This window comes from Paraburkholderia acidisoli (assembly GCF_009789675.1).
Classification (GTDB): Bacteria; Pseudomonadota; Gammaproteobacteria; order Burkholderiales; family Burkholderiaceae; genus Paraburkholderia; species Paraburkholderia acidisoli.
This window is the reverse complement of the sequence record NZ_CP046914.1, coordinates 1,036,103-1,092,587: the sequence shown is the minus strand read 5'-3', so window position 1 is coordinate 1,092,587 and position 56,485 is coordinate 1,036,103. Positions and strand designations below refer to the sequence as shown.

The window sequence follows — 56,485 nt, the reverse complement described above, 5'->3', positions numbered from 1 at the left end:
ACATGCCGCGTCACAACGGTCGGGGCCGGTATACTTGAGCGCTTCGCGTCAAAAAACTTAATTGACAAGGCCCCCTCGCCTGTATGTTGAAGCCATTCATCGTTCACCTCGTCGCCTGGTCGGTGCGCCGCGCGGCGTGGGTCATCACACTTGCGATCGTGCTTGCCGTTCTGTCCGGCGTGTACGTCGCGAAGCATTTCAAGATCAACACGGACGTCAGCGGTCTCGTCGAGAACAACGCCGAGTGGGCCGCGCTCAGCGACGCCAAGGACAAGGCGTTCCCGCAACGCGCCAGCTCGCTGCTGGTGGTGGTCCAGGCCGACGCGCCTGAACTCGCCGACGCCGCCGCCGACAAGCTCGCCCAGGCGCTCAAGCAGGACACGCGCGAATTCAGCTCGGTGTCGCAGCCCGCGGGCGGCCCGTTCTTCGAGCACAACGGCCTGCTGTTTCCGTCGACGCAAACCGTGCTCACCACCACGGGCCAGCTCGTGCAGGCGCGGCCGCTCGTCAATCAGCTGGCGAAAGACCCGAGCCTCGCGGGCCTCGCGGGCACGCTCACGACCACGCTGCAATTGCCGCTCACCATCGGCCAGGTGAAATTGCCGCAAATGGCGCACCTGCTGGGCAGCGCCGCCGACGTCGTCGACCAGGTGCTCGCGGGCAAGCCCGCCGCGTTCTCGTGGCGCGCGCTCGTCGACAAGGACGCCGCCGCCAAGCCCGCGTTCTCGTTCGTGACCGTGCAGCCCGTGCTCAACTTCGCGGCGCTCAAGGCGGGCGCGAACGCGGCCGAAGCCATTCGCGCCTCGGCGGCCGCGCTGCATCTCGACACCGAATACGGCGCGCACATCCGCCTGACCGGCGAACAGCCGCTCGCCGACGACGAATTCGCCTCGGTGCAGGAAGGCGCCGCGCTCAACGGCATCATCACGGCGATCGTCGTGCTCGTGATCCTCTGGCTCGCGCTGCGCTCGGGCCGCCTGATCGGCGCGGTGCTCGTCACGCTCGTGGTGGGCCTCGTGGTCACGGCCGCGCTCGGGCTCATGATGATCGGCTCGCTCAACATGCTCTCGGTCGCGTTCATGGTGCTGTTCGTGGGTCTCGGCGTGGACTTCGGCGTGCAGTTCGGCGTGAAGTACCGCGAAGAACGCTTCCAGGACAACCGGCTCGACGCGGCCATTCTCAAGACGGCGCGGCTGATCGGCCTGCCGCTCACGCTCGCCGCCATCGCCGTGGCCGAAAGCTTCTTCTCCTTCATGCCCACGGCCTACAAGGGCCTCTCGGAACTCGGGCAGATCGCCGGCGTGGGCATGTTCGTCGCGTACTTCGCGAACATGACGCTGCTGCCCGCGCTCATCAGCGTGTTCAAGCCGAAGGGCGAGCGCGCCTCGCCGGGCTTCGCGTTTCTCGCGCCCGTCGACCGCTGGCTCGCCGAGCATCGCAAGCCGGTTCTGATCGGCACGCTCGTGGTCGTGCTGGGCGCGTCGCCGCTGCTGCTGCACTTGCGCTTCGACTTCAATCCGCTGCATCTGAAGGACCCGCATACCGAGTCGATGGCCACGCTCATCGCGCTCAAGAATTCGCCCGTCATTTCGATCAACGACGTGAGCGTGCTCGCGCCTTCGCTGGCCGAGGCCGACCAGATCGCCGTGAAGCTCGCGAAACTGCCCGAAGTGGGCCGCGCGGTCACGCTCAGTTCGCTGATCCCCACGGAACAGCAGCAAAAACTCATGCTGATCTCGAGCGCCTCACAGCAACTGATGCCCGCGCTCACGCAGCAACCGTCGTCGCCCGTGACCGACGCGGTGCGCGTGGACACGCTCAAGCGCGCAGCCAACCAGCTCGCGCTCGCGGCCGGCGATCATCCGGGACCGGGCGCGGCCGAGGCGAAGCATCTGTCCGATTCGCTGATGAAGCTCGCCGCCGCCAGCCCGGCCACGCGCGACGCCGCCGAGCGCGCGTTCAGCCTGCCGCTCAAGCTCGCGTTCGCGCAGCTCGAACGCCTGTTGCAGCCGACCGAAATCACGCGCGAGAACCTGCCGCCCGAGATGGTGCGCGACTGGGTGGCGCCGAACGGCCAGGCGATCGTCGACGTCGCGCCGCGCGTGCCGCCGGGCGTCGATTCCAACGACGACGCGATGCTCGCGCGCTTCTCGCACGCGGTGAAGCAGGCGGAGCCGCGCGCCATTGGCGGCCCGATCTCGATCCTGCACTCGGCGAACGTGATCATTCTCGCGTTCCTCCAGGCGGCGGCCTGGTCGGTGCTGCTCATCACCGCGCTGCTGTGGATCACGCTGCGTCATTTCGGCGACGTGCTGCGCACGCTGATCCCGCTGCTGGTTTCGGCGCTGGTGACGCTGGAGTTGTGCGTTGTGTTCGGTATCCAACTCAACTTCGCGAATATCATCGCGCTTCCCCTGATGCTGGGGGTGGGCGTCGCGTTCAAAATCTATTTCGTGATGGCATGGCGCGCCGGTCAGACCGGCCTGCTGCATTCGAGCCTCACGCATGCGGTGCTATTCTCGGCCGCGACCACGGCCACGGCGTTCGGCAGCCTGTGGCTTTCGCATCATCCGGGCACGTCGAGCATGGGCAAACTGCTCGCGCTGTCCTTGTTCTGCACGCTGATCGGCGCGGTGGTGTTCCAGCCGGTGCTGATGGGCAAGCCGCGCGCGAAGCGCGCACGATCGGATATTCAGGGGATCGACCGATGAAGAAAAATTACGCCGCGCTCACCATGGCGGCGGCCAGCCTGACGCTCCTCGTGACGTCGGGTTGCGCCACAGGTCCCGACCGCAAACCGGGCGACCCGTTCGAACCCGCGAATCGCGCCATTTTCACGTTCAACGACGCACTCGACACGCACATCGCGCAACCGATCGCGAAGGGCTACCAGAAGGTCACGCCGCAGCCGCTGCGCCAGGCGATCACGAACTTCTTCTCGAATATCGGCGACGTGAGCAACTTCGCCAACGACGTGCTGCAGTTGAAGATCACCGACGCCACCGAAGACCTCATGCGCCTCGCCATGAACACGACCTTCGGTCTGGGCGGTTTGATCGACTTCGCGACGCCCGCCGGGCTGCCCAAGCATCACCAGGACTTCGGTCTGACGATGGGCCACTACGGCGTGCCGGCCGGCCCGTATCTCGTGCTGCCGCTGTTTGGGCCGAGTTCGGTGCGCGACGGCATCGGCATGGGTGTCGAAACGAAGTTCAACATCCTCAACTACATCGAGCCGGCCGTGCGCAACCCGATGTACGTGGCGCAGTTCGTGAGCGCGCGCGCCGACCTGCTGGGCGCGACCGACCTGCTGCAACAGGCCGCGCTCGACAAATATTCGTTCGTGCGCGACGCGTACCGCCAGCAGCGCCAGTCGCTGATTCGCGGCTCGCAGAGCAACAATGCGCCGCTGCCGGACTACGGCGATCCGGGCGATACCGGCGACGGCGACACCGCGAAACCGAACGGCGGCGCGGGCGGCTCGAGCGACAAAAACGGCTTGCCGAATTACGAGGATCCGGGCGAGTCGAACGGGGCTTCGGGCGCGGCGGGTTCGTCGGGTTCCTCGAATTCGTCGAATAGCAACGGGCTGCCGAATTACGAAGATCCGGGCGAATCGAGCGCGGGCGCGGCGGGTGCCGCGGCGGCGAGCGGCGCGGCGGTGAACGGTGCGGGTACGGCGGCAGGCGCCGGGCCCGGCGCGGCGGCAGCGGCGGGAACGGCTGGCGTGGCGGCGGCGGTGCCGGCTGCGGCGGCTTCCGCGCCCAAGGCGGCTTCGGCGGCTTCCGCGGCTCAGGCGGCTTCGGCCGTGAAGGCGGCGCCCGCTTCGGCGGCGTCGGCGGCCACGGCGCCTTGATGAGATCGCAAGAGCGGCGGCGTTAGACGAGCAGGATCGTGTCGCTGTAGCGGGCGACCTGCCGGTCATGCGTTATCAGCCGCAGCGGCTCCGTAAGCGACTGCGCGACGATCAACCGGTCGAAGGGGTCCTGATGGTGCAGGGGCAACCCTTCGACCACCACCGTGTGCTCGGCCTCGATCGGTAACAGCCAATAGCCGGCCGCGCGAAAATAGCCTAGCGCTGCCCGCCCGGATACGGGCATGTCGCCGCGCTGTAGCGAATACTTGATCGCGATTTCCCAGACGCTCGCAGCGCTTACGTGGATCGTCGTGGATTCGGCGAGGATGATTTCCCGCGCGGCGTCAGGCAACTTCGGGCTGTCGGTGATTGCCCAAAGCGCGATGTGCGTGTCGAGCAAAACGTTCAAGCGCCGCCTCCATTGAAAAGAGCGGCCACTTCGTCGTTATACGTGTCGATATCGTCCGGCACCTCGAATGCGCCTTTCGCCACGCCAATGCGGCGCTCCACCGGCGCAACCTCTTCAAGTGGCACAAGGCGCGCCACCGGGCGACCACCTCTTGCGATGATGATTTGCGGCTCACGCCCGAGTTCGACGTCTTCAACGAGACGCGACAACGCAGACTTGGCTTCGAGCATGTTGACGGTTTTCATAGTACGCCTCCAATCGCTCAGATTAGTCTAGTCTAGCTAAATCGATTAACCAAGAAAACGGGTTGTTCGTCCCAAAAAACAAAACCCGTCAGCCCCAAAGGCTGACGGGTTTTTATTCCAGCGCGAACGCCAGCAGGGGCTCAGTGCGCCGCCGCGTCCTCGTGTTCCGCTTCACGCTCGGCTTCGCGCGCCGCTGCCAGCGCCGTGGCATCGGCCGCCGTTTGCACGGTCTGGCGATAGCGCTCGTAGGCTTCGTCGGCGTAACGGATCTGTTCGCGGTTGTGCGGCGCGGGCAGGCCGTCGGCGCCGAGGTTCACGAACACCATCTTGTCGATCGTCAGAATGCTCTTGCGCGTGATCTTGTTGCGCACTTCGGCGCGCAGCGTGACGGACGTGCGGCCGAAATGCGTGGCCGTCATGCCCAGTTCGATGATGTCGCCCTGGCGCGCCGAGCTGACGAAATTGATTTCCGAGATGAACTTGGTCACCACGCGCTGGTTGTCGAGCTGACAAATGGCGTAGATGGCCGCTTCCTCGTCGATCCAGCGCAGCAAGCTGCCGCCGAACAAGGTGCCGTTGGGATTGAGGTCTTCCGGCTTGACCCACTTGCGAGTATGAAAATTCATGACTGATAACTCCCCGATTCGTGATCTGCCCCTCGATTCGAACAGAACCTAGGGTTAACGCCGAGATGTTACCAGAGATAGGGGTTTTCCCTAGTATTTCAATATTCGCGTGCGTTCAATCCGGAAAAAAAGCCGCCGAGTCCACCAGAACGCGCCGCGCGAGCGCCAGCGTTTGCCGCGCGGCCCTGGCGTCCCCGGCAATGCGCAGCAGTCCGCCCAGTTGCGACGGGTCGCGCGCGAGTTCGCGGATCACGGGGAGAACGGCGGTCGTGCCGTCGTCGCGCAGGCCGGCCATCGCGGCTTTAGGCAAGCTGCGCCAGGCCGGATCGACGATCGCGCGGCATACCGCGAACGGCACGCCGTGCGCGGCGGCCGCGGCGGCGGCCAGGTGCGATTCCATGTCGACGGCCAGCGCGCCGCTCGTGCGATGCAGCGCCGCTTTTTCCGCCGCGCCGGTGAGCGGTGCCGCCACGGCGGCTTCCACACCGCGCCGCACCCTCGCCGCGAGCGGCGAGGCCATGAGCGCTTCGGCCATGCGCGCGCTCCACGCGGCATCCGTCGCGACGCGGCCGAACGGGCCTTCCACGGCATCGGCGATCACCAGGGTTCCCGGCTCCAGGTCCGGCCCGAGACCGCCCGCCGTGCCGAAACTCACGATGCCCGCCGCGCCGCCTTCGAGCGCCTGCGCGAGCGCCGCTTGCAGCCAGTCGGCGCGCGCCGCGTAAACGGCGCGCACGCCGTCGTCGCCCTTGCCCGCGGCCACGCGCGCTTCGAACGCCATGCCGGCGACCGCGATCACGGGCAACACACGCGCAGGAAGTCGAGCATTCACGTGCAAAGCCCGGGTCACAGTCCCACCGTCACACGCGTTTCACCGGCGCGCGTGAGGTTGCGGTAGCGCGCGAGCGCCCACAGCGGGAAGAACTTGCGATAGCCGTGATAACGCAGATAGAACACGCGCGGGAAACCGGTGGCCGTGAAGCGCGTTTCGTCCCACAGGCCGTGCTCGCGCTGCGTCTTTTGCAGCCAGTCGATGCCGCGCGCCACCGCCGGGTGCTCGACCTTGCCCGCCGCCATCAGGCCGAGCAGCGCCCAGGCCGTTTGCGACGCCGTGCTGGCCGCGCGTTCGTAGCCGCGATACTCGAGCTTGTAGCTCGTGCCGTCCTCGCCCCAGCCGCCGTCGTCGTTCTGGATCTGGATCAGCCAGTTCGCGGCGCGCTGCATGCGCGGATCGCCGTGTTCGAGACCGGCCGCGTTGAGCGCGCTCAGCGCCGTCCACGTGCCGTAGATGTAGTTCATGCCCCAGCGGCCGTACCAGCTGCCGTCGGCTTCCTGTTCGTCGAGCAGATAGTTGTACGCGCGCCGCGCCGGTTCGCTCGCGGCCGGCGTTTCGCCGAGTTGCGCCAGCATCGACAGACAGCGGCCCGAGACGTCGGCCGTGGGCGGATCGAGCAGCGCGCCGTGGTCCGAGAACGGAATGTTGTTCAGATACTCGTGGGTGTTTTCCGGCTCGAACGCGCCCCAGCCGCCGTTGCTGCTCTGCATGCCGACCACCCATTCACGCGCCCGCGCAATGGGCGTGTCGTAGGCGTGCGCGCGGTCGAGCTTGTCCATGCGATCCATCGCGGCCACGACCACGGCCGTGTCGTCGACATCGGGATAATGCGGGTTCGCGTACTGGAACGCCCAGCCGCCCGGCCGCACGTCGGGGCGGCGCGAGATCCAGTCGCCGCGCACGTCGAGAATCTGCAGCGGGCGCAGCCATTCGAGCCCGCGCCGCGCCGCTTCCTCCGCGCGCGCCTCGCCGGTTTCGAGCAGCGCGTGCGCGGCCAGCGACGTGTCCCACACGGGCGACAAACACGGCTGCACGTAGGCTTCCTCGGTGTGCTCGGTCACGAGCTTTTCGAGCGACTGGCGGGCGATCGCGCGGTGCGGGTGATCGGCCGGATAGCCGAGCACGTCGTACATCATCACCGCGTTGGCCATCGCCGGGAAAATCGCGCCGAGGCCGTCTTCGCCATTCAGACGTTCGTCGACGAACGCCACCGCCGCGTCGATCGCGCGCTGGCGCAGATACGACGGGAACAGCGGATCGGTCACGCGCAGCACGCCGTCGATGGTGCGGAACACGCCGAACCAGCCCTTGCTCTGATGCGGCGCGCGCGCGTTCAAACCAACGGTCACGGGCGCGCAGTGGAACAGTTCGTCGATACGCACGCCGCGCGGGTTCTTCGCGACCGGCCGCTTCGCGCCCAGCACGAGCAGCGGCACGATCACGGTGCGCGCCCAGTACGAGACCTTCGAGAGATGGAACGGGAACCACTGCGGCAGCAGCGTGATTTCCACGGGCATCATGGGCACGGCGTACCACGTCACCACGCCGAACAGCGCGAGCAGGATGCGCGTGAACACGTTGACCTGCTCCGCGCCGCCCGCCGCGAGAATGGCCGCGCGCGCGCGCACCATGTGCTCGGCGTCTTCGGCGTCGCCGATCATCTTGAGCGCGAAATAGGCCTTCACGCTCGCGCTCACGTCCATCGCGCCGTCGGTGAACAGCGGCCAGCCGCCGCCCGGCAGTTGAATACGGCGCAGGTAGCGCGCGATCTTCTGCTCGAGTTCGAGGTTCGCCGTTTCGCCGAGGTAATGCACGAGCAGCACGTATTCGGCGGGAATCGTGGCGTCGGCTTCGAGTTCGTAGACCCAGTGGCCGTCGGCGCGCTGGTCGGCGAGGATCGCCTCGGTGGCGCGCACGACGGAAGCGTCGAGCGCGGCCGCACCTTGCGCGGCCACGGGCTGCGGGCGCGCGGTATCGGCAAACTCAGCGGCGAACGCGGGCAGGGGCGTGGAGACGGGATTCGGCGTGACGGTGTCAGCGCTGGCAGGGCGGCTGACAAGCTCGTCTTCGGTTGGCAGGGCGTGGGATAAATCGTTCATCGGCGTTCCATGTTCTCCGTCAGCAGCAGATCCGCGGCCTTGCGGCCGGAGCGAATCGCGCCTTCGATCGTTGCGGGCAGACCGGTAGCCGTCCAGTCGCCTGCGAGCATCAAATTGGTCCAGCGAGTGCGCGCCGCGGGACGGCGCCACTCTTCCTCGGGCACGGCCGCGAAGGTCGCGCGCGCGTCGGCGGCAACGCGCCACGCGGGCATCGGCTCGAGCGGCAGCGTGGCGGCCGCGGCCACCTCGCCCCAGACGCGCCGCGCCAGCACCTCGGGGTCGAGGTCGAGCACGTCGCGCGCGTCGTGGATCGTCGCCGAAAGCCGGGCGTCGCTCGCGCACAGCCAGTTGGCCGTGCCGTTGACAAGCGCCATCGGCGTGACGAGTCCGGGCGGCGCCGGCACCGCGAAATGCACGGTGACGATCGCCGTATGCTGTTGCGGCGCCTGCAACGCGGGCACGAGCGCCGCGGCGGTTGCGCCGGGCACGGCGAGCACCACGGCTTCGTCGGGCGCGAGCGCGACGCGCCCATCGGCGAAATCGAGTGCGGCGACACGCTGCGACGCGTCGTCGTACACGATCTCCTTGAGCGGCGCCCCGAGATGGATCGCCGCGCCGCCGTGCTGGAGCATGCGCAACGCCGGATCGACGAACGCGCTCGAGAGCCCGCCGCGCGCCGCCAGCGGCCGGAACGCCTCGCCGCCCGCCGCCAGCGCCTCGCGCAGCATCGCGCCGGCCAGTTCCGCGCTGCCGTGGCGCGGCTCCACATTGAGCGCCGAAACGAAGAACGGGCGCAGCAGGCGGTCCCACAGCAGGCCGTCGCAGCGCATGGTCTGCTCCATCGTGCGGCCGGGCTTCGCGAACAGCAGCGGCAGCAGCGCGAGGTAATCCGCGGCGCGGGTGCCGGGCACGCGGGCGCGCGCGTCGCCGATCCAGAACGGCATGCGCGAGCGCGCGAAACGCACTGTCCAGCGCGAGCGCGCCGCCAGATCCATGAATGCGAAACCCGGCTCGCTCGCGCCCGCCAGCGCTTCCGCCGCGCCGATCGCCCGCACGTATTCGAGCGTTTGCGCGTGGCCCGCGAGCACCAGATGGTTACCGCTGTCGAGCGTCGCGTTGAGCGTGCGGTCGTAGTACGAACGGCACCGTCCACCCGCCTGAGCGGCCGCCTCGTAGAGCGCGACCTGCACGCCGCGCCGCTGCAGGCGGGCAGCCGTCGCGAGGCCTGCCAGCCCCGCGCCGATCACGTGGACGAGCCGCGGCATCAGAACAACCAGTAGCGCGCGACGATCCACATCAGCCGCGCGCGCGGCTTGCTGACTTTCGTGCGCGGCAGGTCGAACCCGCGTTTGACCGTGCGTTCGAGCAGCACGCGATAGACGCCGGACATGATGCGCGGCGCCCTGACTTCGGCGCGCGGCGCGGCGTCCATGATCGCGTCGGCTTCGGCGAAATGCGCGAGCGCGCGCTGCACGAGCGTGTCGCACACGCGCGGCAGTTTCGCATCCGCGGCGATCTGATGCGGATTCGACGCGCCGATACCCTCGCGCGCCAGCAGTTCGCGCGGCAGATAGCAGCGGTTGATGTCCGCGTCTTCGTCGATGTCGCGCAGGATGTTCGTCAGTTGCAGCGCGCGTCCCAGATGGTGCGACAGCGCGCGGCCGGGCGCCTCCTGCATCCCGAAAATTCTCACCGACAGGCGGCCCGCCGCGCTCGCCACGCGGTCGCAGTAGAGATCGAGCGTGGCTTCGTCGGGCGCGCAGATGTCCTCGGCCGCGTCCATCGCCATGCCGTCGATCATCGCGTGGAAGTCCTCGCGCTGCAGCCCGAACGTATGGATGTGACGCGTGAGCGCTGCCAGCGAGGCGCGCGGCGTGCCGGCGTAGCACGCGTCGATGTCGGCGCGCCACTGGTCGAGCGCCGCCGCACGCTCGGCGCGCGGGAGGTCGCTGTCCGCGATGTCGTCGACAGCGCGGCAAAAAGCGTAGACCTGATACATGGCGTCGCGCTGCGCGGGAGGCAGAATCCGCATCGCCAGATAAAACGAGCTGCCCGACGAAGCGGCGGCGGCGTCGGTGTGTTGTGTATCGTCCACGACGAGGTTGGAAACGGCCAAGACGATCTCCGCTGGGGGCGCCCTCGGCGGGGCGTTGCGACAATTCGGGCCCGCTTTGCTGCGGGTCGCCCGCGCGCGCGGACACGCGCGAGGCACCCGGCCCTGAATTCGTCTTGCACAAGAAAGACGGCAGGCCGGAAACGGGCCAAAGTATATCAACGTTTGGGATGCCCCGCAGGCAGCGCGGGGCCGCCGGGTGCGAGGCTTGCGTGGGCGGCCGTTTCTGGCCGGCGCGTTCGGCGCGATGGCGCGGCGGGGCGGCGCCTGCGCGTCAGGGAATCGCCGGTGCGCGCGGCACGGAACGGTGGCGCATCGAGCGAAATCGAATGGCGCTAGCGGCGTTAGCAGCGCTGGCGGTCCAAGCGGCTAAAGCGGCTCAGGCGAGCGCGACCGAGCGGTTGCGGCCCTGGCGCTTGGCGGCGTAGAGCGCCGCGTCGGCTTCGGTGATCATGCCTTCGTAATCCGCCGAGCCCGTGCGCGCCGTGGCGGCGCCCACGCTGGCCGTGACGGGCACGATCACGCCCTGCACCTCGACCGGTTCGTCGCCGATGGTGCGGCGAATCTTCTCCGCGACGTACAGCGCGTCGTCGAGCGGCGTACACGGCAGCAGCAGCGCGAATTCCTCGCCGCCGAACCGCCCGAACACGTCGGTGTTGCGCACCACGTCGGCCACGCGCTGCGCCATCGAACGCAGCACGATGTCGCCGGCCACGTGACCGAATTCGTCGTTGATGCGCTTGAAGTGGTCGAGGTCGAACAGCAGCATCGACAACTGGCCGCCATAACGTTGCCAGCGCGAGAATTCGTCGGCGAGACGCGACTCGAAATAGCGTCGATTGGCGATGCCCGTGAGGCCGTCGCGATCGGCGTATTCGCGCAGCTTCGCCACGGCTTCCTCGCGCTCGCGCTGCATCACGCTCACGTGCGTCACGTCGGAAATCGTCACGCACACGGCCACCACCTCGCGGCCATGCATGAGCGGCATGAACGTGCAGTCCTGCTGCATGTAATCCACGCCGCCCGTGATGGGCCGGTCGTGATCGAACTGGAACAGATACGGCCGTTGCTCCCACGAGCTGAACGCGAAGCTGCCGAGCTGGAACACGCTCTCCACCTTGCGCGTGAGCCACGCGCGCGGCAGATCGGGGAAACGTTCGAAGATCGACCGGCCGATCACGTCCTCGGCCGCGAAGCCGCTGTGGTCCTGCATGAAGCGGTTCCACGACAGCACGCTGAGGTCGCGGTCGACCACGAAGATGCCGAAACCGACCCGCTCGACGACGAGATCGGACAGGGAGGGCAAACCGGCTTGGTCGTTCATAGGCTATGCAGCAGCGCGTCGATGGCCCGGCTCACGACATGAATCGATTCCTCGGCCATGAGCATGACGAGGTGAGCGCGGAAACGGTGATCTTCCAGCGCGAAATTGACTTCCACCAGCAGCGCCACGTCCCACGCGAGCAGACCCGGCTGGAACACCTGGTCGAGCATGATCGCCTCGCCGAGCAGGCCCGGCTGCGAGAACACGGGCAGGCGGCCGAGCTGGTCCAGCATCGACGAGACACACGCGCCCGTGAGCACGTTGGCCACGTCGAACATCAGCTCTTCTTCGCTGAGATGATCGTCTTCGCTGTGCGCGTAAGGACCGCCCACCAGGCTGCCGAGCGAAGCGATCTCGCCGCTGCGGCAGATCACCAGCGCCTCGCCCTTGATCTCCGAGCGGAAACCCTGGCGCACGGCGGCCACGGGACCGTCGATACCGGTCATCTCGCGCAACGCGGCGGCGGCTTCCGAGACCGCGACCACGCGCACGCGCGGCACCGAAAGCTCGATGAAGGCGTTGAGCAGCCCCGAGAGGCGCGTCGCCGCCTGGCCCATGCCGAGATTGGCGATTTCCTGGAGCGCGTCGCGCTGAAGTTCTGTGAACACTCGATCAGGCATACAACCCGTACTCCTTCAGGATGGGCAGCAGCGCCTCCTGGGTTACCGGCTTCGCGATGAACGCCGCCGCGCCGAGCGCCTGCACGCGCTCGCGGGCGCGCGGCTGGACGTCCGCCGAAACGACGATCACGAACGTGTTCAGGTCTTCGTGCTGCAAGGCTTCGAGCACCTGAAACCCCGTCATGTCGGGCATGGTGAGGTCGAGAAACATGACCTCGGCACGACCGTCGCGGTAAAGCGCAAGCGCTTCTTTTCCGTTCGACGCGTACGAAATCTCGACGTCCCAGCCCTCGGGCAGCGCCTTCGTGAGCACCTTGCGGGCTAACAGCGAGTCATCGGCGATCACGATGGGCAAGGACATTGGATATGCTGATTGAGTGTGCGTTGGACGGAGTGCGTTTTGTCGTATTAACGGCGGCGCGCGCAATTACTTTAGGGAAAATTGTGCGGAATTTGCGTTATGCGTAATGCATGAAAGGAACGGCGGGGCGACGGGCCTGCGCGCATAGGCGAAAGCGTGCGGCCGGTGCGTCGCGCGATGGACGCCGGCGGCCCCGGAAATTCGGCAATTGGCCGAAAGGCCCCTCTTCTGCATGGATGCAGCCCCGTAGCACGGCCGCGCGCATTGGTCTGTGGCGCAGCGCTCATGCAAACACGTTAATTATCGTGCACGCGATTCTCGAATCAAATTGAATCAAATGCAACTCGCCGATAACGAATACGCGAACAAAATTAACTCCACTTGGCGAAATTTTCGAAATAATTGATCGATCCCTTAAATAATTTCCGTTGATTATCCTTTTGTGTACGTTTGCGCTTCGCCGATTTTCGCGAATTTAGGCAACTACGAAGGAAAATTAACTTTCGAGGTTTCTTTCGAAATATTTGAGACTCGCCCGCGATATCCGTCGCGATTGCACATCTCGCCGAAGCATCGCCGCCGTCGTTTATCATGTAGCGGTCTTGCCGCTTTTTTTCAGCCCCTTTTTCCGTCCGATGATTGCTGACCGGCCCGAGCGGCCCGACGAACGCCCTCTCACGCCGCCGCCGCGCACTGAAGACGTGCCGTTTCCGGCCGCGCCGGGACACGACTTCACCGTGCGGCGCCGGACCCTGCTCGCCTTGTTGCTCGCGGCGATCGTGCTGCCTTGCATCTACGTGGCCGCCATGGCCTGGAGCGATCTGCGCACGCGTGAAGCCGACGCCACCGACGTCACGCTGCGCACCGTGCGCGTGGCCGAGGAGCACGCGCTCAAGGTGTTCGACATGAACGAGGCGCTCGACGCGCGCGTGGTCGAACTCGTGCACGGCCTGAACGACGACGGCATTCGCGCGAACGAAGCGCAGATCCACGAGAAGCTCAAGTCGATCGGCGGCGGCTATCCGCAAGTGGCGGCCGTGTCGATCTTCGGCCAGGACGGCGACCTGCTCGCGAGCAGCCGCTACGCCGAACCGCCGCCCGTCTCGATCGTCGCGCGCGACGACTTCATGGGCATTCGCGACGGCCGCGTGATCGACCACGTTTCGCGCGTCATGCAGGCGCAGGTGAGCGGCGAAGCCGTCTTCAACACCGGCGTGGCGCGCCGCGATGACGGCGACGCCTTCGCGGGCATCGTTTCCGTGGCGCTGCGGCCGAGCTACTTCAGCAAGTTCTATCGCGAACTGCTCGGCCCCGATTCGCCGATGGATCTCGCGCTCGTGCGCAGCGACGGCGCGATCCTCGCGCTCGAACCGCCGTCGCGCACCCGCTCGCAAACCATTACGCCGATGTCGCCGCTGCACTCGGCGCTCATGCGCGGCAGCGACAGCGGCGTCGTGCACATGAAGTCGGAATTGATCGGCAGCAACGTGATCGTCGCGTACCGGCGCGTGGGCGCGTACCCCGTCTACGTGACCTGCGCGTATCGCACGCCCGCGATCTGGGCCGCGTGGTACGGCCATCTGAGCGTGCTCATCATCTCCATGTTCATGCCGTCGATCGCGCTCTGGTGCGTGATCTGGCTCTCGCTGCGCCGCCTCGCCGCCGAAGAGGAGGCGTGGGAGCGCTGGCAGGCCGAAGCGTCGATGCGGCGCTCGATCGAATCCGCGTACCGGCAGTCGCGCAAGATGGAAGCGCTCGGCAATCTCGTCGGCAGCGTCGCGCACGACTTCAACAATCTGCTGATGATCGTTTCGGCCAACGTGCAGATCGCGCGGCGGCGCGGCGCGGCCGGCCTCGACCGCGAATTGTCGGCCATGGAACGCGCGCTCAAGAGCGGCCAGTCGCTCACGCGCCAGTTGCTCGGCGTCGCGCGCAAGCAGCCGCTGCGCAACGAAACCATCCACGTGGGACGCTGGCTGCCGGCGTGCCGCGAGTTGCTGGGCGCCTCGCTGGGCGCGAAGGTCTCGCTCGTGGTCGATGTCGCCGACGACGTGTGGCCGGTGCTCGTCGACGTCGCCGAATTCGAACTCGCGCTCATCAATCTCGCCGTCAACGCGCGCGACGCGATGCCCAACGGCGGCCGCTTTACCGTGAACGCGCGCAACATCAGCTTCCGCCCGAACGAAGGCTTTCCGCTCGACGGCGACTTCGTTCATCTCTCGCTCGAGGACACGGGCACGGGCATGCCGCCCGAAGTGCTCGCGCGCGCGTTCGAACCGCTCTACACGACGAAGTCGAAGGGCACCGGCACCGGTCTCGGGCTGCCGCAGGTGTTCGCGTTCTGCGAGCGCTCGGGCGGTCTCGCGGCCATCGACAGTGCGATTGGCGCGGGCACGACCGTGCATCTGTACCTGCCGCGCTCGCTCGCCGAGCCGGTCGCGCCGCGCGTGAACGAACCGGGCGAGGAAAGCGCCGAGGTGAAGCAGGGACTCGGCGTGCTGCTCGTCGAGGACAACGACGAAGTGGCGGCCGGCACCGAGGCGTTGTTGCAGATGATGGGGCACCGCGTGACCTGCGCGAGCGACGCCGCGAGCGCGCTCGCGCGCATCAAGGCGCCGCCTGGCGAGGACGAACGCACGCCGCGCTTCGACCTCGTGCTCTCCGACATTCACATGCCGGGCACGATGAACGGCATCGATCTCGCCGAGGCGCTGCAAAGCCTCGAGCCCACGCTGCCCGTGATTCTCGTGACGGGCTACGCCGAGGAACTCGAACGCGCGCGCAACGTGGACGTGCGCGTGCTCTCGAAGCCGTTCGACATCGCGCTGCTGGAGAAAATGCTCGACGCGATTCGCGGCGACCGCCAGACGCGCGCGCGGGACGCCACGCACTGAGGCACGGCGGATCGGCGCACGGCACGCGATTTGCGGTGCTTCGAGGGATATTTTTCCCGCGTAGCCATTCGAAGGAGATCGCCATGAAACAGACCGTGACGGGCCTTTTCAAGTCCTACGACGAAGCGCTGCACGCGCAGGCCGCGCTGCTGCAGCGCGGTTTTGCGGCCAGCGAAATCGACTTGCCCGCGCAGAACGAGGGCGTGCTCGCCGGCATCGAACGCCTCGTAACGAGCTTTTTCTCGACCACGGGCGACGTGCGTCAAACCACGGCCGAGCAGCAAGGCGAAGCCACGCCACCGCTGGGCGAAAGCGTGCGCATCGGCGTTCATGTCGACGACGAGGTGCACGCCGAACTCGCGGCGGAAACGCTGCGCGCGGAACATGCGCTCGAAGTCGCGCGCCGCGGCGCGCCGTGGACTTGGCCGGCGGCATCGACGGATCACCCCGCGGTGCCCGACGCACAGCGCGAGCATTCGGCGCTCGACGAACTGGGATTGGGCGATATCGCCGATGCCATGCGCCGCCGCGCCCACGCCGCCGCCACGCCGCCCACCGAAGCGACGGCCTCCACTGTGACGCCCGCGGCCACGCCTGTTGTCGACACGATCAATCCGGTCGATCCGCTCAACGAGGCCGAAGCAACCGTGCTCACGGCCGCGAGCGCACCGGGCGCGGGGGCGGTGATGGGCGTGCATCACGTGGAGGTCGTGGACGCGCCCGTGGTCGAGGCGCCGGTGGTGAACGTGCCGGCCGCGCCCGAGGCGAAAGCGCCCGCGCAGGGCGTCGCGCCGCAGATTCCGAACGAGTTCCTGGAGTTCGAGGAAGCTTCGTCGGAACCTCATCCGGAACCTCACGAAGCGCCGGCGAGCCCGGCGGCCAGTCAGACGCAGCGCCAGGCAACGGGGCAATCCGCGGATCAGGCTACGACCCCGGCGCCGGGGCAGCCGCCGCGCACGTTGCACTGAGCGCGGCAGTCGCCGTTGTGGTGTCAGGCGTCAGCGGCCGAGCTGGCGCTTGACCCACGTGACGTAGGCATCGACGAAACCCTGCAGGAATTTGCGCGTATCGTCGCTAACGATTTCGCCTTTTTCGTTGATGCGCGAGGTGTCGTGCTTGATGAACATCTCGGGCTGCGCGAGCACCGCCACGTCGAGATACGCGAGCACGTTGCGCAGATGCTGCTGCGAAAGCGCCGTGCCCATCGCGCCCAGCGATGTCCCGAGCACCGCGCCCGGCTTGCCGCCCCACGAATTCGTGCCCCACGGGCGCGACCCCCAATCGAGCGCATTTTTGAGCACGCCCGGAATCGAGCGGTTGTATTCGGGCGTGACGAACAGCAGCGCGTCGGCGGCTTCGATCTGCTTCTTGAAGTTGCGCGCGACCTCGGGATAGTCGGCGTCGTAATCCTGCGAATAAAGCGGCAGCACGCCGATATCGAGATATTCGAAGCTGAAGTCGGGCGGTGCCAGCGACGTCACCGCGTGCGCGAGTTGGCGATTGAACGATTCCTTGCGCAGACTGCCGACCACGACTGCAATTTTGTATGCCATCTCAGTGTCCTCATCGGGGTTTTCTTCGGTACTCGGATCGCGCGCGAGAAACGCGGCGGAAGCAGGCACCATCATAGGCGCGCGCGATTTCTCACGTCGCGTAGGAGGACGAGACGGAACGCAGCGGACTGCCGATGTGGATAACTCGAGGGGCCACTGATTTATCCACAATTTTTGGGCATAAGGTTGTGGACAACTTACCCGCAGCGCCGGTGTGGCCGGGCCTCGCTTGGGATTCGCCCGCACGTTTTCAAAGGTGCATATTGTGTGAGCTTTTCGCGTCGATTTCGATGCGAATCACGTCGCGCGCGGCGCTTTATGCCGATTGTCGGCATGCGCGCCGCACGGTACAGCGAACGTCCGGGCAGCCGAGGCGTGGCGGTGTCGGGTGCGTTACGCGAGCACGTTCCAGAGCACCAGCGTGAGTACGAGGCCGACGACGGACACGATGGTTTGCAGGATCGACCAAACGAAGACGGTTTGTTTGAGTTGCAGGCCGAAGTACTCGCGCACCATCCAGAAGCCCGCATCGTTCACCTGGCAGAAGAACACCGAACCCGCACCGATGGCCAGCGCCATCAGCGAGCTATGCGGCGCGCTCAAACCGGTGACGACGGGCGCGACGATACCCGCCGTCGCCGTGGTCGCGACCGTGGCGGAACCGGTAGCCTGACGCAGGGCCACGGCGATCAACCATGCGAGCAACAACAGCGGCAAGTGCGCACCGACGGCGATCTTGCTGATCGTCGTGCTGATTCCGGCCAGCACGAGTGCCTGCTTCAAACCGCCGCCCGCGCCGATCGTGAGCAGCAGGCCGGCGATGGGCGGCAAGCTCTTGCGCAGAATGCCGCCGACGCGATCGCGCGGCATGCCGCGTGACCAGCCCAACGCCACGATCGCAAACAGAACGGTGAGCCCGAGTGCGATGAGCGGCTCACCCAAAAAATCCAGCGTTTCGTAGGCGAGCGTTTTCGGCGTGAGCGCGAGGCGCGCGACCGTTCGGCCCAGCATCAGCAATGCGGGCAACAGAATCGTCAGCAGCGAAACGCCGAATCCGGGTGCGGCAAGTTGCGAATCATGACTTGTAAAAAGTTTACCGAGATCTTCCGGTTCGGCGACATGCATCCGGCGCGACAGCCACGAACCGTAGATCGGACCGGCGAGCACGACCGCGGGCAACGCGACGATCAGACCCAGACCGAGTGTGATGCCGAGATCCGCATGCAAGGCGCTCACGGCGATGAGCGGACCGGGATGCGGCGGCAGCAGCGCATGCAGCGTGGTCATGCCCGCAAGCGCGGGAATTGCGATGCGCAAAATCGGCTGCTTCGAGCGACGCGCCATCACGAAGATGATCGGCACCATCATCACGAGACCCACTTCGAAGAACAACGGCAAGCCGATGATGACCGCGACGAGCGCCATCATCCACGGCAGCGCACGCGGCGTGGAATGGTCGAGCAGCGTGGTGACGAGCCGGTCGGCCGCGCCGGACTCGGCCATGAGCGCACCCAACATCGCGCCCAGCGCGATGATGATGCCGACGTCGCCGAGCAGCGCGCCCGCGCCTTTGCTGAATGCGCTAGCGATGGCTTCGAGCGGCAAGCCGGCCGCAAAACCGGCCGCGAAAGTCCCGACAAGAATCGACAGGAACGGGGCGAGCTTCAGCGCGCTGATCAGGATGACGATCAGTGCGAGACCGAGCACGCAGGAGAGGATGAGCTGGGTGTCGTGAAACGACCAGGCAGCAAGGGTGGTCACGGGCTTCTCTTGTTGTCGTAATGGGTTTGGAAAACGCGGGGGAAACGCGAATGCTTATTCGAACAGCGCTTCGATGTTTTCGGTTGGCCGGCCAATCACGGCACGGCCGTCGCGAACGACGATCGGTCGTTGCAACAGGATTGGGTGCTTTGCGATGGCTTCGTACAACGCTTCATCGGTGACATGCTCCGCGCCGAGGTTCAAATCGGCGTACTCCGTTTCGCCGGTGCGGACCATCTCGCGCAGCGGAACGCCGAGCAATGCACGCAGCGCCTTGAGTTGATCGACGCCAAGCGGTTGCTTGAGGTACTCGATGACTTCGACGGTCTCGCCGGCGTGACCTTGTGCGACGAGTTCGCAGGCTGCGCGAGACTTCGAGCACCGGGGGTTGTGATAGATCGTGATCATGATTCGTGCAAAAGCCGAGAGGGTAGTGGGTTGAGGCGTAGACGCCGCGATTTTACCGGGCGAAGCGTGAAGGGCTTGGGCGGACGCGCAGCCCATATTGGCGCCGGGGGCTTTATGCGCATAAAGGTTGGTGTGCTCGGTGTGGTGCTGCGCGGTGGCTTGCATGGCGCGGGCACGTTCGCAGATCTCGCCGACGTGTATGCGTTTTGGAATCGCGAGCGCGAGATGCTTCGCTTCGGCAAGCGGCTTTCATCATGGGCTTCTGATGTTTCTGGCGCGTTGCCTGCCCGCCCGAAAAATCTCGACGGGGCGGTGCACCGAAATTAACGACGTTAGATGACAGCGCGACAACGCAATCGACCGCTTCACTTCTACCCGGGAGCAAGGACCCGCATGTGAAGACGGCTTCGACACGATGAGCAGCAAAGGGGGCTTTATGCGCATAAAGCCCCGGCCGCCACCTTTATGCGCATAAACCTCATCCGAATGGCTAAATCTGGACGATATTTCGTAAAAATCATTGAATCGAAAAACATTCCAGGTAGAATTCGAAGCCAACAGGAAAAAGGAGAACTCCAGGTGGCAGCTGAGATCATCGCAGTCACGCAGCAAAAGGGCGGGGTCGGCAAAAGTACGATCGCGATGCATCTGGGTGCTGCGTTCCACGAAAAGGGCAAACGCGTGCTCGTCGTCGACGCGGACGGCCAGAACACCCTCGTTCACTGGGCTAGCGCATCGGCCGACGGCGAAGCCGGTATTCCGTTTCCTGTGGTGAACCTTTCCGAAGCCGGCGGCCAGATCCATCGCGAGATCAAGAAGTTCATCGGCGACTACGACATCATCGTCGTCGACTGCCCGCCCTCGATCACCGAAAAAGTCTCAGGCGTCGTGCTGCTCGCCGCGACGGTCGCCGTCATTCCAACGTCGTCGTCCCCGGCTGACTACTGGTCGAGCGTTGGCCTCGTCAAGTTGATCCAGCAGGCCCAGGTGATGAATGAAGATCTGCGCGCCGTGTTCCTGCTGAACAAGACAGAAGAGAAGCGCATGCTCACGCGCGAACTGAAGCGTGCGCTGGAGGAGTTGGGATTTCCGCTGCTGAAGACGCAGATCCCGACGCGCGAAGCGTACAAGCAAGCCATGGCGCTTGGCCAAACCGTATTGCAGATGAACGACCGCGGCGCCCGGCTTGCCGCGATGGAAGTGCGCGCATGCGCCGACGAAATCGCGGCGATGCTCCCCTGACTTTATGCGCATAAAGGACCCTGAATGAAACCCTCCCAATTCGCTAAAGGCTTCCAGGCACGCCCGGATACGACGAGCAGCGAGAAGCGCACCGCCCTCGACCGCCTCAACGCCATCGACGGCCTCGTCGAGGACAAGCCGAAAGCTCGCGAGGTGACGGGCCGCGCGAGCCAGCCGGTTGTCGACGCCGTCGTGGAGGCACCGGTCATCGTTGAAAACGAGTCGGCCGAATACCACGCGTGGCGCGTCCAGCACGCTTATCGCCCGGGGCAAATCATCGAACTGCCGCTGAAGGCGATCAAGCCCAGCCCGTTCAATCCCCGCCATTTCTACCTGAAGGGGTCGATTGCCGAACTGGCCGTCAATCTCGCGAAGCAGGGTCAGCAGCAGGCCATTCACGTCATTCCCGACTATCAGACGCCGGGCACGTATTACGTGAGCGACGGCGGTCGTCGGGTGCGCGCGCTCAAGGAAGCCAACAAGGAAGTCGTGAAGGCGATCGTCGTCGATCTGCCCATCGGAATCCAGAGCTACAAGCTCGGTTACGACCTCAACGTGCAGCGCGATTCGCAGACGGTGTTCGACAACGCCGTCGTGTGGAAGCGCTTTATCGACGACAAGCATTTCCAGAGTCAACGCGAACTCGCGGACCATCTAGGTCTCGACGAATCGACAGTGGCGGTCGCGCTTTCCATCGGCAAGCTGCCGGAAGCGGTGATGCAGGAGATGGTCGCGCGCCCCGACCGCTTCGGCTCGAACATGGCGTATCAGGTCGGCCGCTACCACGGCGCGCGCGGCACCGAATCCACGCTGCGACTCATCAATCGCATCGTCGCCGACGATCTGAGCACGCGGCAGGTTGCCGATATCGTCAAGGGTCGCGCCAGCGCCCAGGAAACGCCGAAACCGGCGGGACGTCAGCGCTACGCGCAACGACTCGAGATCAAGCTCGATGGGGTATCGGTCGGCGATCTAAAGTCGTATGGCGACGACCGGCTCGAATTGCGCCTTAAGGGACTGTCGAAGGATCGCCGCGACGAGATCCTGCAGCAGATCGAGCAGATCCTGAAGACGAAGTAAGCGGCCAGTGGTAGACGATCCCGGCGAGCATGCCTTCGATCACGAAGGCTTCGCCGGTTTTTTTTCAAAAAGGCACTGCGGGACGATTCTCCGGCAGAACGCCGGAGCGAGAAGGTCAGCACGCCGCGATCAGGCCGCGCGAGTCTGATTCAGCGTGAAGGACAGCAGATCGCCATCCGTGGGTGCGCCCCACGTCTTGCGGGCAAGCCAGTCGAAAAACGCCGAGTCTGCGAGCTTCGAATCCAGCCCACGACGGCGCCAGTCGTCGCGCAAATGCGCGCCGAGCCCGGGCAACTCATCCGCTTCGAACGATTGCCGCGCGACTTCGCGCTCCGCGTCGCCCTGCTCGTCGTAGAGCGCGCGCGCCTCCTTGCGACGCCATGCGGCATATTCGTCGAGCAAACGCGCCTTCGGATCGTCCGCGGTCACCGAGGCGGTCACACGTCCCGCGGCCGGCGCCGCGCCGGCCTGCGTCTCGACCGGCGGCGCATAGCCCTTTTTCAACGCGTCCTTGAAGAGAGCCGCGGCGCTGCGCACGGGCGGCAGGCTCGTGCTGCGCATGCGCTGCTCCGTCAGTTGCAGGGCGGCGCGAATGCGGTTTTCCTCGCTGTCGGCGTAAAGCGACTGGGCTTCCTTGAGCGGGATGCCGATCTTGACCATCCGGTCCACGAGCGTGCTGTCGAAAACGTTCGGATGTTCATCGAGCGCGAGCATCGGTTGCTTGCGCTCGGTCACGCGGAACTGGATCTCGGCGACGCGCCGTCCTTCGCGATGCTCGATCAGCTCGACGAAAATGTTCGTGACGGCATTCACTTCGGCGATCGCGGGCCGCAGGTAATCGCGCTTGAAGTATTTGTATTCGCGCTTGGCCTCGTCGCCGGCTTCGGTATCCGGCGTGCCGGAAAGGATCGGCCGCCACCATTCCCACGTTTCCCGCATCGTCAGATGGCTGGGATTCGTGAGATAGCGCACGCAGATCTCGTAAAGCGCGAGACCCGCGCTGCTGCGCAGCTGGCTCTGGAACTGCAGACTCAAGCGCGCATACTGAACCGGATCGAGCAACTTCTTCTTGATCTTCGGCGCGAACGAGAACTCGACCCAGACCCGCCGCGTGGTTGGGTCTTCGAGAATTTCGGCGTCGGCGATCAACGTGGAAATGCCCCACTTGCGCCCTGGCTTCTGGCTCGACGTACCCTGGCTCCATTCGACCTGCACCGACACCATGCGACGCAGGTGTTCCTTCACGAGCGCGGTATCGTTCGAGTCGAAGGCCGAATTGGCGACGATGTCCGAGAGCAGCGCACGATAGGTGTCGCCGGACTCGTCCGCCTGCTGGGCGACGGCAAGCAGCACGTTGAACAGCTTGCGCGTCAGGAGGGTGATTTTGCCGCTTTTCGGCTGGATCGCGATCGCCTCGACGGCTTTGCGCAATTCCGCCGAACTGGGACTCACCACATCGGTTTTTTTCACGCGCTTCGTGGCCATGCGTCGAGTCGAGGAGGGAATTTCGCGAAAGCATACCGTCTGGGGTGATAGACGTCTATAGGGCCTATCTCACCATTCCTGGTGATGCGCGATCCGAGCGGCGAACTCACCGCCAGGCGATCCCGAAAAGCCTCACCTCAGCGCAAACCCGCGCCCGGCCTGGTGCTTTGACTGTTGGGGATTTGCCCGTTGGCCGCGTTTTGCGACCGGAACTCAAGGTCCAGAATGCCTCCCGTATTAGCTCACCTCAAAAATTTTGCCGGAAAGAGCCGTATTGGCTGACCGCGGGAGGCGGTGAAGTGAAGTGGCCGCCGTTCGGCGCATGATGGATTGCTTCATGACGCATCAACGCCCGCGAAGCGCTCTATCCCAGCCTTTTACCAACAGAAATCGCTGAATTTTGGCGTCCAGGCGTGAAATCGGCTCGCCATCGGCGCAGAATTTCGGTTTTGGATCCCGAAAATCCCCACCTTTCCCGCTTGCGACGATGAGAATCCAGCTTGCCGGGATCCTTACCCAGTCGCGTTTGAGCGTGTTTTCGTTCCCGGAAAATCTCACCTTTGACGTAGGGAGAGCGATTGAAGCCTGGGCTGCGAGGGCTCCCGAAAAGCATCACCTGTTTGATGGCTTTAGCAGAAAAATCAATAGAATCCACCACTTATCCACAAACGACGAAGCAGGCAGAACATCGCGCAGCGCCCCGTAAAATCTCACCTTAAACCACCCGATACGCAAGGCGCGGCCAAAAAACAGCCCGAACCATGACTCCCGTAAAGCCTCACCTCAGGATTCCAGGAGCGTCAGTCCATTCCGGAAATGTTCACGTAAATCCGGGCCTTCTAGCGCAGTGACCGCCCACTTCTTCCTGTATTGCCTCACCTCAAGGCTTTTGCGGGCACAAAATCGCTCCTGCAAAGCCTCACCTCAAGCGCCTTTGCGTGCCGTGAAGTCTGCATAAATCGCACCACCGACCACCGGTCCCGAAAACTCTCACCTTGGAGCGGCGCAATGACCGCCAAGGCGAGTGCGATACATCGAAGCCAACTTCGGTCCGGTCTTCGATCTCCCGAAAATACTCACCTCAAGCCCGAAAAAGCGGCCGAGGGCGCGGATTTGGCCTCGAAGCCCCGAAAAACCTCACCCTCACGGCGATTTCTTTCCTGATTAAACTCACCTGCGCTGCCGAGCCCCGCTAATTCGACCCAAAAACTCACTCAATCGACGGTCCTGAATCCGCTCACTGTTGCATTTCCCGTAACAGCGTCATATTTTCCGCGTATCGCCCAGCCGGCCGGTATCATCCTCCCGAATTCGCTCACCTTTGCCGCGGAGTCAAGAATTACGGCGCTCCCGAACCCGCTCACGACCTTTCCCGCTGTTCCTCACCCACAGTCCCGAACCCCGTCACCGCGCAATCCCGCAAGCGCTCACCAGGCTTCCCGTAAAGCTTCACCTGATCGCCCGGAAAGCCTTGCCTGGTAAGGGTTTGCCTTGGCGTTAACGTTTTTAATAAGGTATTAAGGGTGTTTACTTTTATGACTCTCAAGCATCACGAACCCCGCGAGTCGCCCAAGATATCCACACTTCCCCCCAACACCGACGATGACGCTCGCGTGAAACAATCCGTACGCGTAGAATGAATGCGAAATTTCGTCGGTTTATCAATGCCTTATGAAACAAACCTCGCTTTGTTTCACGATAGTCAGGCGACATCGCCGCGATAGAAACGGTCGAATCGCCCAAGAAAGCGCCGCGACCGCCTAGCGGAGCCAGGACCACGAAAATATGTAGCAAATAACACGTAATTTGTTATTATTCGGCCACTCCCCTGCCGAGAATACGAATATGCGTGATCAAGACCGCGAGGTTATCCGCGAAGAACTCGACAAACTGCGCGCAAACGGTGCGCGACGGCAGGAGTTGTCGTTGCATGCCTGCAAGCGTTTGTTCTTCGATTTCGAGATTCGCCCGTCGATGGCCACCGTCCGCGATCTGACGCAGACCGGCAGTGCCAGCGACATTCCCAAAGACATCGAGCTGTTTTGGCAGCGCATTCGCAGCACATCGAAAGTGCGGGTCGGTGCGGGCGCGATTCCGCCTGCGCTCGAAGAACGCGCGGGCGAGTTGCTGGGTGCGCTGTTCGAATCATCGCTGGCGCTCGCGCGCGAAGCCTTGCAAGCCGAGCGTGCCGAATTCGAAGCCGGACAGCGCGACGCCGAGCAGGCCACCCGCGAAGCCGAAGCGCGCCGCGCCGCCGCCGACGAGATGCTTCAGCGCAGCGAAGCCCGGACCGAAGCCGCCTACATTCGCGTTCGCGAGCTCGAAAGCCAGCTTGCGGCCAGTTCCGCGCAAGGCGTGCTGCATCAGGGCAATCGCGATGTCTTGCTGCAGCGGCTCGAAACAGAGAACGAGTCGCTACGTCAGCGCATCGAAACCGAACAAACGACGAACGCGGGTTTGCGCGACCGTATCGACGGTCTGCACGAAGAGATGCGCAAGAGCACCGAGCACTACGCGCAGCAAATCAAGGACGCCCTCGCGGAAGCCGAGCGGCGCGTCAAGCCGATGCTCGTCGAACTCGACTCGTTGCGCTCGATGTCGTCGACATGGCAGGCCGCGCAACGCGACGCGAGCAAAAAGGAATTCGACTTCATCCAGCAGATCGCGACCGCGAAGGCGCGCGCCGACCGGCTCGACGCGATTCTGCGCGAACGTTCGGATGAAGTGGATGTGTTGACGCGCCAGGTGTCGGCGCTGCGCGGGCAACAGGGCGTCGATGCCTCGGTGGCCGCGGTGTTGTGCTCGCTGGCCGAGGCCGGCCGCCTCGGCGAGAGCGAAATCGCGCAACTTGGCAAAGCGGTGGATGGTCACGTGAGCCTGCCGGCGCGGTGCCCCAATTGTCAGGAAGGCGAGCCGGAACTCGCGGAGGTGGAAGACGGCTTCGAGCTGTCGTGTCCGGAATGCGACTACACGTCGGGCCCGGGCGCCTCGCGGCTCGAAGCGCTCGCACGCTTTGCGGGCAAATCGGCGTCGCGCGTCAAGGTTTGAGGTGATGCTTTACGGGAGCGATTACGGCGCAGGAGGGTGAGGATATACGGGGCGCGTTGCCAGCTGAAACCGCCTGCCCGTGGGACTTTGCCGTATCGGCGTCACGACTCAACGTGATCGGCATTTGCCGCTGGCGAAGTCTCGCGTTCGCTCCATGCCTGCCAGGACCGGTAGAGCCGACCGGCCGATATGGGTTGCAGAAACCCGAGCCATTGCCCCACCTGATCGGTTTCTACGCCGCGTTCGAACAGATCGGCCGCGAAGGTATTGCGCAACGTCTGCGGACTCGCCCGCTCCGCGCGCGTTTGCGCGACGCCCGCTTCTTCCATCAAGGCGTCGATGGCGCGCAGCACGGTGGCCTTGTGCATGGGCCGGCCCGAAGGCGAGCCCGGAAACACGAGTTCGCCCGGCAAATTAGCGAGCCTTCGCGCTTCGAGCCATGCGCCGAGCACGTCGACGGCGAACGGCGCGAGCCGGGTCACGCGCGTGAACGCGGCATTGTCTGCCTCGATCGTCACCCACTCCGAACCGATCGCGACGCAGTCGAGTGTCAGCGCGATGGCGTCGCCGGTTTTTAAGCCACCGCCGAGAAAGATGGCGACGAGTGCGCGGTCGCGCCGCTCGCGCCAGCGTTTTGCCGCGGACTGTTCGACCAGCGGTGAAAACAGCTTGCCGATGATGGCGGCGCGTTCGTCCGCATTGAGAAAGCCGGTTGGCTCGTTTTCGCGCGCATTGCGCCACGCGGCCTCGCCGTCTTGCGCAATGAAGCGCGCGGGATTGGTGGAGGCCAGTTCGATTTCGCGGATGTGGTCGAGCACGCGTTCGATCAGTCGAAGATAGCGCAGTCGTTGCGGCTTCTTCACCTCGAGGCTCGCGACGAATTCGGCGATCGTGCCGGTGTCCACTGTCATGATGGTTTTGCGCTTGAGCGCGAGCCACTCGAGAAAGCGCCCCCATTGCACGCGGTAGACGTCGGCGGAAGAGCGGCGCAGATCCTGGGAAACCAGCCAGGCGTCGAAGGCGCCGACCGGATCGCGTTGCCAGTCGGCTCGCCGTTGATCGAAGAGGTCGCGTGAGGATGTAGAGGACACCATCTCTATCACTCCGTTAGTTGCATTACAGGTGATTATAGCGATAGTGCGCGCCGTCGGTCATGAGCCGGTAAACCGTGCGTTCTCAACTGCCACTAGCCGCCCCAGGCACGCATGCGTTTGACGGCCTCGTGACGCCTGGCCTGCTGGCGCGCAGCCTCCGCGCTTTGCGCCGCGCGTTCATACGCCGAGACGGCGAACGCAAATACCGCGGGCAACGCGTTCGATTGCCCGAAGTCCACGGTTTCGTCGGTTTCCGGAAATGCCAGGTCGTCTGGCCGCTGAAACAGGCCGAGCATGATCGCGTCGTGGCGGCTCGCAAAACCGAGATCGGCGAGCGCCTCGGCTTCGACGGCGTGCAGCAGGCGCCACGTGAGCGGCACGTGCTGGGCGATATAGCGTTGCGCGATGCTGCGAACGATGTGTTCGAGATCGCGGGCGGCGGCCTGAAAACGCAGGGCGGCCAGTTCCTGTTCGGACTGCGGTGGATGGGCGGGCGGGAGTGGCATTGACGGCTCCGGTCGGGCATTTACTGTATAAATATACAGTATTCGAGCCGATTACGCAGCCTCATCCGTTCGGCTAGCCGGGCGGCCGCACCTTCAGCCGTGAATCACCACGAGCAGCGCGCGCGCCTCGCCTTTTCCGACATTGCGGATCGCGTGCGGTTGATCCGCGATATAGCGCGCCGTGTCGGCGGCCTTGATGCGCTGCATGGCGCCCGCCGCTTCCACTTCCAGACTGCCCTGCAGCACCGTCAGATGCTCGCGCGTGCCGGGCTCGTGCGCGTTCGACACCAGCGCGCCGCCGGGCTTGAGCGTGAGTTCGTACCACTCGAAGCTGCCGGCCAGTTCGATCGGACCCCACACGCGCAGCTGGTAGCCCGCGTCCTGACCGTGCAGCGTGGGAATGTCGTGCGGACCGGCCACCGCAATGGCTTCGGGCGCCTTCGGCGCGGCAAACAGCGAGTCGAGCTTGACGCCCAGCGCGTTCGTCAGCCGCCACGCCACGGCAATGGTGGGATTCGCCTTGTCCCGTTCGATTTCCGATAGCATCGATTTCGAGACGCCCGCCGCGCGCGACAGATCGTCGAGCGTCATCTTGCGCTCGGTGCGCAGGCGCTGGATCTGCTCGCCCACGCGCGGCGGCACCGTCGCCGTGGAAGCGGACGAAGCGGCCGCCGTGGAGACGGCCGCCGTGGAAACGGTAGCCGCCGTGGCCGGCGCTTCCCCATGCGCGGCCGACGACGCGGCGCGCGGTTTGCGGGTGCTTGCGCGTGTGCTTGTCATTCACGGCCTCATCGTTTAGAGTTCGTTCGGTATATCGAACATAGGTTCGAAATAAAGAAAATGTTCGCTCATGGCTGACGGCGACTATAGCAGCCGCGGCCGCCCCTGTCAGGAGCCCGAGACATGTCCGACCCGATGCGTACCCCGTACCTCGACCACCTGCGCGCCACGCTCGAGCAGATCCGCGCCGACGGCTTTTACAAGCACGAGCGCGTGATTGCCACGCCGCAATCCGCCGGCATTCAGCTTGCGAATGGTGCCGACGTTCTCAACTTCTGTGCCAACAATTACCTCGGCCTCGCCAACGACGCGCGGCTCGTCGCGGCGGCGAAGGACGGACTCGATCGCGACGGCTTCGGCATGGCGTCGGTGCGTTTCATTTGCGGCACGCAAACCGTGCACAAGCAGCTCGAGAGTGCGCTCGCGGCGTTCCTGCAGACCGAGGACTGCATTCTCTATTCGAGCTGCTTCGACGCGAACGGCGGTCTGTTCGAAACGCTGCTCGGCGACGAAGACGCCATCATCAGCGACGAACTCAATCACGCGAGCATCATCGACGGCGTGCGGCTCTCGAAGGCGCGCCGCTATCGCTACAAGAACAACGATCTTTCGGACCTCGAAGCAAAGCTGCAGGAGGCCGATGCCGCCGGCGCGCGCTACAAGCTCATCGCAACCGACGGCGTATTCTCCATGGACGGCATCATCGCCGACCTCAAGGGCATCTGCGATCTCGCCGACCGCTATGGCGCGCTCGTCATGGTGGACGACTCGCACGCGGTGGGCTTTATCGGCGAACACGGCCGCGGCACGCCCGAACATTGCGGCGTCGCGCAGCGCGTGGACATCATCACGGGCACGTTGGGCAAGGCGCTCGGCGGCGCCTCGGGCGGCTATGTCGCGGCGAAAAAGGAAGTGGTCGAATTGCTGCGCCAGCGTTCGCGCCCGTACCTGTTTTCGAACACGCTCACGCCGAGCATCGCCGCCGCGTCGCTGGCCGTGCTCGAACTGATCGCGAGCGAAGAAGGCGCACAGCTGCGCCGCCGCGTGCGCGAAAACGGCGCGCAATTCCGCCGCGACATGAGCGCGCTCGGCTTCACGCTCGTGCCGGGCGAGCATCCGATCATTCCGGTGATGCTCGGCGACGCGCAAGTGGCCTCGAAAATGGCCGACGCATTGCTCGGCGAAGGCGTCTACGTGATTGGCTTCTCGTATCCGGTCGTGCCGAAGGGCCGCGCGCGCATTCGCACGCAGATGAGCGCGGCGCACACGCCGGAGCAGATCGGGCGGGCCGTCGACGCCTTCGCGCGCGTGGGCAAGCAGCTCGGCGTGATTTGATAGGGAATCCGAAACAATGAAAGCACTCGCCAAACTCGAACGCGCGCCCGGTCTCACACTCACGCGCGTGAAGAAGCCCGAAGTCGGTCATAACGACGTGATGATCAAGATCCGCAAGACGGCGATTTGCGGCACCGACATTCATATCTGGAAGTGGGACGACTGGGCGCAGAAAACGATTCCCGTGCCCATGCACGTGGGCCACGAATACGTGGGCGAAATCGTCGAAATGGGCCAGGAGGTGCGCGGTTTCGCCATTGGCGATCGCGTGTCCGGCGAAGGGCACATCACCTGCGGGTTTTGCCGCAACTGTCGCGCGGGGCGCCGTCATTTGTGCCGCAACACCACGGGCGTGGGCGTGAATCGCGAGGGTGCGTTTGCCGAATATCTCGTGATTCCGGCCTTCAACGCGTTCAAGATTCCGCCCGAAATCAGCGACGACCTCGCGGCCATTTTCGATCCGTTCGGCAACGCCACGCATACGGCGCTGTCGTTCAATCTGGTCGGCGAGGACGTGCTCATCACGGGCGCGGGACCGATCGGCATCATGGCCGTGGCGATCGCGAAGCACGTGGGCGCGCGCAACGTGGTCATCACGGACGTCAACGATTTCCGCCTCGAACTCGCGCGCAAGATGGGCGCGACGCGCGCGGTCAACGTCTCGCGCGAATCGCTGCGCGACGTGATGGCCGAATTGCACATGACCGAAGGCTTCGACGTGGGCCTCGAGATGTCGGGTGTGCCCAGCGCGTTCACGGCGTTGCTCGAAGCCATGAACCACGGCGGCAAGGTCGCGCTGCTCGGCATTCCGCCCGCGCAAACCGCCATCGACTGGAATCAGGTCATCTTCAAGGGCCTCGAAATCAAGGGCATTTACGGCCGCGAGATGTTCGAGACCTGGTACAAGATGGTCGCGATGCTGCAAAGCGGGCTCGATCTTTCGCCGATCATCACGCATCGCTTCGGCGTGGACGACTACGAAAAAGGCTTCGCGGCGATGCTCTCGGGCGAAAGCGGCAAAGTCATTCTCGACTGGGCGGCCTGAGTCTTCTCGCCAGCGGTTTCATGGCGATGCCCCCGGCGCGGGCTGCGCGAATTCGGCCTCGATGCGAACGCCGACATCGTCGCCCACGGCCGGGAACCACGTCGACAAACCGAACTTCGCGCGGCTGAAATGGCCGCTCGCCGCGAAGCCCACCGTGGGTTGCTTCGTGAGCGGATTCGGCGCGTAGCCGTTGAGCGTGACCTCGAGCGTCACGGGTTGGGTCACGCCGTGGATCGTCAGATCGCCCGTGAGCGTGCCGCGCCCCTCGCCGGTACGCTCGAAATGCGTGCTCACAAAACGGATCTGCGGATAACGCGCCGCATCCAGCATCTGCGCGCCTTTCACCATCGTATCGAGCGCGGCCACGTTGGTGTCGAGACTGGCGGCGTCGATCGTGGCGTCGACCGACGCGGTCTCGAGTCCGCCCGTGCGCCAGTCGAGTTGCGCCTGCGCGCGGTCGAAGCGCATGACGAAGCGCGAGTAATGGAAGTGATCGACGTCGAAGATCACGCTCCAGTGATGCGCGTCCATTACGTAATGACCCGGCGGCACGTCGGCTTCGGTGCGTGTGACCGTGTGCGTGACCACGCGCAGCGGCGTGCACGCGGCGAGGCTCGCCGCGCAAAGCGCCGCGCCTATTGCCAGGGTCACGGCGAGCGCCGCGAGCCGTGATCGCGCAGATTTCATCGCTTTCTCCCCAAAAATCACCCAGAACCGCGTGCGGCGCGGCCGCCATCACGCTAAAACGGCTGGCGTGTCCCATCTCTTCCCACTTTATCGACATTTTCTTTCGCGGCGCACGAGCGAGAAAAACGCTTGACGACGGAGAATGATCGTTCTACTCTGCGTCTGGGGAGAACGATCATTCTCCCCAAAATTCCGCAAGTGAAGTCGAGCCACGCCCAACCATGAACGCCACTGAATCCACCGCGCCGCAAGCCGACGCCCGCGAACGCCTGCTCGAAGCCGCCGAAGCCCTGATTTACGCGGGCGGCATTCACGCCACGGGCGTCGATGCCATCGTGCGTGCCGCGGGCGCCGCGCGCAAAAGCTTCTACACGTACTTCGAATCGAAAGACGCGCTCGTGGCCGCCGCGCTCGAACGGCGCGACGAGCGCTGGATGCGCTGGTTTATCGAAGGCACGCTCGCCCGCGCGCGCACGCCGCAAACGCGCCTGCTGGCGATGTTCGACGTGCTGCGCGAATGGTTCGCTTCGGACGGCTTTCATGGCTGCGCGTTTCTCAACGCGGCGGGCGAGATCGCGTCGCCGGACGATCCGATTCGCCGCGTTGCGCGCTATCACAAGGAACGGCTGCTCGAATTCGTGCGCGAACAAAGCGATGCGTGGGCTGCCGAAACCGGCGCCGACAGCCGCGTGGCCGCGCGGTTCGCCCGCCAGTGGCTGATCCTGATCGACGGCGCGATCGGCGTGGCGCTCGTGAGCGGCGAAGCCGACGCGGCGCTCGACGCCCGCACCGCCGGCCGTCATCTGCTCGACGCGCTCGCGCCCCAAGACTCACACCGTAGTGCGCCGGCCCGGCGCGCCCATCCCCGCAAGGAGCAAGACCATGAGTGATTCGAACGAAGTGCGCCCGCCGCTGCCTCCCTTCACGCGCGAAACCGCGATCCAGAAAGTGCGCGCCGCCGAAGACGGCTGGAATTCGCGCGATCCGCAGCGCGTGGCGCTCGCCTACACGCCGCAAAGCGTATGGCGCAATCGCGCGGAATTCGTCACGGGGCGCGAGGCGATCGAGGGCTTTCTCGCACGCAAGTGGGCGCGCGAACTCGACTATCGCCTGATCAAGGAACTGTGGGCGTACACGGACAATCGCATCGCGGTGCGCTTCGCGTATGAATGGCACGACGATTCGGGCAACTGGTTCCGCTCGTACGGCAACGAGAACTGGGAGTTCGACGAAAACGGTTTGATGGCGCGCCGTTTCGCCTGCATCAACGATCTGCCGATTCGCGAAGCCGATCGTCTCTATCACTGGCCGCTGGGCCGCCGTCCCGACGATCACGCGAGCCTGAGCGACCTCGGTCTCTGAGCGCGTTTTCGTCGCCTGCCCATGCGGCCTGGCTCTATCGACAAAGCATTCATCGCGCCGACTCACGCCGCTGGCATCATGGCGGCGACGTGCGATGGACGCATCGCGGCTCGATTCGAGCTGCGATTCCATTGCACGCGCATCGGCTTGCGGTACAGTTTGCGCTTCACCTCGTACCCGCAACCCGAGAACAACAACGGGCCCCAAGCGGCCCGGCGCAAGAATGGACGGAGAGCCCATGCGGTTTTGGCAGAAGCAAGGTGGCGCGGCACGCACGCGCACGTCGGTCGATACCCCACAGCAGTACGCAGGCAAAAGGACGCGCGCCGTTGCGGCGGCGCTGCTCGGTTCGCTGCTGATGCTGGGCGCGGCGCCCTCGGCGCAGGCGGCGGACTGGTGCAGTTCGGGTGTGTGGGTCGACGCCATGGTCGCGTCGTATCACATCAACCCCGACAAAGATTTCGAGCAGTTCAATCCGGGGCTGGGCGTGGAATGCTGGATCAACGACCAGTGGGCCGTGACCGGCGGCGGCTTCCGTAATTCGCTGCGCCGGCCGTCTTGGTACGCGGGCGGCGTATGGGCGCCTGAATTCCTGCACTGGGGCTTCGTGCGGCTCGCAGCCATGGGCGGCATTATCAGCGGCTACAACTACGGCAACTGGGGTCTCGGCCGCAATCACACGATCGGCCCCGTGGCCGCGCCGCTCGTGATGGTCGCGTACAAGCGCGTGGGTATCAACTTCATCGTCGTGCCGCCTATCCCTTCCGACGACCTGCCGTTCACCATCGGCTTCCAGCTGCGCTTCAAGTTCTAGCTCTGGCGCCGGCGCTGCGAATTGCGCACCGGCTCCCGCAAACTCTCACCTTTGCCCGCGCGTTGCTGGCGCGAACCTGTCACTCGTGCCATGTTCGCGCCAGCAACGCGTCACGCCCTGGCCCTAACATACTTGGCTTCGCGTTCGAGCACGCGCCAGGTGGCGCGCGCAGCAAGACAAAGGAAAAGCATGAAGACGTTGATACGCACACTGATCGCCGCCGCCGCGGTTTCGCTCACGGCATCCGCCATGGCCGCGGACGGCCCGCAACCTTCGTGGTTGCCCGCATCCGCTATCTCGCGCTTTCAGGGCGCCAGCGCGATCGTGGAAGGCGCGAGTGGCGCGAATGTGAAATCGACGCTTTACGTCTTCATGGACCCTAACTGTATTTACTGTCACCTGGTGTGGAAAGCGCTGCAACCGTATGAAGCCGCGGGCTTGCAGGTGCACTGGATTCCGATGGGCTTCCTGAAGCCGGATTCCGCTGGAAAAGCGGCCGCTTTGCTGGAATCGAAGGACGGCGCCGCGTTGCTCAGGCAACTCGAAACGCACTATTCGGAGAAGGACGAATCGGGCGGCATTGCACCGCTCGCGAATATTTCCTTCGACGATCAAAACCGCCTGAACGCCAACGTGCAGCTCTTTCAGGATCTGGGTTTCGACGGTACGCCCACGCTCATCTATCGCGGCTCGGGCGGACGCTGGGCCGATATCAGCGGCCTGCCGAAGCTGAGCCAGTTGCCCGGCATGCTGAACCTGCCCGCGCAACCGATCACCGATCCTGAATTGCAAAAGTATCGATAAACCGCGCGAGCGGTGAGGTCAACGAAGCATCGTTATCTCACCGCCCAACGCGAAAAGGTGAGGAGTTCCAGGAGAACGCGCTCAGGGTGAAACTTGACCGCGCAACGAACGCACCCTCCCGAAAACCCTCACCTTTGTGTTTCGGCGCGGCGGCGAGCGCCTTGAAGCAGACGCTAGAACTTGTAGTCGGGGTTCTTCGGATCGAACGCTTCGGCGTCGAACTGCTTTGGCGTGATGCTGTCGATCACGATCTTCTCGAAGATCTCGCCGTCGTCGTTATACGCTTCGACCGTGCGGAAATACGGATGCCGCAGGTCGAGCCCGAGCGTCTGCTTCTTCGCGTAGAACTGCGGCTTGCCGCTCGGCGAGACATAGGTGAGCGCAACCACGCGCACGCCGTTCACGGTTTTCACTTCCACCTGCGGCTTGTACGAGGCGCCCACTTCCACGTACTTCTTCGCGTCGGTCATGAACTGGCTCACGATGAACTCCGTGCCGAGGTCCGTGATCTTGTGATTCGACTGCGAGCGCGCGAGCGTGCCGTCCAGCGCGGTCCACATTGGCATCACGCCGAGCAGGCCGCCCAGATGGCCGTACATTTCGTCGCCGCGCTTCGAGGCGTCGTAAATGACTTCCTCGCCCGAGTGATCGCCGTCGGGCAGCCATTTCGCGTAGATACGCAGCGGGTCGTGCTCCAGCTTCACGAGCATGTGCGCGGGCTTGCTCGGCCACTTGCCATTCAGACGCTCCCAGCGCGAGAGCGTGAATTCATACGAGGGATACCCCGAAGGCCCGAGCTTGATGAGCGTGGGCACGACCACGGGATCGAGCGCCGAGAACAGCGCGGTGAGTTGCGCGTCGTCCATCTTCACGAGCGCGCCGCTCTTTTGTGCATGCTGTAGCCACTTCACCTGCTGCTCGGGGCTGAGCTTCGCCACGTCGGCCGCCGATGTCGATGTCGATGTCGATGTCGATGTCGATGCCGGTGACGCCGGGGCGCTCGCCTGCGTGTCCGCCGGTGTGTCGCTTTGTGCCCCTGCCGATGTCGTTGCGAGCGCAACCACCGCGCACGCGATCAGGTGCCGTCCGTTGTACGTTTTCATCGTCTTGTCTCCCTGTATTGAACTCGCACGCGTCACGCGCGCGGCTCGAGCTTCGCCACTTCTTCGTCGCGCAGCGCCCGCCGCAAGATCTTGCCGACGTTGGTTTGCGGCAGCGCCTCGCGGAACGCCACTTCGCGCGGCATCTTGTAGCCGGTGAGATTGCGGCGGCAGTGCCGAAGGATCTCGTCGGCCGTGAGCGAGGCATCGCGCGCGACGACGAACACCTTCACGCGCTCGCCTTGCGCCGCGTCGGGAACGCCGATCGCCGCGACCTCGCGCACGCCGGGAAGCATCATCACGACTTCCTCGATCTCGCTCGGGTACACGTTGAAGCCCGAAACGAGGATCATGTCCTTCTTGCGGTCGATGAGCCGGATGAAACCCTGCGCATCCATCACGCCGATATCGCCCGTTGCGAGCCAGCCTTCGTCGTCCAGCACGCGCGCGGTTTCGTCGGGGCGATTCCAGTAGCCGAGCATGACCTGCGGACCTTTCACGCACAACTCGCCCGCCTCGCCGACATTGGCCCACGAGCCGTCCTCGCGGCGAAAGCGCACCTGCGTGGACGGCACCGGCACGCCGATCGAGCCGTCGAAGTCGCGCGGGTTCTTCAGGTCGACGGGATGCGTGGCGACGATCGGCGAACACTCGGTGAGCCCGTAGCCTTCCACGATCGATTGACCCGTGACGGCCTTGAAGCGATCGGCCACGACCTTTTGCGTGGCCATGCCGCCCGCCATGGCGAGCTTGAGCGCCGAGAAATCGCGCCGGCAAAACAAGGGGTTGTCGAGCAGCGCGTTATAGAGCGTGTTGATCGCGGTGATGCCCGTGAAGGTCTCGCGGCGCAGGATCATCATCATGCGTTTCGTGTCGCGCGGATTCGCGATCAGGATGTTGCGGCCGCCCAGGCCGAGAAAGATCAGCGCGTTCACTGTGAGCGAGTAGATGTGATACAGCGGCAACGGCGTGAGTACGGTTTCGATGTCGCCGTCGAGTTGCGACGCCGACCACGCCTTCGCCTGCAGCACGTTCGCGATGATGTTCGCGTGAGTGAGCATCGCGCCCTTGGCCACGCCCGTGGTACCGCCCGTGTATTGCAGAAACGCGAGATCGCCGCTCGTGCGCGCCGCATTGGCCATGGGCCGCTTCGCACCGAGCGCGAGCGCGTCGCGCAGGCGTACCGCATTCGGCAGCGAGTACTTCGGCACCATCTTCTTCACGCGCTTGAGCACGAAATTGAGCAAACGTCCCTTGACGTTCACGCCTTCGGAGAGCAGATCGCCGAGCGCCGTGACCGCGATGTGCTCGACGCGGGTGCCGGGCAGCGCCACTTCGAGCGTCTTCGCGAAGTTCTCGAACACGACAATCGCGCGCGCGCCGCTGTCGCGCAACTGGTGCGCGAGTTCGCGCGGCGTGTAGAGCGGGTTCACGTTGACGACCACGGCACCCGCCTTGAGCGCGCCGAACAGCGCCACCGGATATTGAAACGTGTTGGGCAGCATGATGGCCACGCGCTCGCCGGGCTGGATGCCCACGCTTTGCAGCCACGCCGCGAACGCTTCGGCCTTGCGCGCGAGCGCGCCGTATGTGAGCGAAGCGCCGATGCTTACGTACGCCACACGGTCGCGGAACGCGGCCGTGCATTCGTCGAAGTACTGCGTAATCGTTTCGTACTGCGACGGATCGATCTCGCGCGGCACGCCGGGCGGATACGCGTCGTACCAGATACCGTCGGTGTCGGGCGCGCCAAAGCGCGGCGCCTGCACCTCGAGGGGCACGGCCATGGTTGTCTCCTGATTGTTGTCGATGCCGCTTCGCGCGGTTCTTTCGACGATAGCAGGGCGATCCCGCTATGGCTCGGCTTTAGTACCGAGCAGTCGCTCTAGCGCCGCCGGGCATGCCGCGCCGCGCAATGTCCTGTGCCGGTTGCTCGACGCGAATCTCGCGCGGGCTGCTGGCGTGCGCCGTGCCCGCGATGGCGGAGAGCAGCCAGTCGAACGTCGTGCAGGGCGCGGTGACGGGCAGCATGTGGCCGCCGCTCACGACCTTGAGCGTGACGAGTTCCGACTTGCGGCGCAGCGCGTCGCCGTGACGCCGCCAGTCGAGGACCACGTCTTCACGGCCGAACAACACGTCGATAGGAATAGTCAGTTGTCCGTAGCGCTGTTCCATCTGCGCGAGGTCGTCGGCATCTTCGATCGCGACCAGATCGGCAGAAGCACTATAGAAGCCGCTCGGCCGCAGGCTCAGCAAACCGCCGCCGCGCGTGGGGAAGTCGTCGGGCACGGGCTCGGGGGCGAACACCTGCTTCAGGACGGCGGCGCTCGTGGCGAGACCCACGGGCGTGGCGAAGGTGCGCGAAACGAAGCGCCGTACGGCCTTCGAGCGCAGCACGAGGGCGCGGAACGCCTTCGGGACTTCGGTTTGCACGTGCGTGAGCGGCGCGATGAGCGCGATGCGCTCCACCGCCCGCGGGTATTCGAGTGCCACGGCCAGCGCAATCGCGCCGCCGAGCGAATGGCCGACCAGCACGGGCGCTTCGAGCCGCATCGTTTCGATGAAGCGCGCCACCGTGCGCGCCTGCGCATAAATATTGGCCTGCGATTGCGCGCCGCGCGTGGAATAGCCCGCGCCGGGGCGATCGATGAGAATCACGCGATGCTCGCGTGCGAGCGCAGCGATGGGCAGCCACGCGAAGTTGCGCATCTGTCCGCTCAGGCCGTGCACGAACACCACGGGCGGTCCCTCGCCGTATTCGACATAATGAATGCGGTCGCCGTCGACATCGACGAGCTTGCCGTCCATCGGCACCGACGCTTCGATCACGCGTGTGGCGCGCTTCGTAAAGATGGCGAGCACGACGCTCGTGGTCGCCGCAACGACGACAACGGCACCCACGACAGCCAGAACGAGTGGACTCACGGGTTCACCTCGGTGTGCAGGGAAGATTCGTTGGGATGGAGCGGTTGCGCACTCGCGCAGCGCGCCGCGAAATGCATGAAGCGCGCGGCGATCTGCGGCGCTTCGCTCACCACGGCCCAGTGCGGTGCGGCGATGATCTCGCGCTCGTAGGCGCCCAGCCAGCGGTCGAGGTCCTCGGACATCGCGGGCGTGACGTATCGATCGAAGCGCGGCACGATGAATTGCACCGGCACGCGCGTGCTGCGTTCGCGCGGCTTGCGTGCGCAGGCGCGGAAATTCGCGCGATACAGATGCAGGCCGTTGAGCGAGTTGCGCAACTGAAACGGGTCGCGTTCCACGCGCACGCGCTCGGTTTTGCGCACCCACCAGGGCCACAGCTTCGCGCCGCCGCCGCGCCACACCAGTTCGGGCACGAGCGGCAGATGAAAGAACGCGATGTACCACGACTTCAGCAACTGCGAAACGTTACGCGGCTTGCGAAATACATGGTCGAGGCAAGGCCCCGATATCGAGGTGTACGAAATAATGCGCGACGCGAACGCGGGGTCGGTCACCGCTTCCCAGCTCTGGATCGAACCCCAGTCGTGCGCCAGCAGATGAAATGGACGCGTGCCGCACGTGGCGTCGGCCACGGCGGCGAGATCGCGTGCCAGTTGCGCCAACGCGTAGCCCGAACGCTCACAGGGCGCTTCTGACGCGCCCATGCCGCGCACGTCGTACGCGATCACGCGAAAGCGCGTGTCGAGTTCGGCGCGCAACGCGTCCCAGACGCGCGCCGAATCGGGGTAACCATGCACGAGCACAATGCAGGGTGCATTCGCGGGACCGCTCACGTAAGCCGCGAGACGCACGTCGCCGGACTGGACGTACACGGTCTCGCACGCGCTGCGCATCATCGCGCTCACACGGCACGCGGCGAGGCCGCCGAATGCAGCGGGACGCGTCGCGGCGCGGCTTGCGCGGCATATTGCGCGTTGGTGGCGTCGATCTGCTCCACGAGCGGGTCGATGCGGTCGAGATGACGCCGATTGTCGTGATCCCACGGATGAAAGCCGGGCTTGAAAAAGCGCAGCCATTCGATCGCGATGCCGGGGAACACGCCGTGACGAGGGCCGTATAGGAATTTCACGAGCTTCCACATGCCACCGGTCTTGCCGCGGCGCCTCCGGTGCGCGCGCAACAATGCGCAGTGATAGTCGAATACGATGAGCCAAAAGAGAACCGTGGTCGCAAGCATCGTTCCCGTGCGCATCAAATAGCGCTTTACGCCGGGCTCGATCACGACATTCCACACGTCGAAGGATACCGATTTATGTTCGGTTTCTTCCAGTGCGTGCCACAGCCACATCTGCTTGTAACCTTCCACCGACCCCTCGATGCGTCGGCTCGAATCGTCGAGCAACAGGTCGGCGAGCATGGCCGTGTAGTGTTCGAGCGCAACGGTTTGCGCGAGTTGCAGCGAAGGCGGCAAGACCTTGCGCGCGAAATTGAGGATTGCCCAGAGCCGCTTGTCGAGCTTGTGCGCGGGCAGGCCGGCCGCCTGCAGCAAGTCGTTGTACTCCACGTGCTCGCGCGTATGCATGGCTTCCTGACCGATGAAACCCATCACCTGACGTTTGAGTTCGGGGTCTTCGATGTGGTCGCGATAGTGCCGCACGGAGTCCATGAAGAAGCGCTCGCCAGCCGGAAACAACAGCGAAAGCGCGTTGAAGAAGTGCGTGACCGGCACGCCTTCGACGTGCCAGTCGCAAGCCCTTTCGGGTGGTAGCGCGAAACGGACGTCGCGTCGAATCGGCATCATGATGTGGCTCCCTGTTTTGTGCCTGCGTTGTTATCCGGTTACGGCGTGGCCGCGGAACTGCGCGACGCGCGACGGCGCGCCTTGGCAGCTTCGCGCCGCGCGCTCATCACGACGAGCGCCTGGTAGGCGGCCGGCAGCGTGCGCGCGAGCCAGTCGGCGGCGCGGGCGTCGCGGCCGATCAGCACGCGGCGTGCGTTGTGCTTCACGCCGTTGAGAATGGCGCGCGCGGCGTCGTCGGCGCTCGTGATGAAGAACTTCTCGAATTCGTCCTTGCCCTGCTGTTCGCTCTCGACCATGAAGCCGACCATGTTCTGCGCCACACGGCTCGATTGCGCGATGTTCGTGCGGATGCCGCCGGGATGCACGCAGGTCGCGGACACGCCGCAGCGCATCATGTCGAGTTCCTGGCGCAGCGACTCGGTGAAGCCGCGCACGGCGTATTTGGTCGCGTTGTAGCCGCTCATGCCGGGTTGTGCGAACAAACCGAATACGCTGGACGTGTTGACGATATGACCGTCGCGCGCGGCTTTCAGATGTGGCAGAAACGCCTTCGTGCCGTGCACCACGCCCCAGAAGTTGATGTTCACGATCCATTCGAGGTCGCTGTACGACATGCCTTCGATCGTGCTCGACAGCGCGACGCCCGCGTTGTTGAACACGAGATTCACGCCGCCGTGTTCGGCCACGGTTTCCTCGGCCCACGCGAACACGCTGTCGCGATCGCTCACGTCGAGCACGCGCGTGCTCACGCGTACGGCGGGCGCGAGCGTCTGCACGATGCGCGCGGTTTCTTCGAGCGTGGGCGCGTTGCGGTCGGCGAGCGAGAGATGGCAGCCCGCGGCCGAAAGCTGGAGCGCCAGGGCGCGGCCCATGCCCGAACCGGCTCCGGTGATGGCGGCGACCTTGTTGTCGAATCGTTTCATGTGGCGGGCTCCGTAGTGTTCGATTGCGTCGATGCCGTGCGTTCAGGCCGCTTCGGTAGGCTGCGCGGCCACCGCGAGCGCCGAGGCGGACGCGTCGGCGCGCGCGGCGCGGAACACCTGATAATCGGCGATGGAAAAGTGCGCCGTCGCACGGCGAAAGCGCCACGTGAAGCCCGGCCACAACGTGGTGTTCTTGCCGTTGCGCGGGTCGATATACCAGCTCTTGCAGCCGCCCACCGACCAGATCGCGCGGCTGAGCTTCTGCTGGATGCGCGCGTTGTAGCGCGCCTCCACCTGCTCGCGCACTTCGATCGAATCGGCGGCGTCGGCCTTCATGGCGGCGAGCGCGCCCAGCACGTATTCGATCTGCGACTCGATCATGAAGACCATCGAGTTATGGCCGAGACCCGTGTTCGGTCCCACCAGCATAAAGAAGTTAGGATAGCCAGGCAGACTCGTGCCGAGATACGCATGCGCGCCGTTGCACCACGTATCGACGATATCCACGCCGCCGCGCCCGACGATCGCGCCGCGCGGGAACGGATCGGCCACCTGAAAGCCGGTGCCGTAGATCAGGCAATCCACTTCGTGATGCGCGCCGTCGGCCGTGACTACGCCCGTGCGGTCGACGCGTTCGATCGGATTCGTCACCACATTCACGTTCGCGCGCGAGAGCGCCGGATAGTAGTCGTTCGAAATCAGCACGCGCTTGCAGCCGATCGTGTAGTCGGGCGTGACGGTCTCGCGCAACGCGGGATCGGCGATTTGACGGCGGATATGGCGCAGTGCGAGCTTCTGCACGTTCTTCATCAGCGAAGGATGCACGGCGAAGCCGAGCACACGCGATTCGAGCATCCAGTAAAGGCCGGTACGCGCGAGCTTTTGCGTGAACGGCAGCGCGCGGAACATCCATTGCTCGAACGGCGAGAGCGCGCGGTCGGGCTTGGGCATGATCCACGGCGGCGTGCGCTGGAACAGCGTGAGCGCTTGCACGCGCGGCGCGATTTGCGGCACGAACTGGATCGCGCTCGCGCCCGTGCCGATCACGGCCACGCGCTTGCCTTCGAGCGCGTACGCATGATCCCAGTGCTGCGAATGAAACGTCTTGCCTTCGAACGTGTCGAGGCCGGGGATCTGCGGCAGCGCGGCGCGTGACAGACCGCCCATCGCCGAAATCAATACACGCGCGGTTAACCGCTTGCCGTTCGCGAAGCTCAAGCGCCAGACGTGCGCGCGTTCGTCCCACGTGGCGTTGCTGAGTTCGTGGCCGAAATTGAGCCACGGCGAAAGGCGGTATTTGTCGACGCAGCGATTGAGGTAGGCGCGAATTTCCGGCTGGGGCGCGAACATGCGCGTCCAGCGCGGATTGAGTGCGAAGGAGAACGAATAAACGTGCGACTGCACGTCGCACGCGCAGCCGGGGTAGTGGTTGTCGCGCCACGTGCCGCCCACGGCGTCGGCTTTCTCGAACACCGCGAAGTCGTCGTTGCCGCTTTGCAGCAGCCGGATCGCCATGCCGAGCCCGGCAAACCCGGTGCCGATAATGGCGATGCCGACCGAATCGCGTGAACGGGCTGGTGCGTTCATCCTGGGCGTCTCCCTTTATCCATCTTTGACTGTGACATTGATGGATGTAAACATAGTGCGATCGGCGCCGTTTCGCAAGAGGCTAGATGGAGCGTTCTAACCGCGCAAAACGGGCTTTATCGACAGGGACGGAACGTGCGGAAACCGCGCGCAGCGGCGCTTCCGCGCGATTCGCGGACGCGGAGGGGCGCGCGGGAAGAGGAAAAATCAGCGCTTCTTGAGCGCGGTTTTCTTCGCGGGACGCGCGGTTTTGACCGCGGGTGTGGCGGCGCGAGCGGGGCTTTTGCGCCCCGCCGTTTTCGCGGCGGTGCGCTTTTGCGGCGGAGACGCAGGCTGGGGCTGCGGCGTGGGCACGCCCGCTTCGGCCGTTGCGCGCGCACGCAGTGTCTGGTCGAGGATCGTGGCCACGCGGCCGCCCAGATAGTCGCTCGACTGGGCTTCGAGCGCGCGCACGATCTCGTTCTCCACGAACACGGTGGAAAGCGGCCGCAAACGCCAGATGGCGTCGACGAGCGCGGGCATGTCGGTGGCGGGCGGCAGCGCGCCCTGATCGTAGCGGTCGAGGTGGCGCACCACCATCGCCACGAGCACGCGCGCGATGGCGTCGAAGTGCGGCCGCGTTTCCTCCATCACGTCGAGCAATTCGCGCGCGGGAATGCCTTCGCGCACCGTTGCGGCGGCCGCGTCGAGCATGGCGGGATTGCGCGTGACGAAGGAGAGGCCCTGGCGTTCGAGCAAGCCGAGTTCGGCGAGCCGCGTGAGGCTGCTGGGCGCCTGCGGCCCGAACAGCTTGATCAGTTGCGGCAACGAGTAAGTCTTGGGCCGCACGTGCGACCACGGGCCGCCAATGGCGTTTTCGAGCCCGAGGATCGAACGCAGATCGCCGCCGTCGTCGATCGCCTTGATGAGATCCTGAATGTTGGCGAGGGTATAGCCGCGCGCCAGCAGATGATTGATGAGCTTGAGCCGCGCGACGTGCGAGTCGTTGTAAATGCCCACGCGCCCGCGCTTTTCGGGCGCCATCAACAGATCGCGGTCCTGATACGCACGCACGTTGCGCACCGTCGTGTTCGCCACGCGGGCGAGTTCGTCGACGGTGTATTCGCTGTCGGGCGTGGCGTCGGTCGAGGCGGACTTCGGCGCGGGTTTGAGCGATTTCGGCATGCAGCGATTCTAGCGCGAGCGGCGGCGAAGGCGCGAGCGCGCGTCTTCGCACGACCGTGCGCCACGTCATGCGTACGCTTGCGCGAACATGAGTTCGTCTGCCGATGAAACCTTTGCCGTGCGGTCGTTTCGTCGATCTCCGCACGGCCACTGCGCGCCTCAGAAGCGGTAAGACAGCGCAAGGAACGTGATGAGCGGATCGGCCTTCAAGGTGGCCTTGCTCACGCCGAGTTCGCTGCCGTCGGCGGCCTTCACGATCACCGAGGACGTGGTCTTCAGCGGAATATAGGTGAGCGACGCCACGATGCCGAGGTGCGAGGTGATGTTGTAGGTCGCGCCCAGGTTGAACACCGGCTGCCACGACGAAGAGGCCTTGGCGCTGATCTGCGTTTGCCCCGGCTTGCCCGCGCCGGCCGCGAGCACCGCGCCCAGATCGTCCTGCGTGGCCTTCACGAAGTTCGGGTTCAGCTGAATATCCGAGAACCAGTTGTACGACACGCCAAGGCCCACGAACGGGCGGAACTTCGCGTCGGCGTCGCGGAAGTAGTACTGGAAGATGACGGCCGGACTCCACTGCCGCACGCTCTTGACGATGGGGTTCGTCGCCGGATCGTTCAGATCCTGGTTGCCGAGCGCACCGGCCGGGCCGGGCGGCCGGATCGTGCCGTGACCGTAGAGCTTGAAGGTCGGCGGCACGCCCGCCACCGAGGTCACCGCGATATGGTCGGTGAAGAAGTGGCTGATGACGAGACCGGCCGTATCGGCATTCGACGTCGACAAGCCGGTGCCCGCCGAGGTGAACGAATTCGGCAGCCGCAACGGCGTGTTGATCGGCACGGGCGCGACGTTCGTGGTGAGCGGGGTGCTCGACTGCTGCGGCATGACGTGAAACCAGCCCAATGCGACCACGTTGTCGCCGGCGTGCTGTGCATGCGCGCTCATCGACAGCCCAGCGGCCAGCGCCGCTACTGCAATGCGTCTCATGATGTCCCTCCCAGGAGCGGGTGCGCCTTGTTCGCGCGCGAGTGGCGGGCGGCGTTTCATTGCCTCGTTCCGCACGCGTCTCGCGGCCCGGCCGTCGCGCCTTTGTCTGGCGCAATGGCCGGGAGCGGCCACCTCGTTGCGGGCGCCTTGAACAGCGCCGTCGATTGTTTAGTGATACTTACTGTACGAACGCACCGGCCGTGAAGTACGGCGCCGATGGCGTCGTCATGTCGAGGAAGCCGAACACGCCGCCCGTGAAGATCATCTTGCCCGTGGGCGTGCTGCCGGTCGAAGCGCCCACGTGCGTGGTCGTCGCGATGCCGGGCACGGCTTGCGCGAAGTTGAGGTCGAGCGCCGTGGCGAGCGCGGCCTGCGAGGCGTTGAATGGATCGAGCAGGGTGGCCTGCGTGCCGCTCAGCGCGAGCGTGCGGTAGTCGAACTGGCTGTCCACGCTGATGTACTCGCCATCCTGCGAGCCTTGCGCCACGCTGGTTTGCGGTGCGAGGATCGAGATGCCGGATTCGTCGTCGGCGACCGGGCCCACCGCGCCGCTTTGCGGATCGACGCCGATGGTCGGATACGCCACGCCCGTGCGGATCAGCACCGGCACGAGTTGATTACGCAGCTTGCCAACGATCATGAAGCCTTTCGCGGCCGGTTGCGTGACGACGAGCGTGGGCTTCACCTGCCCCTGGAAGTTGTCGGTTTCGAATGCGCCGCTGCCGTCCGCCGACTGCACGAAGTTCGTGCCCGGCTGCTGACATTTGCCCGCATTCACGCCGGTGTTATCGCATTCGCTCCACGTGCCGTTGGCGTTGATCGTGATCTTCGCGTCCACGGCGGCGGGCAGGAAATTCTGCGAAGGCACCTGGTGGTAGCCCAGCTGGTTCCACGTGCCGGCCACGTTGGCGATATTCGTTTCGATCGACGAGAAACCAATGAACGGGTAATACGGGAACTTGGTGTCGGGCACGACGCCGATGCCGCCCGAACCCGCGAACTGGATCTCCGCGCCGGGGATCGTGCCGCCCGCCACGCCTTCGCCGATAAACACGCGCGCCGGACGGTTCGGGTCGAGGCTCGCGCCGTTCAGCTGGAACGCGCACTGGTTGAGCTTGGCCGTGGGCAGCCCCGTCTCCTGCGTGAGCGTGCCGGTCGCGACCTGCCCTTTGCGCGTGGGCGTGACGGTGCCCGTGGTTTGCGGAATCGGCGACTCCACATAGGTGATTTGCCAGGTCTTCTTCGTGGTGTCGAGTTGCAGTTTCACGAGCTCGCCGTCGCCGCCGCCGCCGGTGTACACGGTGCTGTAGTCGAGCGTGGTGGGACACAGGGCCGTTTCGACGAGCGGCGGGCTGCTGCTGCCGCCGCCTCCGCACGCGCTCAATGCGCCGGTCATTGCAACGGCGATCGAGAGCGCCGCAAAGAGCTTCCATTTCATACCGCGTCTCCAGAGTATTGTTGTTGACGGGCGCGCACGACCTGCTCGCGCGTCCGTTCGAACGTGCCCGGTGTTTGATTCGTAGTGCGAATTACGGCTATTTGCGTGCAATCGCGACGCCGTGGAAGCGTCGCGATTGGGTGTTCCGTTACTGAGGCTGGATCAGCGCGCCGACACCGAAGTACGGCTGATTGGGTGTCGCGCTGTTGGCCGAGGTGGAGACCACGCCGCCGTTTTCCTCGCCGTTGATGAAGATGCCGTAGAGGCCGCCCACCGCGATCAGGTTGCCCGCGTTGCCCGCCGTATCGGTCACGCCGATCAGGCCGGGATGCGTTTGCGTGTAATCGAGCGTGAACTGGCTCTGCGTGACCATCGTCGATGGCTTGAGGAAGCCGCCCTGCTGGCCGTTGAGGAGCGTGGCCGTGTAGTTGAAGTTCGAATCCGCGCCGATATAGCTGCCGTCGAACGCGCCCGAAGCGAGCTTGGTGGCGGGGGCGAGCAGCGCGATGCCCGATTCGTCGTCCACGGCGAGCGAGGTGAGATTCTCGTTCACGTAGCCCGTGCGCACGACCACAGGTACGGTGACGCCGTTCAGCTTGCCGATGATGAGGTGGCCCGTGCCCGCGTTGCTATTGGCCAGTAACCTGGCGGCAAACGGCGTGGGCGTTTCGATATGCGGCGCGCTCGCGGAGTCGAAGTAACTGCCGCTCGCGCTTGCTGTCCACGTATTCGCCGCCGTGGCGCAACTCGTGTTGGTCGCGCCGCTCGGCACGCTGCAATTGCCGGCCGCATCGTACTGTTCCTGCGTGACGGTGGCCGCGGGCGCGAAATTGCTCGTGGGCAGGATGTGATACGAGAGCGCGTTATACGAGCCCTGCAAATCGGCGATATTCGTGCTCACCGAAGAGAAGCCGACGAACGGATAAAAGTCGAAGGTTCGCGCCTGTTGGCCGCCGAAGAAGATGTTGGCCGTGGAGTCGCCGTCGATGTACACGGTCGCGCCCGGAATGCCGCCGCCCGCCACGCCGAAGCCCACATACACCGTGGGCGGATTGCTGGCGTTGTACGCCGTGGTGTACGTGCTGCCGTTGATCGTGCCCGTGCCCGCCTGAAGCTGGAACGCGCACGTGAGTTGCGCGGCGGTGGGCAGCGCGCCCGTGGGCGGATGTTGCACGGCGCCCGTGATCGTGAGACCGGCGCGCGTGTTCTGCACGGAAGTCGTGGCCACGGGAATGGGCGAAGTGAGGTACGTGAGCGAATACGTCATCTTCGTGGGGTCGATCTTGAGGCTCACCACTTCGCCGCTACCTGCGCCGCCAAGATACGTGTTGGCTGCGATGTCCGCCGCCGAGGGGCACAGCGCGGTGGCCGTGCTGCCACTCGCGGGCGGTCCCTGATTCGCACAGGTGGAACCCGAGCATTGCGCGGGATTGATCGGTGCCGGGTCACTCGCGTTACCACCACCACATGCAACCAGCAATGGGGTCGCTGCTGCGGCCAATACCATGCTGCGGACAATGCTCTCCAACATTTGTCTGCCTCCCTGTGTCGTAATTATGCGCAGAAGATTGGATCATGACATCAGCCGCTGTCAATTGAGCTAACCGTCTAAATCGCTGCGTGTGTTCGCTCTCGGCTTGTCGTTCCTCGCTTTGCGAAAACGGGAACGGGGGTTTGTCCCGATGCGAATTCGTGGGTCCGCGGCGAGCCGATGCAAGTGCCATGCCTGAACCTATGCTTTCATGCAGCGTGGATAAATAGTTGCGTGCGAAACGACTTTGAGTGTTGTCATTTTTCAGTGCGTTTAATTCGGAATGCAGATTAAATTTCCGTCGATGGCGAGAGGCGCCGGTGCATCGAAGCGGTGAGCTTTTCCGGGAGTTAAAACGACGTGAAGGCGCGAAGGGTGAGCCTTTCCGGGACGCCGCTGCTGCGTGAAGTGAATGCCGTTCCGCTCACTCGTGCGATCGAGCCGCGTCACAAGAAAGTCGTTTTATGCAATTCCGAAGGTGAGTGTTTGCGGGAGTCATGTTCTCACTGAGGTGCGCGCGAATCGATTATTTCTCGCACTATTGCCCTGTGCGATGTTACGGCGCGAAGAAACTGTTCCCTGCGTTACGTAACACCCAGGTGAGTGTTTCCGGGAACAGGTTACGCGCGAGGTCGTGCCGCGACGAATTGCTGCGCTGCGGCAGGTTTGGCGCGCCGGTTGGAAGATCGGCGCTATAGTCGATCGACGCGCGCATTGCGCTGGAGTGTCCTCATGCGCTTTCTCGACAAACTATGGCCGCGCGCTCACGCGAAGCCCGAGCCCGAATCGGCACTCGTGGCCGCGCTCGTCGATCGTTTGCTCGTGCTCAGTCCCACCCTCAAGCTCGTGCCGCAATGGCGCGAACGTCTGGCGCCCGCGCTCGCGCAGTCGGTCGAGTTCGTGCGCGAAGCCGTGGCGCGTCTGCCGGCCGCGCGCGAAGCGAGCGCCGCCGCGTGGATGAGCGACCCCGCCATTCATGCGTTCTTCGCCGCGCCCGAAGAGGTCGCGCACGTGCTGAGCCGTTCGCCGGAGTTGCACGCGTGGTTCGACGCGCATGTGCTCGCGCGCGAGGCGTATGGCGTACTCGGCATGGGGCTGATCGAGCGGCGCGGCTTCGGGGTGGCGCAGCATGGCGATCAGGTGCACACCGACGTCGCGCAGACCACCTTGAGCTTCGACGATCATCAAATGCGCGTGTGCGGCGAAACCGAAGCCGACTTGCGCGAACAGATCGTGCTGCGCGTGGTCGAGCAGATCGGGCTCGAAGCGCTCGCGCGGATCGGTGCCGACGAGTCTCGCCGCGATGCGCTCGAACAGGAGCGCGCGCTGTTGCGCACGCGCCTCCAGTTGCTCACGCGCCACGGCGCCGGTACGCATGCGATGCTCGGCGCGGCGGCGGAACCGGACGCGGCCGAAGTCGCGCGGGTGGAAGCGCTCATCGCCGAAAACGAGCGCGCGCGCGCCGCGCTCGGTCTCAAGAGCGAAGCGCTCGAACACGAGCTGGCGGTGATCTGCGAAGCGCTGTCCCGTCCGGCGCAGCACGCGAACGTCGAGATGCGCGCCGTGTATCTGAATGCGATGAACATCGTGGTCGAGGACGGCGCGGCGCGCGGCGTGGCGCCCATCGTGTTCGCATACGCGCACGTGCCGGCGAGCCCGCTAGGAAAACGTGCTTTTTCGCTGATTCGTTTCGCGCGCGCCGATCTGCAACCGCTGCCGCGCCTGTTCGACGCGCATGCGCGCTTCGTGATCTGAGCGCGCGCAGAAGCGGATCGACGCCCGAAGGTGAGGAAATACGGGAGCACGGATTCGGGAGTGCGAACGGTTCGCGCGCGAACCGCATCGGCATCACCTCAACGGCGTGCGTTCGCGCGGTAATTCGTCGTCCCAGGTACGGGAAAGCCGGCTGTCAGGCGAAAAATATTTTCCTGGGACTCCCAGGTTAGTCGACGCAATCCTGCTGTATCGCGGTCATTTACATGCGAAACCTTGCGCGCAGTTCTCCTGCAGGCGCGAAAGGTGAGGCTTTTCGGGAACGGGACGATGACACGTCGAAACGCGTGAATCGAGTCATCGATACGCGAAAAAAAGCCCCTGAAAAAGGGGCTTTTCAAATATCGCGTATCGGCCGATGGCCAGGCGCGCTCGCCAAAGGTGAGGCTTTTCAGGAGTCTTGCGCGGGCCACGCCAACACGCCGCTTGCGTCGATATCGAAACGCAGCACGCTGTTGTGAGCGAGCGAGGGGCGGTCGTCGGCGGCGATGTCGAACGTTTCGCCCTCGATTTCGATGGCCACGTAACGATCGCCGTGGCGCAGCGACGTGCCCGCGGCACGCCCTTGCCAACGGCCTTCCGGCGCGGCAACGAGCGCGCGCGGCAGCACGCGCCACATCACGCGCGTACCCGTTGCGAGCGAGGTGTCGGCGCAGGGCAGACGCAAGCCGCCGCGCGTTTCGATCGTGCCTTGCGCGGTCACGACGCCTTCGCCCACGTTGTGCAAGCCGAGCAACTCGGCCACGCGCAACGTGGCGGGACGCTGGAAGACCTCGTCGATGGCGCCGGCCTGGAGCGCGCGCCCGTGCTCGATCACGAGCACTTCGTCGGCGAGCAGGGCGGCTTCGTCGGGATCGTGCGTGACGATCACGGTAACCGCGCCGATCTCGCGCTGGAGCGTGCGCAGCGACTGTTGCAGGCGGCGGCGGCGCGGCGTGTCGAGTGCGGCGAACGGTTCGTCGAACAGCAGCAGCTGCGTGTGACGCGTGAGCGCGCGTGCGAGCGCGACGCGCTGGCGCTGGCCGAACGAAAGCTCACGTGGCAAGCGCTGCGTGAGCGCGTCGAGACCCAGATGCGCGAGCCAGTAACGCGCGCTCTGCGCGTCGGCATCGACGGGAAACGCGAGTTGCTGCGCCACCGTCATGTGCGGAAAGAGACCGTAGTCCTGCGGCATATAGCCGATCTGCCGGCGTTCGGGCGGCAGTGCGCCGAGATCGGTGGTGCCGAGCGTGACCGAGCCCGCGTCGTTGGGTTCGAGCCCGGCGACAATGCGCAGTGCCAGCGATTTGCCCGAGCCCGACGGCCCGATGATCGCGAGCCGGCGCGTTTGCGGCTGCCACGCGACGTCGAGCGTGAACGCGCCCAGCTGCCGGCGCGCCGCGAACGCGAGCCGCAGGTCGGGACGTTCGGCGGCGCTGGTGGCGGGCGTGAACGCGGTGAGGTCGTCGCCGTTGTCCTGGCTCACCGCTTGCGTCGAGCGCGCGCCGCGGCTGTACACCGAGAGCACCGCGCAGACGATGGCGATGGCGAGCGTGGGCAGCAGCAGCGGCATCATCGCGGGCAAGCCCTGGCCGCCGAATACGACATACGTGTAGACGGGCAGCGAATACGGGTGATACGCGACCATCACCGTGGCGCCGAATTCGCCGAACGCACGCAGCCAGGCGAGCGCGAGACCCGCGCGTATGGCGGGCCACGCAACCGGCAACGTCACGCGAAAGAAGCGGCTCGCGGCGTGATGGCCGAGCGTGGCGGCGACGTCGTCGTACACGGGGTCGACGGCCGTGAACGCCGAACGCGCGGCGACGATGAGAAACGGCGCGGCCACGAAGGTTTCGGCGAGCACGACGCCCGTGAACGAGTCGGTGAGCGCGCCGTTGAAGAGCTGGCCGATGCCGCTATACGGCCCGACCAGAAAGAGTAGCAGCACGCCGCTCGTGAGCGGCGGCAGCGCGAGCGGCAGTTGCACGACGAAGCCGAGCAGCGCGACGGCGCGTGACTGCGAGCGCGCGAGCCAGTAACCGAGCGGCACGCCGCCCACCAGAATGACGACGGCGGCAACGCTCGCGCTCGCCGCCGAGACCGCCACCGCCGACCAGGTCTGGGACCAGTCGACACCGGCCCAGTCGGCCTGGCCGATTTGCGGAATGCTGGCGAGAAACGGCGCGCACAGATAGACCGCGAGCAACGCGCCGAGCCACCAAAGCGGCCTTGCGGCGCGCTGCGCGGGTTGCGTCATGACGCGGCGATCACTGCTGCGCGGCGTCGACCACGGCTTGCACCGAAGGCGGAATGGCCGAAGCCTGGCCGTTCACGCTGGGCCTGGTCACGTCCACGCCGTGCTGCGCGAGCAGCTTGCGGCCTTCCGCCGAGAGCAGGAAGTTGACGAAGCGCGCGGCGCCGGCGTTGTTCGGCGCGTCGTTGAGGATCGTGAGCGTGTAGTTCGCCTTGATCTTGAGTTCGGGCGCCGGGTGAATCGCCGGAATCTTCAGGTCCGAGGTTTCGGTCGAGTAGAAGAAGCCCGCGTCGAGCTGACCCGACTGCAAACGGCCGACGAGCGTTTCTTCCGGCAGCACCTGCTCGGGATTTTCGGGCGCGCCGAGCACCTTCTGCACGAGATCCGGCTGGTTATACGCCTGCGCCGCCTTCGTCATGAGTTCGACGGTGAACGCGCCCTTCGGGTCGAGCTTCGGGTCCGTGCGGCCGAGGCGAATGCCCGGTTCCTGGAGCACCTGATCCCACTTCTTCGTCTTGAAGTCGCCAGCGAAACGGCTCTTCGGGTTATAGCCGATCAGCAGCGGCGATTCGGCGAAATTGACGTACCACGAAACGTGATTGCCGTTGGCTTCGCCCATCAGGCTCGCATTGACCTTCGGGCTTGCGCTGATGAACACGTCGCCGCGGCGCAGCTTGCCCTTCACTTCATTGGCGATCTTGTTCGAGCCGGCCGCGTAGCCCTTGAAATGCAGGCCCGTTTCCTTTTCGAACGCGGGGCCGACGCTCTTTTCCATGAGGTTCACGAGCGAGCCCGCGTAGAGCACGTTGACGTCGTTGTCGTCGGCGAACGCGTTGGCGCTCACGCCGATCACACCGGCCGTTACGACGACTGAGGCAAGCAGCTTACGGATAAACATGTTCGATACCCCGTACCGTTATAAAGGCCCATATATTACGATGGTCTGCTGCATTCATGTACGCATCCGAATGGCCAATTTTCGGCCGAATGACTGGGCGCGCCGCGTGGACGCGGCTACACTGGGCTTCCGTTCGATTCCTTCACCAGACGAAACCGGCGTGTCACGCGCCGGTCATTCACGGAGACCCTCATGCGTACCAGCGCCCGCAATCATTTCTCCGGCCAGATCCGCGCGATCAAGGCCGGCGCCGTCAACGACGAAGTCGCGCTGAGCGTCGAAGGCGGTCTCGAGATCGTCGCGATCATCACGCATGGCAGCGCGGCGTCGCTCGGGCTGGCCGCGGGCAAACCGGCCTTCGCGCTCGTGAAGGCTTCTTCGGTGATCCTCATGGTCGACGGCGACGCGAGCAAGGTCTCCACGCGCAATGTGGTGGAAGGCAAGATCACGGCGGTCACGAAGGGCGCGGTCAACGCCGAAGTCGTGCTGGCGGCGGCGGGCGGTGCGCAGATCGCCGCCATCGTGACCAACGAAAGCGCCGATCGTCTCGGCCTCGCGGTGGGCAAGACCGCGGCGGCGCTGTTCAAGGCGTCGAGCGTGATCGTCGGCGTGGAATAAGGGCGGCTTCGGGTCGCGCGATGAACGCCGAAACGCCCGATTTCGACGCGCAAGCGCTCGCACGCAGCGAAGCGCTAAGCGGTGCGCCTTCGCAGCCACGGTCCGAAGATGCGTGGCTGTTCGCGCGGCTCGTGGCGGCGCGCGAGGTGCGCGGCGAACTGGCGCTGCTCGGTTTGACGCAGGCTGAGCTGGAAGCGCTGGCGGCACGGCATTTCGCCGGCGCGATCCCTGCGATGGGCGTGGAAGTGCCACAAGCCATGGTTCTCGCGGATACCCCGCACGCGCACTTTGCCGCCGCCATGCGCGATTTCCTGCTCGGCTTCGCCGCGCCGCCTGTCGATCCCGGCGACGCGCGCTGCCTCGCGTCGATCATCGCGAACGCGTGTCTGCGCCCCGACCATCTGTGGCGCGATCTCGGCCTGCGCGGTCGCGACGACGTCACGCGCATGCTCACGCGGTTTTTCCCCGAGATCGTGACGCGCAACGCCGAAGGCCTGCGCTGGAAAAAGCTGCTTGCGCGCGAATTCGCGTTAGCGCGCGGCGAGACGCCCGGCCCCGCGCCCGGTTGCCCCGGTTGTGAGGATTTCGGCTTCTGTTTTCCGCACGAACACACGTTGCAACGTTAGCCGTCTGGCCAGGTTTGTCGGCCAAAACCCATCGTGTATGCTTTCGCGCATGACCAAACCCACCACAGATCCCACGCAAGCCGGGCAGGACGAAGCCGCGAACGGTGAGCCGCAGGTGCGCTTTCGCATGCGCATCACGCAGGGCGACACCATCGCGCTCGGGCCGGGCAAGGTGGCGCTGCTCGAAGCCGTGCGCGAACACGGTTCGATCTCGGCGGCGGCGCGCAGCATGAACATGTCGTACCGGCGCGCGTGGCTGTTGATGGACGAACTGAACCGCGCGCTCGCTTCGCCGGCTACCGTCTCCGAGCATGGCGGACAAAGTGGCGGCGGCAGCGTGCTCACGCCGGTGGGCGAGGCCATCATCCGCCTCTATCGCAGCATCGAGGCGCAGGCCGCCACAGTGTGCGCGCCCGAGATCGACGCGCTTACCAGGCTCATCAAGCGTTAGGCCGCTGCCGCGCTGCTCGCTTCACGCATGGCGAACCCTGAGCCTTCGTCGCGTCGGGCGTCAGCCGTGCCGCAGGCAAAAACGCGAAAGCGGCACGGCGGCGAGCGTCGGCACGTCGTTCGCGGCGTTTTCCGCATGGGCCGCGCTTGCCGGGTTGGCGTAAAGTCGCAGCATCAACTCGACAAAACTGGCGAGGCTCGCGGTGCGCAGCGGGTAATACGTCACCTGATGTCGCTCGCACACGCGCTTGAGCGTGTTCATCGAATCGTGGTCGATACAGTCGACAGGAAACACCGCCAGATCCGCATTCGTGAGCGCGGCCGCGAGCAGGCCCTTGCGGTCCTCGAGGCCACCGTCGTGCACGGTCAGTTCGCCGCCCGCCGCGGCCACCCAGCGCCGCAGCGCGTGATTCGAGCCGGGCCGCCCGCCCACATACACAATGCGCCGGTCCTTGAGCGCGTCCTGCGCGAGCGCGCGCGGGGCGGTGTCGTCGTTGGCCTGGGTGGCGTGTTCCATTGCGTCCGCCTCGGCGCGCAAGGCGTCGATCAGCGCGTGCGCCTCGTCGAGTTGCGCGCGCAGCGTGTGCAGCGTCTGAGCGTCGGCGTTGGCGCGTTGCTCGGCGGCTTCGCGGCGGCTTGTATGCAGCGCGAGCCGCGCGTCGCGGGCCGCGAGCGCGGCCTCCAGCGCTTCGATCTGCGTATGCGCGGGCGCCGCCTCGCGCGATTGCTGTTGCGCGGCGGCGCGCGCCATCTGCGTTTCCAGTGCATCGCGCGCGTCGTCGCGTTCGCGGCTCATCTCGTGCAGGCGCGCTTGCTGGCGCTCCACCTTCGTCTGCAGTTCGGCGTTTTCCTTTTCGAGCGCCACGAGCCGGCGCAGATCGGCGCGATTCGCGGCGCCCACGAGGTGCGAGAGCATGTGCAACTCGCCGAACGCCGCCTGACGCACTTCCATCGTCGTGGCCGGATGCGTCATCAGCGCCCAGTAAGCGGGCGGAATGTCGCCGTTCGCGAGCGATTCGTTCCAGAGCGCGAGCACGGCCTCGCCGTCGCGCGCGCCGGCAAAGCGCTTCACCGCACCCGCGTAACGCGCGTCGAGCGCCTTCTGCAGCGCTTTGCCGCCCGCGCCGCCTTCGATCGCGAGTTCCACGGCCGCATGATGAATGTCGAGATCGCTGGCGCGCTGGCTGTCGAGCGACGTGAACTTCGGCACGAGCTTGCGTAGCTCGTGCGTGCTCAGGCAGGTGCCGATGATGGAGCAATGCAGATGCGCGTCGAGTTCCACGAGGCGCGTGCGCTGGCGCGAGGCACGCGCGATTTCGGCCTGCGAGGGACCGCAGCAGTCGGCGGGCGCGAAGGCACGCAGGTGCGCTTCGTTCGGCGAGGCGTCGGTTTGCGTGCGGGCGAGTCGAAACGGCGGTGCGTGCATGATGACCTCTGATCCGATGCGGGACGCAAAGCGTCGATGCGCGGGGCGCGATCTGGCGCGGCGATAGCGCGCGTGCCATGACGCGGAAATCCGGCCCGCGACATGCCAGCAGATCGTCGCAATATACCACGGAATATAACGAAACTTCCGTGGCCTAAGAATGCGAATACCTCGGCTAACTTGCTATTAAGATCGGCTTACGTATCCTATCTAACTGCGAATGCCTGCTTCGCGCCATTGGCGAAAAGCGCGTTTTAAGCCGCAGCGACACCCAGTGCCGCATGCTGCTCCAGCACGTGTTCGACGCCCAGCCCAACGAACGCCGCATCCAGCCGCTCCAGTTCGCCGACAGTACGACGCAGCGCCTCGGTATCGAGACAGAACGCGTCGCCGAACAGCGCATCGCGGGTTTTGTCGAGGCGGCGGGCGTCGCGCATGGCGCGTTTGAGCTCGCGCTGCCGCGCAAAACCGGCCATCTCCACGCGCCGCGAAAGCGCGAGCAAGAGCGGCTGCAACGAAGCGCCGGGCGGCTGCGCCGTCGCCGCGCCTTGCGCGAGCATGCGGTCGAAGCGCTCGATGCTGTTGCGCAAGCGCCGGAACGCATCGATCACGTCGCGTA

At 65.1% G+C, this 56,485-nt stretch carries 52 protein-coding genes (1 of these 52 only partly in view); 18 read left to right on the top strand and 34 right to left on the bottom strand.

Translation table 11 applies throughout. From position 1 onward, the window contains the following. Positions 1-83 precede the first annotated feature (83 nt). Entirely contained in the window at positions 84-2,711 is a 2,628-nt protein-coding gene (gene hpnN, locus FAZ98_RS19010) for a hopanoid transporter HpnN (RefSeq protein ID WP_158952835.1), read from the top strand. Beyond that, positions 2,708-3,856, top strand: a complete 1,149-nt coding sequence (locus FAZ98_RS19005; protein WP_158952834.1) for an MlaA family lipoprotein — start codon at positions 2,708-2,710, stop codon at positions 3,854-3,856. The genes hpnN and FAZ98_RS19005 overlap by 4 nt, the downstream gene beginning before the upstream one ends. A gap of 22 nt (positions 3,857-3,878) precedes the next feature. Here FAZ98_RS19005 and FAZ98_RS19000 read toward each other — a convergent pair whose 3' ends face one another. From FAZ98_RS19000 to FAZ98_RS18955, 10 genes are all read right to left on the bottom strand, one after another. Further along, positions 3,879-4,265, bottom strand: coding sequence for a type II toxin-antitoxin system VapC family toxin (locus tag FAZ98_RS19000; RefSeq protein ID WP_158952833.1), 387 nt, complete (start codon positions 4,263-4,265; stop codon positions 3,879-3,881). After that, a complete protein-coding gene (locus FAZ98_RS18995) occupies positions 4,262-4,510 on the bottom strand; it encodes a type II toxin-antitoxin system Phd/YefM family antitoxin (protein WP_158952832.1) in 249 nt (82 codons plus the stop codon). Before FAZ98_RS18995 ends, FAZ98_RS19000 begins: the two co-directional genes overlap by 4 nt. A 140-nt stretch (positions 4,511-4,650) precedes the next feature. Then, positions 4,651-5,136, bottom strand: a complete 486-nt coding sequence (locus tag FAZ98_RS18990; protein WP_158952831.1) for an acyl-CoA thioesterase — start codon at positions 5,134-5,136, stop codon at positions 4,651-4,653. Positions 5,137-5,251: 115 nt separating this feature from the next. Beyond that, positions 5,252-5,917 carry a phosphorylase gene (locus FAZ98_RS18985; RefSeq protein WP_158954055.1) on the bottom strand — a complete coding sequence of 222 codons (666 nt, stop codon included), beginning with the start codon at positions 5,915-5,917 and terminating at the stop codon, positions 5,252-5,254. Between the two features lie 65 nt (positions 5,918-5,982). Then, on the bottom strand, positions 5,983-8,070 hold the full coding sequence (shc, locus tag FAZ98_RS18980; protein ID WP_158952830.1) for a squalene--hopene cyclase: 2,088 nt from the start codon (positions 8,068-8,070) through the stop codon (positions 5,983-5,985). Then, on the bottom strand, positions 8,067-9,335 hold the full coding sequence (gene hpnE / locus FAZ98_RS18975) for a hydroxysqualene dehydroxylase HpnE (protein WP_158952829.1): 1,269 nt from the start codon (positions 9,333-9,335) through the stop codon (positions 8,067-8,069). Before hpnE ends, shc begins: the two co-directional genes overlap by 4 nt. Continuing rightward, positions 9,335-10,186, bottom strand: coding sequence for a presqualene diphosphate synthase HpnD (gene hpnD / locus FAZ98_RS18970; protein WP_158952828.1), 852 nt, complete (start codon positions 10,184-10,186; stop codon positions 9,335-9,337). The genes hpnE and hpnD overlap by 1 nt, the downstream gene beginning before the upstream one ends. Positions 10,187-10,562: 376 nt before the next feature. Further along, positions 10,563-11,507, bottom strand: a complete 945-nt coding sequence (locus FAZ98_RS18965; RefSeq protein WP_158952827.1) for a sensor domain-containing diguanylate cyclase — start codon at positions 11,505-11,507, stop codon at positions 10,563-10,565. Further along, positions 11,504-12,127, bottom strand: a complete 624-nt coding sequence (locus FAZ98_RS18960; RefSeq protein WP_158952826.1) for a chemotaxis protein CheC — start codon at positions 12,125-12,127, stop codon at positions 11,504-11,506. The genes FAZ98_RS18965 and FAZ98_RS18960 overlap by 4 nt, the downstream gene beginning before the upstream one ends. Beyond that, complete coding sequence (locus FAZ98_RS18955; protein WP_158952825.1) at positions 12,120-12,488, bottom strand: response regulator; 369 nt, start codon at positions 12,486-12,488, stop codon at positions 12,120-12,122. The genes FAZ98_RS18960 and FAZ98_RS18955 overlap by 8 nt, the downstream gene beginning before the upstream one ends. Positions 12,489-13,123: 635 nt before the next feature. Between FAZ98_RS18955 and FAZ98_RS18950 the strand changes: the two genes are divergently transcribed. Further along, the gene (locus tag FAZ98_RS18950; protein ID WP_158952824.1) at positions 13,124-15,382 is read left to right on the top strand and encodes a hybrid sensor histidine kinase/response regulator; all 2,259 of its coding nucleotides are present in this window, start codon (positions 13,124-13,126) and stop codon (positions 15,380-15,382) included. An 83-nt stretch (positions 15,383-15,465) separates the two neighbouring features. Continuing rightward, the gene (locus FAZ98_RS18945; protein ID WP_158952823.1) at positions 15,466-16,350 is read left to right on the top strand and encodes a hypothetical protein; all 885 of its coding nucleotides are present in this window, start codon (positions 15,466-15,468) and stop codon (positions 16,348-16,350) included. Positions 16,351-16,380: 30 nt separating this feature from the next. Here FAZ98_RS18945 and FAZ98_RS18940 read toward each other — a convergent pair whose 3' ends face one another. From FAZ98_RS18940 to arsC, 3 genes are all read right to left on the bottom strand, one after another. Beyond that, on the bottom strand, positions 16,381-16,935 hold the full coding sequence (locus tag FAZ98_RS18940) for an NADPH-dependent FMN reductase (RefSeq protein ID WP_158952822.1): 555 nt from the start codon (positions 16,933-16,935) through the stop codon (positions 16,381-16,383). A gap of 393 nt (positions 16,936-17,328) precedes the next feature. Then, entirely contained in the window at positions 17,329-18,696 is a 1,368-nt protein-coding gene (locus FAZ98_RS18935) for a GntT/GntP/DsdX family permease (RefSeq protein ID WP_158952821.1), read from the bottom strand. Between the two features lie 54 nt (positions 18,697-18,750). Then, on the bottom strand, positions 18,751-19,104 hold the full coding sequence (gene arsC, locus FAZ98_RS18930; RefSeq protein ID WP_158952820.1) for an arsenate reductase (glutaredoxin): 354 nt from the start codon (positions 19,102-19,104) through the stop codon (positions 18,751-18,753). Positions 19,105-19,170: 66 nt separating this feature from the next. On the opposite strand from arsC, the gene FAZ98_RS18925 reads away from it, so the two are divergent. The 3 genes from FAZ98_RS18925 to FAZ98_RS18915 all read left to right on the top strand — a co-directional run bounded on the left by FAZ98_RS18925 (position 19,171) and on the right by FAZ98_RS18915 (position 21,426). Next, a complete protein-coding gene (locus FAZ98_RS18925) occupies positions 19,171-19,431 on the top strand; it encodes a hypothetical protein (protein ID WP_158952819.1) in 261 nt (86 codons plus the stop codon). Between the two features lie 252 nt (positions 19,432-19,683). Beyond that, positions 19,684-20,346 (top strand): ParA family partition ATPase, encoded by a 663-nt coding sequence (gene parA / locus FAZ98_RS18920; RefSeq protein ID WP_158952818.1) that lies wholly within the window; start codon positions 19,684-19,686, stop codon positions 20,344-20,346. Between the two features lie 24 nt (positions 20,347-20,370). Further along, positions 20,371-21,426, top strand: coding sequence for a ParB/RepB/Spo0J family partition protein (locus tag FAZ98_RS18915; protein ID WP_158952817.1), 1,056 nt, complete (start codon positions 20,371-20,373; stop codon positions 21,424-21,426). Positions 21,427-21,555: 129 nt separating this feature from the next. Here the strand turns inward: FAZ98_RS18915 and FAZ98_RS18910 are convergent, their stop codons facing one another. Then, entirely contained in the window at positions 21,556-22,911 is a 1,356-nt protein-coding gene (locus tag FAZ98_RS18910; protein ID WP_158952816.1) for a replication initiation protein, read from the bottom strand. A 1,845-nt stretch (positions 22,912-24,756) separates the two neighbouring features. Here FAZ98_RS18910 and FAZ98_RS18905 point away from each other — a divergent pair. Beyond that, positions 24,757-25,959 carry a DNA-binding protein gene (locus FAZ98_RS18905; RefSeq protein ID WP_158952815.1) on the top strand — a complete coding sequence of 401 codons (1,203 nt, stop codon included), beginning with the start codon at positions 24,757-24,759 and terminating at the stop codon, positions 25,957-25,959. Positions 25,960-26,060: 101 nt separating this feature from the next. On the opposite strand, the gene FAZ98_RS18900 is transcribed toward FAZ98_RS18905, so the two are convergent. The 3 genes from FAZ98_RS18900 to FAZ98_RS18890 form a co-directional block, all read right to left on the bottom strand. Next, complete coding sequence (locus tag FAZ98_RS18900; RefSeq protein WP_158952814.1) at positions 26,061-27,053, bottom strand: tyrosine-type recombinase/integrase; 993 nt, start codon at positions 27,051-27,053, stop codon at positions 26,061-26,063. A gap of 92 nt (positions 27,054-27,145) precedes the next feature. Then, a complete protein-coding gene (locus FAZ98_RS18895; protein WP_158952813.1) occupies positions 27,146-27,559 on the bottom strand; it encodes a DUF2471 family protein in 414 nt (137 codons plus the stop codon). Positions 27,560-27,652: 93 nt separating this feature from the next. Beyond that, entirely contained in the window at positions 27,653-28,339 is a 687-nt protein-coding gene (locus FAZ98_RS18890; protein ID WP_158952812.1) for a helix-turn-helix domain-containing protein, read from the bottom strand. Between the two features lie 135 nt (positions 28,340-28,474). Between FAZ98_RS18890 and FAZ98_RS18885 the strand changes: the two genes are divergently transcribed. Both FAZ98_RS18885 and tdh read left to right on the top strand, forming a co-directional pair. Then, positions 28,475-29,674 (top strand): glycine C-acetyltransferase, encoded by a 1,200-nt coding sequence (locus FAZ98_RS18885; RefSeq protein ID WP_158954053.1) that lies wholly within the window; start codon positions 28,475-28,477, stop codon positions 29,672-29,674. 16 nt (positions 29,675-29,690) lie between these two features. After that, positions 29,691-30,719 carry an L-threonine 3-dehydrogenase gene (tdh, locus tag FAZ98_RS18880; RefSeq protein ID WP_158952811.1) on the top strand — a complete coding sequence of 343 codons (1,029 nt, stop codon included), beginning with the start codon at positions 29,691-29,693 and terminating at the stop codon, positions 30,717-30,719. A gap of 18 nt (positions 30,720-30,737) precedes the next feature. Here the strand turns inward: tdh and FAZ98_RS18875 are convergent, their stop codons facing one another. After that, on the bottom strand, positions 30,738-31,406 hold the full coding sequence (locus FAZ98_RS18875; protein WP_158952810.1) for a YceI family protein: 669 nt from the start codon (positions 31,404-31,406) through the stop codon (positions 30,738-30,740). 221 nt (positions 31,407-31,627) lie between these two features. Between FAZ98_RS18875 and FAZ98_RS18870 the strand changes: the two genes are divergently transcribed. The 4 genes from FAZ98_RS18870 (at position 31,628) to FAZ98_RS18855 (ending at position 34,386) form a co-directional block, all read left to right on the top strand. Then, positions 31,628-32,296 (top strand): TetR/AcrR family transcriptional regulator, encoded by a 669-nt coding sequence (locus FAZ98_RS18870; protein WP_158952809.1) that lies wholly within the window; start codon positions 31,628-31,630, stop codon positions 32,294-32,296. Next, positions 32,289-32,768 (top strand): nuclear transport factor 2 family protein, encoded by a 480-nt coding sequence (locus FAZ98_RS18865; RefSeq protein ID WP_158952808.1) that lies wholly within the window; start codon positions 32,289-32,291, stop codon positions 32,766-32,768. The genes FAZ98_RS18870 and FAZ98_RS18865 overlap by 8 nt, the downstream gene beginning before the upstream one ends. A 238-nt stretch (positions 32,769-33,006) precedes the next feature. After that, entirely contained in the window at positions 33,007-33,582 is a 576-nt protein-coding gene (locus FAZ98_RS18860; RefSeq protein ID WP_407672076.1) for a hypothetical protein, read from the top strand. A 189-nt stretch (positions 33,583-33,771) separates the two neighbouring features. Beyond that, on the top strand, positions 33,772-34,386 hold the full coding sequence (locus FAZ98_RS18855) for a thioredoxin fold domain-containing protein (RefSeq protein WP_233272738.1): 615 nt from the start codon (positions 33,772-33,774) through the stop codon (positions 34,384-34,386). 173 nt (positions 34,387-34,559) lie between these two features. Here the strand turns inward: FAZ98_RS18855 and FAZ98_RS18850 are convergent, their stop codons facing one another. The 12 genes from FAZ98_RS18850 to FAZ98_RS18795 form a co-directional block, all read right to left on the bottom strand. Continuing rightward, positions 34,560-35,489, bottom strand: a complete 930-nt coding sequence (locus tag FAZ98_RS18850) for a DUF1571 domain-containing protein (protein WP_158952806.1) — start codon at positions 35,487-35,489, stop codon at positions 34,560-34,562. A gap of 32 nt (positions 35,490-35,521) precedes the next feature. Continuing rightward, a complete protein-coding gene (locus FAZ98_RS18845; RefSeq protein WP_158952805.1) occupies positions 35,522-37,273 on the bottom strand; it encodes an AMP-binding protein in 1,752 nt (583 codons plus the stop codon). 79 nt (positions 37,274-37,352) lie between these two features. Beyond that, the gene (locus FAZ98_RS18840) at positions 37,353-38,411 is read right to left on the bottom strand and encodes an alpha/beta fold hydrolase (protein ID WP_158952804.1); all 1,059 of its coding nucleotides are present in this window, start codon (positions 38,409-38,411) and stop codon (positions 37,353-37,355) included. Further along, the gene (locus tag FAZ98_RS18835; protein ID WP_158954049.1) at positions 38,408-39,304 is read right to left on the bottom strand and encodes an alpha/beta fold hydrolase; all 897 of its coding nucleotides are present in this window, start codon (positions 39,302-39,304) and stop codon (positions 38,408-38,410) included. The genes FAZ98_RS18840 and FAZ98_RS18835 overlap by 4 nt, the downstream gene beginning before the upstream one ends. Before the next feature lie 8 nt (positions 39,305-39,312). After that, complete coding sequence (locus FAZ98_RS18830; RefSeq protein WP_158952803.1) at positions 39,313-40,212, bottom strand: metal-dependent hydrolase; 900 nt, start codon at positions 40,210-40,212, stop codon at positions 39,313-39,315. A gap of 38 nt (positions 40,213-40,250) precedes the next feature. Further along, complete coding sequence (locus FAZ98_RS18825; RefSeq protein ID WP_158952802.1) at positions 40,251-41,135, bottom strand: SDR family NAD(P)-dependent oxidoreductase; 885 nt, start codon at positions 41,133-41,135, stop codon at positions 40,251-40,253. A gap of 42 nt (positions 41,136-41,177) precedes the next feature. Beyond that, entirely contained in the window at positions 41,178-42,722 is a 1,545-nt protein-coding gene (locus tag FAZ98_RS18820; RefSeq protein WP_158952801.1) for a flavin-containing monooxygenase, read from the bottom strand. A 207-nt stretch (positions 42,723-42,929) separates the two neighbouring features. Continuing rightward, a complete protein-coding gene (locus tag FAZ98_RS18815) occupies positions 42,930-43,886 on the bottom strand; it encodes a MerR family transcriptional regulator (protein WP_158952800.1) in 957 nt (318 codons plus the stop codon). A 159-nt stretch (positions 43,887-44,045) separates the two neighbouring features. Next, a complete protein-coding gene (locus FAZ98_RS18810) occupies positions 44,046-44,870 on the bottom strand; it encodes an OmpW/AlkL family protein (RefSeq protein WP_158952799.1) in 825 nt (274 codons plus the stop codon). Positions 44,871-45,048: 178 nt separating this feature from the next. After that, entirely contained in the window at positions 45,049-46,308 is a 1,260-nt protein-coding gene (locus FAZ98_RS18805) for a DUF2957 domain-containing protein (protein WP_158952798.1), read from the bottom strand. A gap of 148 nt (positions 46,309-46,456) precedes the next feature. After that, complete coding sequence (locus FAZ98_RS18800; protein WP_158952797.1) at positions 46,457-47,839, bottom strand: DUF2957 domain-containing protein; 1,383 nt, start codon at positions 47,837-47,839, stop codon at positions 46,457-46,459. A 556-nt stretch (positions 47,840-48,395) separates the two neighbouring features. Beyond that, positions 48,396-48,554, bottom strand: coding sequence for a hypothetical protein (locus FAZ98_RS18795; RefSeq protein WP_158952796.1), 159 nt, complete (start codon positions 48,552-48,554; stop codon positions 48,396-48,398). 17 nt (positions 48,555-48,571) lie between these two features. Between FAZ98_RS18795 and FAZ98_RS18790 the strand changes: the two genes are divergently transcribed. Beyond that, positions 48,572-49,594 (top strand): hypothetical protein, encoded by a 1,023-nt coding sequence (locus FAZ98_RS18790; protein WP_158952795.1) that lies wholly within the window; start codon positions 48,572-48,574, stop codon positions 49,592-49,594. A gap of 409 nt (positions 49,595-50,003) precedes the next feature. Here FAZ98_RS18790 and FAZ98_RS18785 read toward each other — a convergent pair whose 3' ends face one another. After that, complete coding sequence (locus tag FAZ98_RS18785) at positions 50,004-51,851, bottom strand: ABC transporter ATP-binding protein/permease (protein WP_158952794.1); 1,848 nt, start codon at positions 51,849-51,851, stop codon at positions 50,004-50,006. A gap of 10 nt (positions 51,852-51,861) precedes the next feature. Continuing rightward, on the bottom strand, positions 51,862-52,746 hold the full coding sequence (locus tag FAZ98_RS18780; protein ID WP_158952793.1) for an extracellular solute-binding protein: 885 nt from the start codon (positions 52,744-52,746) through the stop codon (positions 51,862-51,864). 192 nt (positions 52,747-52,938) lie between these two features. Here FAZ98_RS18780 and FAZ98_RS18775 point away from each other — a divergent pair, with 192 nt between their 5' ends. The 3 genes from FAZ98_RS18775 to FAZ98_RS18765 are packed head-to-tail and all read left to right on the top strand — an operon-like array spanning position 52,939 to position 54,441. Then, positions 52,939-53,364, top strand: coding sequence for a TOBE domain-containing protein (locus FAZ98_RS18775; protein WP_158952792.1), 426 nt, complete (start codon positions 52,939-52,941; stop codon positions 53,362-53,364). Positions 53,365-53,384: 20 nt separating this feature from the next. Then, positions 53,385-53,990 (top strand): nitrogen fixation protein NifQ, encoded by a 606-nt coding sequence (locus FAZ98_RS18770; protein WP_158952791.1) that lies wholly within the window; start codon positions 53,385-53,387, stop codon positions 53,988-53,990. A 49-nt stretch (positions 53,991-54,039) separates the two neighbouring features. Then, a complete protein-coding gene (locus tag FAZ98_RS18765; RefSeq protein ID WP_233272737.1) occupies positions 54,040-54,441 on the top strand; it encodes a winged helix-turn-helix domain-containing protein in 402 nt (133 codons plus the stop codon). Positions 54,442-54,501: 60 nt separating this feature from the next. On the opposite strand, the gene FAZ98_RS18760 is transcribed toward FAZ98_RS18765, so the two are convergent. Both FAZ98_RS18760 and FAZ98_RS18755 read right to left on the bottom strand, forming a co-directional pair. Beyond that, entirely contained in the window at positions 54,502-55,866 is a 1,365-nt protein-coding gene (locus FAZ98_RS18760; RefSeq protein WP_158952790.1) for a DUF2325 domain-containing protein, read from the bottom strand. Between the two features lie 254 nt (positions 55,867-56,120). After that, on the bottom strand, positions 56,121-56,485 hold the 3' portion of the coding sequence (locus tag FAZ98_RS18755; protein WP_233272736.1) for a hypothetical protein. The gene runs 148 nt beyond the window's last position; the window shows 365 of its 513 coding nt (coding positions 149-513); the start codon falls outside the window, past its right edge; it ends in the stop codon at positions 56,121-56,123.

Excerpts from the sequence above, each read along its gene's own strand:
- hpnN (WP_158952835.1), top strand. The coding sequence starts at position 84 with ATGTTGAAGCCATTCATCGTTCACCTCGTCGCCTGGTCGGTGCGCCGC.
- FAZ98_RS19005 (WP_158952834.1), top strand. The coding sequence starts at position 2,708 with ATGAAGAAAAATTACGCCGCGCTCACCATGGCGGCGGCCAGCCTGACG.
- FAZ98_RS18995 (WP_158952832.1), bottom strand. The coding sequence starts at position 4,510 with ATGAAAACCGTCAACATGCTCGAAGCCAAGTCTGCGTTGTCGCGTCTC.
- FAZ98_RS18990 (WP_158952831.1), bottom strand. The coding sequence starts at position 5,136 with ATGAATTTTCATACTCGCAAGTGGGTCAAGCCGGAAGACCTCAATCCC.
- FAZ98_RS18985 (WP_158954055.1), bottom strand. The coding sequence starts at position 5,917 with ATGGCGTTCGAAGCGCGCGTGGCCGCGGGCAAGGGCGACGACGGCGTG.
- shc (WP_158952830.1), bottom strand. The coding sequence starts at position 8,070 with ATGAACGATTTATCCCACGCCCTGCCAACCGAAGACGAGCTTGTCAGC.
- hpnE (WP_158952829.1), bottom strand. The coding sequence starts at position 9,335 with ATGCCGCGGCTCGTCCACGTGATCGGCGCGGGGCTGGCAGGCCTCGCG.
- FAZ98_RS18965 (WP_158952827.1), bottom strand. The coding sequence starts at position 11,507 with ATGAACGACCAAGCCGGTTTGCCCTCCCTGTCCGATCTCGTCGTCGAG.
- FAZ98_RS18960 (WP_158952826.1), bottom strand. The coding sequence starts at position 12,127 with ATGCCTGATCGAGTGTTCACAGAACTTCAGCGCGACGCGCTCCAGGAA.
- FAZ98_RS18955 (WP_158952825.1), bottom strand. The coding sequence starts at position 12,488 with ATGTCCTTGCCCATCGTGATCGCCGATGACTCGCTGTTAGCCCGCAAG.
- FAZ98_RS18950 (WP_158952824.1), top strand. The coding sequence starts at position 13,124 with ATGATTGCTGACCGGCCCGAGCGGCCCGACGAACGCCCTCTCACGCCG.
- FAZ98_RS18945 (WP_158952823.1), top strand. The coding sequence starts at position 15,466 with ATGAAACAGACCGTGACGGGCCTTTTCAAGTCCTACGACGAAGCGCTG.
- FAZ98_RS18940 (WP_158952822.1), bottom strand. The coding sequence starts at position 16,935 with ATGGCATACAAAATTGCAGTCGTGGTCGGCAGTCTGCGCAAGGAATCG.
- arsC (WP_158952820.1), bottom strand. The coding sequence starts at position 19,104 with ATGATCACGATCTATCACAACCCCCGGTGCTCGAAGTCTCGCGCAGCC.
- FAZ98_RS18915 (WP_158952817.1), top strand. The coding sequence starts at position 20,371 with ATGAAACCCTCCCAATTCGCTAAAGGCTTCCAGGCACGCCCGGATACG.
- FAZ98_RS18910 (WP_158952816.1), bottom strand. The coding sequence starts at position 22,911 with ATGGCCACGAAGCGCGTGAAAAAAACCGATGTGGTGAGTCCCAGTTCG.
- FAZ98_RS18905 (WP_158952815.1), top strand. The coding sequence starts at position 24,757 with ATGCGTGATCAAGACCGCGAGGTTATCCGCGAAGAACTCGACAAACTG.
- FAZ98_RS18900 (WP_158952814.1), bottom strand. The coding sequence starts at position 27,053 with ATGGTGTCCTCTACATCCTCACGCGACCTCTTCGATCAACGGCGAGCC.
- FAZ98_RS18895 (WP_158952813.1), bottom strand. The coding sequence starts at position 27,559 with ATGCCACTCCCGCCCGCCCATCCACCGCAGTCCGAACAGGAACTGGCC.
- FAZ98_RS18890 (WP_158952812.1), bottom strand. The coding sequence starts at position 28,339 with ATGACAAGCACACGCGCAAGCACCCGCAAACCGCGCGCCGCGTCGTCG.
- FAZ98_RS18885 (WP_158954053.1), top strand. The coding sequence starts at position 28,475 with ATGCGTACCCCGTACCTCGACCACCTGCGCGCCACGCTCGAGCAGATC.
- tdh (WP_158952811.1), top strand. The coding sequence starts at position 29,691 with ATGAAAGCACTCGCCAAACTCGAACGCGCGCCCGGTCTCACACTCACG.
- FAZ98_RS18875 (WP_158952810.1), bottom strand. The coding sequence starts at position 31,406 with ATGAAATCTGCGCGATCACGGCTCGCGGCGCTCGCCGTGACCCTGGCA.
- FAZ98_RS18870 (WP_158952809.1), top strand. The coding sequence starts at position 31,628 with ATGAACGCCACTGAATCCACCGCGCCGCAAGCCGACGCCCGCGAACGC.
- FAZ98_RS18865 (WP_158952808.1), top strand. The coding sequence starts at position 32,289 with ATGAGTGATTCGAACGAAGTGCGCCCGCCGCTGCCTCCCTTCACGCGC.
- FAZ98_RS18860 (WP_407672076.1), top strand. The coding sequence starts at position 33,007 with ATGCGGTTTTGGCAGAAGCAAGGTGGCGCGGCACGCACGCGCACGTCG.
- FAZ98_RS18855 (WP_233272738.1), top strand. The coding sequence starts at position 33,772 with ATGAAGACGTTGATACGCACACTGATCGCCGCCGCCGCGGTTTCGCTC.
- FAZ98_RS18850 (WP_158952806.1), bottom strand. The coding sequence starts at position 35,489 with ATGAAAACGTACAACGGACGGCACCTGATCGCGTGCGCGGTGGTTGCG.
- FAZ98_RS18845 (WP_158952805.1), bottom strand. The coding sequence starts at position 37,273 with ATGGCCGTGCCCCTCGAGGTGCAGGCGCCGCGCTTTGGCGCGCCCGAC.
- FAZ98_RS18835 (WP_158954049.1), bottom strand. The coding sequence starts at position 39,304 with ATGCGCAGCGCGTGCGAGACCGTGTACGTCCAGTCCGGCGACGTGCGT.
- FAZ98_RS18830 (WP_158952803.1), bottom strand. The coding sequence starts at position 40,212 with ATGATGCCGATTCGACGCGACGTCCGTTTCGCGCTACCACCCGAAAGG.
- FAZ98_RS18825 (WP_158952802.1), bottom strand. The coding sequence starts at position 41,135 with ATGAAACGATTCGACAACAAGGTCGCCGCCATCACCGGAGCCGGTTCG.
- FAZ98_RS18820 (WP_158952801.1), bottom strand. The coding sequence starts at position 42,722 with ATGAACGCACCAGCCCGTTCACGCGATTCGGTCGGCATCGCCATTATC.
- FAZ98_RS18815 (WP_158952800.1), bottom strand. The coding sequence starts at position 43,886 with ATGCCGAAATCGCTCAAACCCGCGCCGAAGTCCGCCTCGACCGACGCC.
- FAZ98_RS18810 (WP_158952799.1), bottom strand. The coding sequence starts at position 44,870 with ATGAGACGCATTGCAGTAGCGGCGCTGGCCGCTGGGCTGTCGATGAGC.
- FAZ98_RS18805 (WP_158952798.1), bottom strand. The coding sequence starts at position 46,308 with ATGAAATGGAAGCTCTTTGCGGCGCTCTCGATCGCCGTTGCAATGACC.
- FAZ98_RS18800 (WP_158952797.1), bottom strand. The coding sequence starts at position 47,839 with ATGTTGGAGAGCATTGTCCGCAGCATGGTATTGGCCGCAGCAGCGACC.
- FAZ98_RS18795 (WP_158952796.1), bottom strand. The coding sequence starts at position 48,554 with ATGCGCGCGTCGATCGACTATAGCGCCGATCTTCCAACCGGCGCGCCA.
- FAZ98_RS18790 (WP_158952795.1), top strand. The coding sequence starts at position 48,572 with ATGCGCTTTCTCGACAAACTATGGCCGCGCGCTCACGCGAAGCCCGAG.
- FAZ98_RS18785 (WP_158952794.1), bottom strand. The coding sequence starts at position 51,851 with ATGACGCAACCCGCGCAGCGCGCCGCAAGGCCGCTTTGGTGGCTCGGC.
- FAZ98_RS18780 (WP_158952793.1), bottom strand. The coding sequence starts at position 52,746 with ATGTTTATCCGTAAGCTGCTTGCCTCAGTCGTCGTAACGGCCGGTGTG.
- FAZ98_RS18775 (WP_158952792.1), top strand. The coding sequence starts at position 52,939 with ATGCGTACCAGCGCCCGCAATCATTTCTCCGGCCAGATCCGCGCGATC.
- FAZ98_RS18770 (WP_158952791.1), top strand. The coding sequence starts at position 53,385 with ATGAACGCCGAAACGCCCGATTTCGACGCGCAAGCGCTCGCACGCAGC.
- FAZ98_RS18765 (WP_233272737.1), top strand. The coding sequence starts at position 54,040 with ATGACCAAACCCACCACAGATCCCACGCAAGCCGGGCAGGACGAAGCC.
- FAZ98_RS18760 (WP_158952790.1), bottom strand. The coding sequence starts at position 55,866 with ATGCACGCACCGCCGTTTCGACTCGCCCGCACGCAAACCGACGCCTCG.